This window comes from Pseudomonas sp. Z5-35 (genome assembly GCF_051131945.1).
In the GTDB taxonomy this organism is placed as follows: Bacteria; Pseudomonadota; Gammaproteobacteria; order Pseudomonadales; family Pseudomonadaceae; genus Aquipseudomonas; species Aquipseudomonas marvdashtae.
The window spans coordinates 4,424,102-4,481,479 of the sequence record NZ_CP071640.1 but is presented as its reverse complement, the minus strand read 5'-3'; the positions used below and the strand labels follow the sequence as shown (position 1 = coordinate 4,481,479).

At 60.4% G+C, this 57,378-nt stretch carries 51 protein-coding genes (2 of these 51 only partly in view); 30 read left to right on the top strand and 21 right to left on the bottom strand.

The features are described 5' to 3' along the window. From J3P95_RS20575 to J3P95_RS20565, 3 genes are all read right to left on the bottom strand, one after another. On the bottom strand, positions 1-1,879 hold the 5' portion of the coding sequence (locus tag J3P95_RS20575; protein ID WP_434579880.1) for an autotransporter outer membrane beta-barrel domain-containing protein. The gene continues 431 nt to the left of window position 1, outside the view; the window shows 1,879 of its 2,310 coding nt (coding positions 1-1,879); its start codon is at positions 1,877-1,879; its stop codon lies beyond the left edge, outside the window. Between the two features lie 319 nt (positions 1,880-2,198). After that, positions 2,199-2,987, bottom strand: a complete 789-nt coding sequence (locus J3P95_RS20570; RefSeq protein ID WP_434563923.1) for an alpha/beta hydrolase — start codon at positions 2,985-2,987, stop codon at positions 2,199-2,201. A gap of 84 nt (positions 2,988-3,071) precedes the next feature. Further along, positions 3,072-3,434, bottom strand: coding sequence for a winged helix-turn-helix transcriptional regulator (locus J3P95_RS20565; RefSeq protein WP_434558522.1), 363 nt, complete (start codon positions 3,432-3,434; stop codon positions 3,072-3,074). A 112-nt stretch (positions 3,435-3,546) separates the two neighbouring features. On the opposite strand from J3P95_RS20565, the gene J3P95_RS20560 reads away from it, so the two are divergent. The 3 genes from J3P95_RS20560 (at position 3,547) to J3P95_RS20550 (ending at position 5,545) form a co-directional block, all read left to right on the top strand. Further along, positions 3,547-4,281: an SDR family NAD(P)-dependent oxidoreductase gene (locus J3P95_RS20560; protein ID WP_434558521.1), complete on the top strand. Its 735-nt coding sequence runs from the start codon at positions 3,547-3,549 to the stop codon at positions 4,279-4,281. Positions 4,282-4,740: 459 nt separating this feature from the next. Then, complete coding sequence (locus J3P95_RS20555; RefSeq protein ID WP_434558520.1) at positions 4,741-5,016, top strand: hypothetical protein; 276 nt, start codon at positions 4,741-4,743, stop codon at positions 5,014-5,016. Positions 5,017-5,020: 4 nt separating this feature from the next. Further along, positions 5,021-5,545 (top strand): helix-turn-helix transcriptional regulator, encoded by a 525-nt coding sequence (locus J3P95_RS20550; RefSeq protein WP_434558519.1) that lies wholly within the window; start codon positions 5,021-5,023, stop codon positions 5,543-5,545. 351 nt (positions 5,546-5,896) lie between these two features. On the opposite strand, the gene treR is transcribed toward J3P95_RS20550, so the two are convergent. After that, positions 5,897-6,601: a trehalose operon repressor gene (gene treR, locus J3P95_RS20545; RefSeq protein WP_434558518.1), complete on the bottom strand. Its 705-nt coding sequence runs from the start codon at positions 6,599-6,601 to the stop codon at positions 5,897-5,899. Positions 6,602-6,842: 241 nt separating this feature from the next. On the opposite strand from treR, the gene treP reads away from it, so the two are divergent. The 5 genes from treP (at position 6,843) to J3P95_RS20520 (ending at position 14,261) form a co-directional block, all read left to right on the top strand. Next, the gene (gene treP / locus J3P95_RS20540; protein ID WP_434579882.1) at positions 6,843-8,285 is read left to right on the top strand and encodes a PTS system trehalose-specific EIIBC component; all 1,443 of its coding nucleotides are present in this window, start codon (positions 6,843-6,845) and stop codon (positions 8,283-8,285) included. A gap of 72 nt (positions 8,286-8,357) precedes the next feature. Then, positions 8,358-10,004, top strand: coding sequence for an alpha,alpha-phosphotrehalase (gene treC / locus J3P95_RS20535; RefSeq protein WP_434579884.1), 1,647 nt, complete (start codon positions 8,358-8,360; stop codon positions 10,002-10,004). Between the two features lie 139 nt (positions 10,005-10,143). Beyond that, entirely contained in the window at positions 10,144-11,367 is a 1,224-nt protein-coding gene (locus J3P95_RS20530; RefSeq protein ID WP_434579886.1) for a maltoporin, read from the top strand. A gap of 72 nt (positions 11,368-11,439) precedes the next feature. Further along, positions 11,440-13,971 (top strand): phosphoenolpyruvate--protein phosphotransferase, encoded by a 2,532-nt coding sequence (gene ptsP / locus J3P95_RS20525; RefSeq protein WP_434558514.1) that lies wholly within the window; start codon positions 11,440-11,442, stop codon positions 13,969-13,971. Positions 13,972-13,973: 2 nt separating this feature from the next. Next, complete coding sequence (locus tag J3P95_RS20520) at positions 13,974-14,261, top strand: PTS transporter subunit EIIB (RefSeq protein WP_434558513.1); 288 nt, start codon at positions 13,974-13,976, stop codon at positions 14,259-14,261. A 136-nt stretch (positions 14,262-14,397) separates the two neighbouring features. Here J3P95_RS20520 and J3P95_RS20515 read toward each other — a convergent pair whose 3' ends face one another. After that, complete coding sequence (locus J3P95_RS20515) at positions 14,398-16,077, bottom strand: S8 family peptidase (protein ID WP_434558512.1); 1,680 nt, start codon at positions 16,075-16,077, stop codon at positions 14,398-14,400. A 393-nt stretch (positions 16,078-16,470) separates the two neighbouring features. Here J3P95_RS20515 and J3P95_RS20510 point away from each other — a divergent pair, with 393 nt between their 5' ends. Further along, entirely contained in the window at positions 16,471-17,847 is a 1,377-nt protein-coding gene (locus tag J3P95_RS20510) for a multicopper oxidase family protein (protein WP_434579889.1), read from the top strand. Beyond that, positions 17,847-18,344 (top strand): tRNA adenosine(34) deaminase TadA, encoded by a 498-nt coding sequence (gene tadA / locus J3P95_RS20505; RefSeq protein WP_434558510.1) that lies wholly within the window; start codon positions 17,847-17,849, stop codon positions 18,342-18,344. The genes J3P95_RS20510 and tadA overlap by 1 nt, the downstream gene beginning before the upstream one ends. Before the next feature lie 39 nt (positions 18,345-18,383). Here tadA and cmoB read toward each other — a convergent pair whose 3' ends face one another. From cmoB to J3P95_RS20470, 7 genes are all read right to left on the bottom strand, one after another. Then, positions 18,384-19,340: a tRNA 5-methoxyuridine(34)/uridine 5-oxyacetic acid(34) synthase CmoB gene (gene cmoB / locus J3P95_RS20500; protein ID WP_434558509.1), complete on the bottom strand. Its 957-nt coding sequence runs from the start codon at positions 19,338-19,340 to the stop codon at positions 18,384-18,386. After that, on the bottom strand, positions 19,337-20,080 hold the full coding sequence (cmoA, locus tag J3P95_RS20495) for a carboxy-S-adenosyl-L-methionine synthase CmoA (protein WP_434558508.1): 744 nt from the start codon (positions 20,078-20,080) through the stop codon (positions 19,337-19,339). Before cmoA ends, cmoB begins: the two co-directional genes overlap by 4 nt. A 91-nt stretch (positions 20,081-20,171) precedes the next feature. Then, the gene (locus tag J3P95_RS20490) at positions 20,172-20,564 is read right to left on the bottom strand and encodes a protease inhibitor I42 family protein (RefSeq protein WP_434558507.1); all 393 of its coding nucleotides are present in this window, start codon (positions 20,562-20,564) and stop codon (positions 20,172-20,174) included. Between the two features lie 134 nt (positions 20,565-20,698). Continuing rightward, positions 20,699-23,113: an endopeptidase La gene (lon, locus tag J3P95_RS20485; protein ID WP_434579891.1), complete on the bottom strand. Its 2,415-nt coding sequence runs from the start codon at positions 23,111-23,113 to the stop codon at positions 20,699-20,701. A 150-nt stretch (positions 23,114-23,263) separates the two neighbouring features. Continuing rightward, positions 23,264-24,577: an MFS transporter gene (locus J3P95_RS20480; protein ID WP_434558505.1), complete on the bottom strand. Its 1,314-nt coding sequence runs from the start codon at positions 24,575-24,577 to the stop codon at positions 23,264-23,266. A 305-nt stretch (positions 24,578-24,882) separates the two neighbouring features. Next, complete coding sequence (locus J3P95_RS20475) at positions 24,883-26,124, bottom strand: CNNM domain-containing protein (RefSeq protein ID WP_434579893.1); 1,242 nt, start codon at positions 26,122-26,124, stop codon at positions 24,883-24,885. 12 nt (positions 26,125-26,136) lie between these two features. Then, positions 26,137-26,949 carry a cytochrome C assembly family protein gene (locus J3P95_RS20470; protein WP_434558503.1) on the bottom strand — a complete coding sequence of 271 codons (813 nt, stop codon included), beginning with the start codon at positions 26,947-26,949 and terminating at the stop codon, positions 26,137-26,139. Between the two features lie 205 nt (positions 26,950-27,154). Here J3P95_RS20470 and ffh point away from each other — a divergent pair, with 205 nt between their 5' ends. The 11 genes from ffh (at position 27,155) to J3P95_RS20415 (ending at position 37,719) form a co-directional block, all read left to right on the top strand. Further along, the gene (ffh, locus tag J3P95_RS20465; RefSeq protein ID WP_310357711.1) at positions 27,155-28,531 is read left to right on the top strand and encodes a signal recognition particle protein; all 1,377 of its coding nucleotides are present in this window, start codon (positions 27,155-27,157) and stop codon (positions 28,529-28,531) included. A gap of 250 nt (positions 28,532-28,781) precedes the next feature. After that, the gene (gene rpsP, locus J3P95_RS20460; RefSeq protein WP_025212042.1) at positions 28,782-29,033 is read left to right on the top strand and encodes a 30S ribosomal protein S16; all 252 of its coding nucleotides are present in this window, start codon (positions 28,782-28,784) and stop codon (positions 29,031-29,033) included. Positions 29,034-29,038: 5 nt separating this feature from the next. After that, on the top strand, positions 29,039-29,575 hold the full coding sequence (rimM, locus tag J3P95_RS20455) for a ribosome maturation factor RimM (RefSeq protein ID WP_025212043.1): 537 nt from the start codon (positions 29,039-29,041) through the stop codon (positions 29,573-29,575). After that, the gene (trmD, locus tag J3P95_RS20450; RefSeq protein ID WP_434579897.1) at positions 29,557-30,330 is read left to right on the top strand and encodes a tRNA (guanosine(37)-N1)-methyltransferase TrmD; all 774 of its coding nucleotides are present in this window, start codon (positions 29,557-29,559) and stop codon (positions 30,328-30,330) included. Before rimM ends, trmD begins: the two co-directional genes overlap by 19 nt. 45 nt (positions 30,331-30,375) lie before the next feature. Beyond that, a complete protein-coding gene (rplS, locus tag J3P95_RS20445) occupies positions 30,376-30,726 on the top strand; it encodes a 50S ribosomal protein L19 (RefSeq protein ID WP_003175895.1) in 351 nt (116 codons plus the stop codon). A gap of 133 nt (positions 30,727-30,859) precedes the next feature. Then, entirely contained in the window at positions 30,860-31,756 is an 897-nt protein-coding gene (gene xerD, locus J3P95_RS20440; protein WP_186611126.1) for a site-specific tyrosine recombinase XerD, read from the top strand. A 304-nt stretch (positions 31,757-32,060) separates the two neighbouring features. Next, positions 32,061-32,792 (top strand): bifunctional protein-disulfide isomerase/oxidoreductase DsbC, encoded by a 732-nt coding sequence (dsbC, locus tag J3P95_RS20435; protein WP_186611127.1) that lies wholly within the window; start codon positions 32,061-32,063, stop codon positions 32,790-32,792. Positions 32,793-32,924: 132 nt separating this feature from the next. Then, on the top strand, positions 32,925-34,229 hold the full coding sequence (locus J3P95_RS20430) for a homoserine dehydrogenase (RefSeq protein WP_030139555.1): 1,305 nt from the start codon (positions 32,925-32,927) through the stop codon (positions 34,227-34,229). Between the two features lie 147 nt (positions 34,230-34,376). After that, entirely contained in the window at positions 34,377-35,786 is a 1,410-nt protein-coding gene (gene thrC / locus J3P95_RS20425) for a threonine synthase (RefSeq protein WP_434558501.1), read from the top strand. A gap of 117 nt (positions 35,787-35,903) precedes the next feature. Then, on the top strand, positions 35,904-37,271 hold the full coding sequence (locus J3P95_RS20420) for a transporter substrate-binding domain-containing protein (protein ID WP_434558500.1): 1,368 nt from the start codon (positions 35,904-35,906) through the stop codon (positions 37,269-37,271). 163 nt (positions 37,272-37,434) lie between these two features. After that, entirely contained in the window at positions 37,435-37,719 is a 285-nt protein-coding gene (locus J3P95_RS20415) for a DUF3509 domain-containing protein (RefSeq protein WP_434579901.1), read from the top strand. A 188-nt stretch (positions 37,720-37,907) separates the two neighbouring features. On the opposite strand, the gene J3P95_RS20410 is transcribed toward J3P95_RS20415, so the two are convergent. Beyond that, positions 37,908-39,107 (bottom strand): CaiB/BaiF CoA transferase family protein, encoded by a 1,200-nt coding sequence (locus J3P95_RS20410; protein ID WP_434579902.1) that lies wholly within the window; start codon positions 39,105-39,107, stop codon positions 37,908-37,910. Positions 39,108-39,254: 147 nt separating this feature from the next. Here J3P95_RS20410 and J3P95_RS20405 point away from each other — a divergent pair, with 147 nt between their 5' ends. The 3 genes from J3P95_RS20405 (at position 39,255) to J3P95_RS20395 (ending at position 42,935) form a co-directional block, all read left to right on the top strand. Beyond that, complete coding sequence (locus J3P95_RS20405; RefSeq protein ID WP_434579903.1) at positions 39,255-39,797, top strand: YaeQ family protein; 543 nt, start codon at positions 39,255-39,257, stop codon at positions 39,795-39,797. 117 nt (positions 39,798-39,914) lie between these two features. After that, positions 39,915-41,624: a single-stranded-DNA-specific exonuclease RecJ gene (gene recJ / locus J3P95_RS20400; RefSeq protein ID WP_434579905.1), complete on the top strand. Its 1,710-nt coding sequence runs from the start codon at positions 39,915-39,917 to the stop codon at positions 41,622-41,624. A gap of 204 nt (positions 41,625-41,828) precedes the next feature. Continuing rightward, positions 41,829-42,935: an NADH:flavin oxidoreductase/NADH oxidase gene (locus J3P95_RS20395; RefSeq protein WP_186634855.1), complete on the top strand. Its 1,107-nt coding sequence runs from the start codon at positions 41,829-41,831 to the stop codon at positions 42,933-42,935. Between the two features lie 69 nt (positions 42,936-43,004). Here J3P95_RS20395 and J3P95_RS20390 read toward each other — a convergent pair whose 3' ends face one another. After that, positions 43,005-44,630 (bottom strand): glucan biosynthesis protein D, encoded by a 1,626-nt coding sequence (locus tag J3P95_RS20390; RefSeq protein WP_434558495.1) that lies wholly within the window; start codon positions 44,628-44,630, stop codon positions 43,005-43,007. A 365-nt stretch (positions 44,631-44,995) separates the two neighbouring features. Between J3P95_RS20390 and J3P95_RS20385 the strand changes: the two genes are divergently transcribed. Both J3P95_RS20385 and J3P95_RS20380 read left to right on the top strand, forming a co-directional pair. Next, complete coding sequence (locus J3P95_RS20385) at positions 44,996-45,181, top strand: hypothetical protein (RefSeq protein WP_434558494.1); 186 nt, start codon at positions 44,996-44,998, stop codon at positions 45,179-45,181. A 76-nt stretch (positions 45,182-45,257) separates the two neighbouring features. Next, positions 45,258-45,503: an AbrB/MazE/SpoVT family DNA-binding domain-containing protein gene (locus J3P95_RS20380; protein ID WP_434558493.1), complete on the top strand. Its 246-nt coding sequence runs from the start codon at positions 45,258-45,260 to the stop codon at positions 45,501-45,503. Between the two features lie 153 nt (positions 45,504-45,656). Here J3P95_RS20380 and J3P95_RS20375 read toward each other — a convergent pair whose 3' ends face one another. From J3P95_RS20375 to J3P95_RS20345, 7 genes are all read right to left on the bottom strand, one after another. Next, positions 45,657-47,081, bottom strand: coding sequence for a gamma-aminobutyraldehyde dehydrogenase (locus J3P95_RS20375; protein WP_434558492.1), 1,425 nt, complete (start codon positions 47,079-47,081; stop codon positions 45,657-45,659). 58 nt (positions 47,082-47,139) lie between these two features. Further along, positions 47,140-47,952, bottom strand: coding sequence for an ABC transporter permease (locus J3P95_RS20370; RefSeq protein WP_434558491.1), 813 nt, complete (start codon positions 47,950-47,952; stop codon positions 47,140-47,142). Next, a complete protein-coding gene (locus tag J3P95_RS20365; RefSeq protein WP_434579908.1) occupies positions 47,942-48,889 on the bottom strand; it encodes an ABC transporter permease in 948 nt (315 codons plus the stop codon). The genes J3P95_RS20370 and J3P95_RS20365 overlap by 11 nt, the downstream gene beginning before the upstream one ends. 1 nt (position 48,890) lies before the next feature. Continuing rightward, on the bottom strand, positions 48,891-49,928 hold the full coding sequence (locus J3P95_RS20360) for an ABC transporter ATP-binding protein (RefSeq protein WP_434579910.1): 1,038 nt from the start codon (positions 49,926-49,928) through the stop codon (positions 48,891-48,893). Between the two features lie 232 nt (positions 49,929-50,160). Then, positions 50,161-51,312 carry a putative ABC transporter substrate-binding protein YdcS gene (ydcS, locus tag J3P95_RS20355; RefSeq protein ID WP_434579911.1) on the bottom strand — a complete coding sequence of 384 codons (1,152 nt, stop codon included), beginning with the start codon at positions 51,310-51,312 and terminating at the stop codon, positions 50,161-50,163. 136 nt (positions 51,313-51,448) lie between these two features. Further along, positions 51,449-52,906: a gamma-aminobutyraldehyde dehydrogenase gene (locus tag J3P95_RS20350; RefSeq protein WP_434579913.1), complete on the bottom strand. Its 1,458-nt coding sequence runs from the start codon at positions 52,904-52,906 to the stop codon at positions 51,449-51,451. Positions 52,907-53,003: 97 nt separating this feature from the next. Then, on the bottom strand, positions 53,004-53,918 hold the full coding sequence (locus tag J3P95_RS20345; protein WP_434579915.1) for a LysR family transcriptional regulator: 915 nt from the start codon (positions 53,916-53,918) through the stop codon (positions 53,004-53,006). A gap of 183 nt (positions 53,919-54,101) precedes the next feature. On the opposite strand from J3P95_RS20345, the gene J3P95_RS20340 reads away from it, so the two are divergent. The 4 genes from J3P95_RS20340 to J3P95_RS20325 all read left to right on the top strand — a co-directional run. Continuing rightward, the gene (locus J3P95_RS20340) at positions 54,102-54,815 is read left to right on the top strand and encodes a tellurite resistance TerB family protein (RefSeq protein ID WP_434579916.1); all 714 of its coding nucleotides are present in this window, start codon (positions 54,102-54,104) and stop codon (positions 54,813-54,815) included. A gap of 165 nt (positions 54,816-54,980) precedes the next feature. Continuing rightward, positions 54,981-56,603 (top strand): methyl-accepting chemotaxis protein, encoded by a 1,623-nt coding sequence (locus J3P95_RS20335; RefSeq protein ID WP_434579918.1) that lies wholly within the window; start codon positions 54,981-54,983, stop codon positions 56,601-56,603. Next, positions 56,603-57,139 (top strand): chemotaxis protein CheW, encoded by a 537-nt coding sequence (locus tag J3P95_RS20330; protein WP_434579919.1) that lies wholly within the window; start codon positions 56,603-56,605, stop codon positions 57,137-57,139. The genes J3P95_RS20335 and J3P95_RS20330 overlap by 1 nt, the downstream gene beginning before the upstream one ends. Further along, on the top strand, positions 57,136-57,378 hold the 5' portion of the coding sequence (locus J3P95_RS20325; protein WP_434579921.1) for a CheR family methyltransferase. The gene runs 1,020 nt beyond the window's last position; 243 of the gene's 1,263 nt are visible here — the first part of the coding sequence; it begins with the start codon at positions 57,136-57,138; its stop codon lies off the right edge, out of view. Before J3P95_RS20330 ends, J3P95_RS20325 begins: the two co-directional genes overlap by 4 nt.

Sequence of the window (57,378 nt, the reverse complement as noted above, 5' to 3'; positions counted from 1 at the left end):
GCTGGAACGTGTAGCCTGCCAGTGCGTTGACGCCGAAGATCTCACTGTCGTAGTCGGCCTTGGCGCGGGTATCGGCGATGTAGCGTTTGGACTCGTTGTCGTTCCAGCCATACATCAGCGAGGTGTCGACAAAGAAGTTGTCACGGGTCCAGTTGCCGTACAGGGTCAGTGCATGGCCGCTGACGTCGGTTTTGTTGCCCAGGTCGGATTTGACGTCGCTGGTCAGGTAGCTGTAGGCCAGGCCCAAGGTGGTATCGGCGTTGAGCTTGCCGTCGGCACCCACGGCGATGCCGTTGGTGTTGGCGTCGTAGCCATCAACACCGTGGCGGCGGTCCTGGTTGGCATCGCTGGACAGCGCTTGCAGCCATACGCCTTGTTCTGCCAGGACGTCACCGGAGGACAGACCGCTACGCCCTTTGCTGGCGCGACGGTTGATAGCACTCGCGACCAGGTTCTGGCTGCTGGTGGCAGCGTTGATCGCCCCACGGCTGACGTCTGGAGCCAGTGTTTCGGCAAGTTTGGCCAGGTCTTCACTGGTGGCTGCGTTGGCGAAACGCTGGAACACCGGGTCGCTTTCGTCCATCTGGCCCATGACCGTGTTCTTGAATGGATTGATGGCGTTCACCGCGTTGCGCGAACCACGGGCACCCAGCAGGTCTTGCGTAATCACCTCATCACTGCGGGTGGCAACCAGTGCTTTCACGTCCTGGCCTTCAATGCCGAAGTTCCTCACCTCGAGCAGCGCCGAGGAGGAAACCACGGACAGGTTCTGCGGGTCCTCCCACGTGCCAGAGTTGAGAAGGGTGTAGCGGGTGCCCTGGGCCGACGTGCGGAAGTCGTCGGAGCGAGCCTGCAGTTCGATCTGGCTGCCGGGAGAGAAGTAGGTATTGCCGGTGACTTTCAAAATCGGCGTATTGGCCAGTGTGTTGTTGTCCAGCAGCAGGCGCAGGCGCGCAGTGTCGCTGTCCATGTCGAGATCGCCCACAATCGTAGTCTGCGGGCGAAGCAGCGTCAGGCGGCCACCGTCGATATCGACGAAACCGGCGCGGATGGTCGAGCCATCGAACATCGCGTCCCCTTGCACCAGCACACCACTCAGGCCCAGCAGGTCACCGTTGACCTGACCACCTTGCCAGTAGAAATACGAAGGGGAGGCATCGTCGTCCGCCAAAATTGCTGCGGTGCCGCCTTCGATCAGGCCGCCTGTCTGCCTGATGGTGAGGGTGTCGAAACCGCCGGAGGTATCGAGGCTGAGAAAATGGATACCGACTCCGTCGGCGGAGATAGTCCCGCTGTTGTTGATATCACTCTTGAAGGGAGCGCCTGTCATCTGGCCGGTAAATCGAGCGTTCTCGATCTCGATACCCGCCGAGTCGATGCCGCGAGCGGTGATAGTGCCCGAGTTGTTGATGTGCGCCTGGGTCGAGGTGATCATCATGCCATTGGCATTTTCGCCAGTTACAGTGATGTTGCCGTTGTTGTTCACTTCACCAGCGATGTTCGCCAGATACAGGTCCAGCCCCATGGCGCCGTTGCCGCTCACCGCCATGTCACCATCATTTATTAGATCGCCAGCGACGGTGGAGTTGAGTGTCATGGAGATACCGGCAGGGATGTCGCTGGGGTTTGCAGCCGTCAGGTTGATTTTGCCTTGGTTGACCAGCTTGCCCGCCAGGGTCACGTTGGTCAGCTCTACCCCTGCATTTTGCGACGTCCCGGTGAAGGTGGCGTTATTGAAAACATCACCGGAGCTGCTGTATGCCCCTGTGCTCAGGTCGTGGTTGAGGTCGGGTGCGGGTGCGGGTGCGGCATGGGCAGTGGCAGTGGTAGCCGCGACGGACAGCGCCAACAACGAGCGGCGCAGGTGGGAAATGTTCAAAGCAGTATCCTTACAGGGCAGAAACTGGCAAGGAACAACCTGCGCGTCAGCGTCTGTTTTGGGCATCCTTGCCAGCTTGTCAGTGAATGGCTGATTCAAGCGCGTGCAAATTTACACGATGCTTGCAGGACAATTCACCATAAAAAGAATAAATGAAGAAGACGCCGTTAAAAAATGCGACGCGACAGTGGTTTTTTGAGGCTTTACCGCATTATCCAGCAATTAAGTTGAACTTTAGATTGTCGTTGCGGCTGGCCCGGGTCAGGCACTAAGGAGGATGTGATTCGGATGTTTTCAAACGGACCTGCCCACTTCTCATCTAAGGAGTCTCATGTGCCAACGGAGTTTTAACCCATCGGCTCCATGTCGCTTCCCACCCCTTATCATGGCTTGCTCCTGGCACACGGACGCATTCGGAGAGGGGCGAGCCAAGCGCCTGTTGGTACCTATCCGCTAAGTCACCTGGAATAATCCGGTCTGCGTCTCCAATGAGATGACGCTGGGGCAACAAGGCGAGTCGCTTTCGATAGTCCAGCGGATCGAGTGAACCGTCGAGTGGCGACAGGCCTTTCATCGTCGCCCACAGACGGGGACTGAGATTGCCAGCAAGGGTTTGCACCTGGGTAACATCATTGCGCTGCGCCGCTAACAATAATGCAAGAGCGGCTCCACCTGAGTAACCCACCAGTTCGAACTCCCTATTGCCATATCGCTGTTTTAATTGGTCCAGCGCCTGGCTGAGGTGGGTGACCACTTCCTGGGAAAATCGTCGATGGGTCCAGAGTGCTGATTGACAGGCTGCGGCCATGACGAACTGGCAAGGACGTGCCAGGTAAACATTCGGTGTCGGATCATCGACCGCCAGCCGTGGCACCAACAGATTGTGCGGACTCGGATCCAGGCTGGGTCGAGTGGCCGTCGCCCAGGAATGGCCATCGCCTTCCAAATAGACCCGCAGGCGAGTCATCTTTTCTGTAGTTTGCGGCGCGATTATGAAGAGGGGGAAGGCGTGTCCCGGCAGGACCTCCGATTGTCGGCCGTGCTCCTGAGCCAATTGTTGCAGTGACTCGCGCGGCGATTGGCAGGCGATGAGAAGCGCGCTGATCATCACCATGCAGCTTTTATAGAAGCTGGGGAACACCCTGAAGCCCGCTTGATTGCGGGCTTTTGGCTTTTTGGGGTTTGGCAATTTCTAAGGCAACGCGTCGCGTTTGGCGAAGATGCTCGCCATTTGCGCCGCGTTTTCGGTCCCCCATGTACACAGCGGGACGATTGCCTCGGCCAAGCTGCGACCGAGCGGGGTCAGCGCGTAGTCCACCCGCGGCGGCACTTCCTTGTAGTCGGTCCGCGCCAGCACGTGATCGGCTTCCAGGTCTTTCAATTGCTGGATCAGCACCTTGTCACTGACGCCTGGGATCAAACGCTTGAGTTCGCCGTAGCGTTTCGGGCCGTCGCGCAGAAAAAACAGGACCAGTGGTTTCCACTTGCCCGAGATGATGCGCAGCGTGGCGTTGAGCCCGCAGCCGGTGTCGCAGGTTTCAGTAGATTGGGTCATTTTTTGATACTTACCAAAAGGTGCATACTTGTCCTTAGGTTATCAGGGCTGCATCCTCGTTCTCAAGCAAACAGTTCCCTGCTTGCATATCACTCCAAGAAGGATGCACGACATGACCAAACTGAACGCAAAGACTGCGGTGATCACCGGTGGCGCTACCGGCATCGGCCTCGCCGCAGCAAAGCGCTTCATCGAGGAGGGCGCGTTCGTCTTTATCTTCGGCCGCCGACAGGAAGCGCTAGACGCTGCTGTGGCTGAGCTCGGGCCCAATGCCCGCGCGGTGAAGGGCTCGGTCTCCGACCAGGCCGACCTCGACCGACTCTACGCGGCGGTGAAAGCCGAGCGCGGAACCCTCGACATCGTCTTCGCCAATGCCGGGGCGGGAAGCCCGCTTGCCCTCGGCGAGATCACCGCCGAGCACATTGACGAAATCTTCGAAACCAACGTGAAGGGCTCGATCTTCACCGTGCAGAAGGCGCTGCCGCTGATGGGCGAGGGCGGTTCGATCATCCTGACCGGATCCAGTGCCGGCACCACGGGTGCCCCGGCATTCAGCGTCTACAGCGCGAGCAAGGCGGCAGTGCGCAATCTGGCGCGGACTTGGGCAGAGGACCTGAAGGGCAGCGGCATCCGGGTCAACGTGCTGTCACCCGGGCCGACGGCGACCGAACTGGCGAAGGCTGCGCTGGGCGAGGAGGGCATGAAGATCTTCGCCTCGATGAATCCGCTCCAGCGCATGGCAGAACCGGCGGAGATCGGAGCGGTGGCGGCCTTTCTCGCATCGCCGGACAGCAGCTTCATGACCGCCAGCGAGGTCGCCGCCGACGGTGGCCTGGCGCAGATCTGAATTGCTACGCCCCATTCGATAGGTCGGAGCCTGTAAGACGTGGTAACCCATTTGGTGTGTGCAAAATGATGGGGCTTGAAAGGCCCGGTCATTGCCAGCCAAACACAAAACCGTGGCGAGGGAGCTTGCTCCCGCTGGGGTGCGAAGCGCCCCAATCAAAGCCGACCAGGATCGGCCTGAGACACCGCAATGACGGCTTTGGGCTGCAACGCATCCCAGCATAGTCACCTTTCGCTACGATTCCCCGCCTCAACGGCACTGAGAAATGCTTACCATCTGTCGCGGAACCCAACGTGTATTTCGCCGGCATGGTGCGGAGCGCTGTCGCAACGTCTGCGAACCACTTTGTACCAAAGCTGCTGCCGAGCGGATGTGGGCGCTAAACGCTGGCGTTTGAAAGCGATCCGCTGGGTTGTCATTTGACAACCTGGCGGATGATGCGAATACTGGAGATCACGGATGATTCGTCCAACGCACCCGAAAAAAGAAATCGAAGACGCGCTCAGGCATGCCGAAGGGCAGGGGTGGCGCGTAGACGTTGGCGGCAGTCACGCCTGGGGACGGGCTTATTGCCCATACAAAGAGGCGGAGTGCCGTTGTGGCGAGTTCTGCATCACATCGATATGGAGCACGCCGAAAAACCCTGGCAACCATGCGCGAGCATTGCGACGCGTCGTGGACAATTGCACTGCGCATCGCAACCAGCGCGATGCTGATGACGATGCTGAGGAATAGAACAATGGAATATATTTTTACCTTGAAATATCAGCTCCCTGACGATGGCTGTGCCATGGATGAACTGGTCGAGCGGCTGGGAGAAGCGGGCTGCGACGATGCCTTGGTGGGTATCGGGCAACCGGGACGGCTGGCGCTTGAGTTCACGCGCGAGGCTCCTGATGCGGCCAAGGCAGTGCTTAGCGCTCTGTCCGACGTTCATCGCGCGGTGCCGTCGGCCAAATTGATCGAGGTGGCGCCTGATTTGGTCGGGCTGACCGATGTAGCGGAGATCGTAGGGGTGTCTCGGCAGAATATGCGCAAGCTGATGTTGGCTCATCCGGGCAGCTTCCCGACGCCGGTGCACGAGGGGAGTGCATCTCTCTGGCATTTGGCGGATGTTCTGCGTTGGCTGCAGGTCAGGGGCAACTATTCGCTTACCAAAAATGTGTTGGATTTGGCCCTGGTGGCGTTGCAGGTCAACGTTGCGAAAGAAAGCCGACGGGTGCCTGGTATGGCTTCCGAAGAGTTGAAAGCTTTGGTTGGGTGACAGTCATGCTCAGCCTCCCCTCAGTTTGACGAGCCGATTGGCAGGAGTAATCGTTTTTGTGCGCGACTCTTGTTATCTAATCGTTTTTTTACAACCTTAACCGTTAGCTAAAGGATCAGGAGCACGACATCATTTCTGGAATGCCCGCGCTGCAACAGGTAGGGGTATGGGCCGAAATCGCTGTAGCCGTCTCGCGGGGGTTTGAGGAAGACGGCGGAGCGGGTGATGTTGTGATCGATCGACATCGTCCGGGAAAGCCCGTCGACCGCTGAAGCCCTTCAGACTTGGGTATTAAAGAAGCTGTGGTCGAGTCAAATCCGTGTGAACCCGTATCCACACGGCTTTCTGTGTTCACCGCCGCGCCACATCCGAAAAATAAAACTTATCCAGCGTATGCCGCGATTCGGTGTACTCGAACTGTCGGCCGTCCTGGAGAAAGGTCTGGTTACTCACCACGATCACATGGCTCTGGCCTTCGAGGTCCAGGTGTTGCTGGTCGTCCTTGCCGCAGCGGACCGCTTCGATGGTGCGCTGGGCGTAGGCGATCTGCAGTTGCAGGGTCTGTTCGATGAAGGCGTAGATCGACTGCACGGCGATGTCGCGGGTCAGGCCGGGGATCACGTCGCTGACGAAGTGGTTGATGTCCAGGATCACCCGTTTGCCATCGATGCGCCGGACCCGCTTGATGCGGGTTATCTGGCTGCCGATGGGCGCCTTGATGTGCTCGAGCAAGGCCCCTTCCAGCGGCAACTGGCTGAACTCGACCACTTCGGTGCTGACATCGTTGCCCAGGCGCGGGTAGGTCTCCTGGAAGCTGACGATGCCGCCGAGTTGGAATTCGATGGGTTGGGTGGACAGTACGAAAGTGCCCTTGCCATGGATCTTCTGGGCGAAGCCGCGCTCCTGGAGTTGCTCGATGGCCTTGCGCACGGTGCCACGACTGGCCTGATAGCTGTCCATCAGTTCGGTTTCGGAGGGCAGGCGGGCGCCTCGCTCCAAGCGTTCGGTGGTAATGCTGTTCAGCAGATCGTTGTAGATCTGGTTGTATTTACTCATGGAAAGGGCTCTGTACCGCGCTGTTCACCGGGGCGGAACCTTACGGGCCAAGTGGGAGATTGTCCATTCGACTGTCATCGTTTGACGACGGGAGCGTAGGACGTTTCCGGGGTCTTTGGGCCTTATCATAAACAAAAACATAACTCGTCTGTACGAGTTGTTGATTTAACTCGTACAGACGAGTACTTTCTCTTCCGTGCTGTCGACTCTCAATAACAAGAATGACGCGGAAGAAAAAAGCATGAGCCACGATTACCCCAAAATCGCCAGTGAGCTGCTGCAAAGCTTGGGTGGCGTCGACAATATCGAGCAGGCCGCCCACTGCGTGACGCGCCTGCGCCTGTCCCTCAAGGACGCCGCCCGGGTGGACAGTGCCACGCTGAACCAGATCGACCTGGTCAAGGGCTCGTTTTTTACCGGTGGCCTGTTTCAGGTGGTCATTGGCCCGGGCGAGGTGGAGAAGGTCTATGCCGCCCTGCGCGAACTCACCGGCCTGGCCGCCGCGACCATTGCCGACGTCAAGCGCCAGGGTGCGCAGAAGGGCAACGGCATGCAGCGCCTGGTGCGGGTGCTGTCCGATGTGTTCATGCCCATCCTGCCCGCACTGGTGATCGCCGGCCTGCTGATGGGTGTCAACAACCTGCTGGGCGCCAAGGGCATGTTCATTGCCGATCAGACGTTGCTCGATGCCTATCCGAACCTGGACGGCATCTGGAGCCTGATCAACCTGATGGCCAATACTTCCTTCGTCTTTCTCCCGGCCCTGGTGGGCTGGTCGGCGGCCAAGCGTTTCGGCGGCAGTGAGATTCTCGGCATCGTGCTGGGCCTGATGCTCGTCCACCCAGACCTGCTAAACGCCTGGAACTACGGCAAGGCCGTGGCGGGACTGGAAGGCCAGAGCCTGCCGTATTTCGATATCTTTGGCTGGTTCCAGATCGAGAAGGTCGGCTACCAAGGGCAAATCCTGCCGATCCTGCTGGCGGCCTATGTCATGAGCGTGATCGAGCGATGGTTGCGGGCCAGGGTGCCTAACGCGATCCAACTGCTGGTGATCCCCATCACCACCATCGTGATCACCGGGGTATTGGCCCTCGCCATCATCGGTCCGGTCACCCGGCACCTGGGCATCCTTATCACCGAAGGCATGGTGGCGCTGTTCGACCTGGCGCCAGTGATTGGCGGAGCGATTTTCGGCCTGCTCTACGCGCCGCTGGTGGTAACTGGCATGCACCACATGTTCCTGGCGGTGGACCTGCAGTTGATCTCGACCCAGGGCGGCACCTTCATCTGGCCGATGATCGTCATGTCCAACCTGGCCCAGGGCAGCGCGGCGCTGGCAGTGTTCTACATGACCCGCAATGCGCGGGACAAGAGCATGGCGTCCACCTCGGCGATTTCCGCCTATTTCGGGATCACGGAGCCAGCGATGTTCGGGGTCAACCTGCGCTACAAATTCCCCTTCTATTGCGCCCTGGCCGGCTCGGCCCTGGGTTGCATTTTCCTGTCACTGAACAAGATCAAGGCCTCGGCGATTGGCGTGGGCGGCCTGCCGGGTTTCATTTCCATCGTGCCGGACTACATACCGATGTTCGTGGTCGGCATGGTCATCGCCATGAGCGTGCCCTTTGCCCTGACTTGCGCATTGAGCATGAAGATCGTCCGGCCGGGGTATCGGGTGGCCTGACTCTGTGGGAGCGGGCTTGCCCGCGATGAGGCCCGCAAGGCCAGTACCAAACAGACTGAAGGAATCGCACACATGCAAGACTGGCAACGCTCGGTGATCTACCAGATCTATCCCAAGAGTTTCTACAGCCATGGCGGCCAGGCCACCGGTGATTTGCTGGGGGTGGTGGACAAGCTCGATTACTTGCACTGGCTGGGTGTGGATTACCTGTGGTTGACGCCTTTCCTGCGCTCGCCGCAACGGGACAATGGCTACGACATTAGCGACTACTACGCCATCGACCCCAGCTACGGCACCATGGCCGACTGCGAATTATTGATCACTGAGGCGCGCAAGCGCGGTATCAAGCTGATGCTCGATATCGTAGTCAATCACACCTCCATTGAGCATCCCTGGTTCCAGGCCGCCCGCAGCAGCCTCGACAACCCGTACCGTGATTTCTATATCTGGCGGGACCAGCCGAACACCTGGGAGTCCAAGTTCGGCGGCTCGGCCTGGGAGTACGAAGCGCAGACCGGCCAGTATTACCTGCACCTGTTCGACCATACCCAGGCCGACCTGAACTGGGACAACCCCCAGGTCCGCGCCGAAGTGTTCAAGATGATGCGTTTCTGGCGGGACATGGGGGTGGGGGGCTTTCGTCTCGATGTGATCAACCTGATCTCCAAGCCGGCCGACTTCCCTGACGACCACACCGACGGCCGGCGTTTCTATACCGACGGCCCCAACGTGCACCGCTACCTGCAGGAAATGCACCGGGAAGTCTTCGAGGGTTTCGACCTGATCAACGTCGGCGAGATGTCGTCCACCAGCCTTGAACACTGTGTTCGTTATTCGTGCCCGGCGTCCCGTGAACTGTCGATGACCTTCAATTTCCATCACTTGAAGGTCGACTACCCGAACCTGCAAAAGTGGGTGCGGGCCGACTTCGATTTTCTCGAGCTCAAACGCATCCTGTCCGACTGGCAGGTCGGCATGCAGGCCGGTGACGGCTGGAATGCGTTGTTCTGGTGTAACCATGACCAGCCACGGGTGGTGTCGCGGTTCGGTGATGACGGTGAGTACCGCGTGCCTTCGGCGAAGATGCTCGCCACGGCGCTGCACTTTCTCCAGGGCACGCCGTTCGTGTACCAGGGCGAGGAATTGGGCATGACCAATCCGGGCTTCGAGCACATCGAGCAATACCGTGATGTGGAAACCCTGAACATCTATCGCCTCAAGCGCAACGCCGGCGTGCCCGAAGCCGAGGCCATGGCGCCGATCATGCAGAAGTCCCGTGACAACGGGCGCACGCCAATGCAATGGAATGCTGGGCCGAATGCAGGTTTCAGCCGGGCTGATCCCTGGATTGGCGTGCCTGCCAATGCCGCGTTCATCAATGTCGAGCAGCAACAAAAAGACTCGACCTCGGTGCTGCATTACTACCGCGAGCTGATCGCCCTGCGCCGCCGCGAAGCCTTGATCCAGGACGGTGTCTATCGCCTGCTGCTGCCTGAGCACCCGCATGTGTGGGCGTACCTGCGCGAAGGGCAGGGGGAGCGCCTGTTGGTGGTCAGCCATTTTTATGGGGGTGACTGTGAGGTGGAACTGCCCGAAGGGATCCTCACCCATGACACGAAACAACGCTGGGTGATCGGCAACTACGAGGCCGGCGAACACCGACACCGACGTCTGCATCTGCGGCCCTACGAGTCGTTCGTGTTGCACCTGAGCGACTGAGAAAAAAACTTCCCCTGACCCAGGCAATGCCTGACAGCGAACACGTGCGCCACGCACCGTGGGCTCTTTGTCGTCAGCCAAACGGCAACCAAGGGGGGAGTCATGGAGCAAACAACAATAAGAAATAATGGAGAAGCGTATGAAAACAATAATAAACCGTGGCCTGGTCGCGTCCTGTATCTGCCTGGCGCTGCCGTTCCCGGTTCAGGCGCTGGAGTTTTCCGGTTATCTGCGTAGCGGCGTAGGCAGCGCGACCAATGGCCGTTCCCAATCCTGTTTCCAGTTGCCTGGGGCGCAGACTAAATATCGCTTGGGCAATGAATGCGAGCAGTACGGGGAACTGGAGCTGCGCCAAGACCTGTTCACCCTCGACGATGGTTCGGTGCTGAGCGTGGACGGCATGGCATCGTTGTACAACCGCTACGACCGCACCCCGACTTTTCAGGGTGAAAACGGGACGGCGCGCATGCCGCAGATGTATGCCCAATGGTCGAACATGCCAAGCTTGAACGGCGGGTCGTTGTGGGCCGGCCGGCGTTATTACAAACGCAACGATATCCATATTTCGGATTTCTACTACTGGAACCAGAGTGCCACCGGTGGCGGGATCGAGGACGTGTTGATCGGCGGGCTGAAATACAGCTACGCCTTCTCGCGAAAGGACAACCTGTACCAGAAAGACCCGGTCAACCGGCACGACTTCAACGTCGCAGGTTTCAGGACCAACCCCGGCGGCGAGCTGGAATTTGGCCTGAGCTTCATCGACCGGGCGAACCGTCGTGACGCCCATCGCGGTTGGGCCCTGACCGCCCAGCATGTGCAGCAGGACTTCCTGGGCGGCAAGAATAAACTGGCCTTGCAATACGGCGAGGGCCCCGGCACGGGGCTGGGTTATACCGGCGACACCGGCCTGGACGACAGCAACAAGAGCTATCGTCTGGTGGAGTTTTTCGATTGGCAGGTCACGCCGCGTTTCGGCGGGCAGGTGCAGGCGGTGTACCAGAAGGACATCCGCCCCGACGGCACCGACCAGGACTGGCTGTCGTTGGGGGTTCGCCCGGCGTACGCCATCACCGATCAGTTCAAGCTGGTGGCCGAACTGGGCCACGACCAGGTGCAGGCCAACGATGGAACACGCAAGCTGAGCAAATTCACCTTCGCGCCCACCTGGTCGCCTAAGGGCCCCGAGTTCTGGGCTCGCCCGGAAATACGGCTCTATTACACCTACGCCAGTTGGAACGCGGCGGCCCAGCGTGCAGCCAATGAACTGGCAGCCGGCTCGGCGCTGTCGGACACCGGTGCGTTTGGCGGTGCGCGACATGGTTCCAACGTGGGTCTGCAGGTCGAATACTGGTGGAAATGATCCGTGTAGCGCGGGTCGCTGATCGTTGCGTGCCCGCGATGCGAACAAGAACAGACAGCAGCAGGTGAAATCATGAACACAACGCAACCTTTGCAATTGCTCGCACCGCTGTCCGGGGTCCTGATACCTTTGGACAGTGTGCCGGACCCGGTCTTCTCCAGCCGCGTGGTGGGGGATGGCATCTGCATCGATCCGACCTCGCAAACCCTTTGCGCACCGCTGTCCGGTGTCATCGGCACGCTCCAAGACAGTGCCCATGCGGTGAGTATCACCGCTGACAACGGTGTCCAGGTGCTGATGCACATTGGCCTGGACACGGTCAGCCTGGCGGGCAAGGGGTTCACCTCGCGGGTGGCGATGGGGCAACGGGTCGAGGCCGGCCAGCCGCTGATCGATTTCGATGCCGACTACATCGCCTTGCATGCGCGCAGTCTGTTGACGCTGATGCTGGTGGTCAGCGGCGAGCCTTTCAGCCTGCTCATGGATGAGGCCACTTGCATCGAAAGCGGGATGCCGTTGTTGCAGGTGCGCCCAGGCGAGCATGGGACGGTCGATGAGGCGCAGCCGGGCTCGGTGCTGTTTTCCCGGCCGCTGATCGTGCCCAATGAAAGTGGCTTGCATGCCCGTCCTGCCGCGGTGCTTGCCCAGGCGGCCAAGGGGTTCGAGGCCACTGTCCAACTGCATAAGCATCAAGCCAGCGCCAACGCCAAATCCCTGGTGGCGATCATGGCGTTGCAGACGGCCAAGGGCGACAGCGTGCAGATCAGTGCCGCCGGCCCCCAGGCCGGGCAGGCCATCGAGGCGTTGGAACACCTGCTGCTGTCGGGATGCGGCGAAACGGTGCAAGCGCCGCTGGCGCCGGAGTCAGTCATGATCGTCGAGCCGCCCCCTGGCCGGCTGCGGGGCGTCTGTGCATCGCCCGGCTCGGCGTTTGGCGAAGTGGTCCAGGTCGCCTCCCAGGTGTTGCACATCGAGGAGGCGGGTGTCGGCGTCGAGGCAGAGCAAGCGGCCCTGGATCAAGGGTTGGAGCAAGCGACACAGGCTTTGAAGGCATTGCAGGACGAGGCGGCGGGGAGTGTCCAGGCGCAGATTTTTCGCGCCCATCAAGAGTTGCTGGACGACCCTACCTTGCTGGAGCAGGCTCAAGCCTTGATCGCCGAGGGCAAGAGCGCGGCATTCGCCTGGAAAACCGCCACCGAGGCGAGCGCTGCGCTGTTCCAGCAATTGGGCAGCGCTTTGCTGGCCGAGCGCGCAACGGACCTGGCCGATGTCGAGCAACGGGTGCTCAAGTTGATCCTGGGGGTACAGGACAACGCCTGGAAGCTGCCCGAACAGGCGATCCTGGTGGCCGAGCAACTGACGCCGTCCCAGACCGCCAGTCTCGACACCTCACGCATCGCCGGTTTCGTCACCGTGGGCGGCGGCGCCACCAGCCATGTCGCGATCCTGGCCCGTGCGCTGGGCCTGCCCTCATTATGTGGCGTGGCGCAATCCGTGCTGGCCCTGGAGAACGGCACCCGGGTGTTGCTGGACGCTGATGGCGGTGAACTGCACGTGAATCCGGATCCGGTCTTGATCGAGCAGCTCCAGAGCGCAGGCGAGCGGCAGCGCCAGCGACACCAGCGTGACGTAGAACAGTCGGCCCAGGCGGCTCGTACCCTTGACGGTCATCGAGTCGAGGTCAGTGCCAATGTCGGGTCGCTGCGGGACGTGGAACAGGCCATGACCCTCGGAGGCGAAGGTGTGGGGTTGTTGCGCTCCGAACTGCTCTACCTGGATCGCGCGCGCCCACCTGGTCACGACGAGCAAGCCGCGCTGTACAGCGCCGTCGCCCGAGTCCTGGGGCCTGAGCGCAACCTGGTGGTTCGCACCCTGGACGTGGGCGGGGACAAGCCGCTGGCTTATGTGCCGATGGCTTATGAGGCCAATCCATTCCTGGGCGTGCGCGGTATTCGCCTGTGCTTGGAACGACCGCAATTGCTGCGCGAACAGTTCCGGGCAATTCTCGCCTGTTCGGGGTTGGCGCGGCTGCACATCATGCTGCCGATGGTCACGCAACTGGCGGAGCTGCGCCTGGCGCGGCAGATGCTGGACGAAGAGGTCCGTCAGTTGGGACTCAAGCAGGCGCCGAAGCTGGGCATCATGATTGAAGTGCCAGCGGCGGCGCTGATGGCCGACCTGTTTGCCCCCGAGGTGGATTTCTTCTCCATCGGTACCAATGACCTGACCCAATACACCCTGGCTATGGACCGTGACCATCCGCGCTTGGCCAGCCAGGCCGACAGCCTGCACCCCTCGGTGTTGCGCCTGGTCGCCCATACCGCCGAGGCTGCTCGCGCTCATGGCAAATGGGTAGGGGTGTGTGGCGCGCTGGCCTCGGAACCCCTGGCGGTGCCGGTGTTGCTGGGGTTGGGCGTGGACGAGTTATCGGTCAGTGTGCCGTTGATTCCGGCCATCAAGGCCTGCGTGCGTGAATGGAGCCTGAGCGAATGCCGCACGCTGGCTGAACAGGCCTTGGGTCAGGACAGCGCGGAGCAGGTGCGTGAACTCCTGCGTATTCACTCATCCACGGCCAATCCGGCCCCTATGGCCATGGAGCATTGAACATGTTCGATAAACTACAACGGGCGTTCTGGAAGGCCCTGACTCCGGACCTGATACCGGAAGAGCCCAAGCGGCCGGCAGCGGTGGGAGAGCTGGCACCGGCCATCATCGCCGCGTTGGGCGGCGCGGAAAACCTCAAGTCCCAACAGCCAGTAGCCTTGACGCGGCTGCGGGTGGAACTGCGGGACGTGGCGCGGATCGATCGGGCCGGGTTGAGCGTCGCCGGTGTGACGGGTGTGATGACCCTGGACAACGGCGTGGTGCATCTGATTACCGGCTTGCAGGGCTGAACCGTCGCGCTATCTGGCCGTCGATGTTCCTGTAAACGCCCGATGCGGTGCACGGGCGTTTGAAAATGCGAACAGGGACAAGCCAGCGTCAGCATCAGCATTAGAGAGGTTTGAACCGTGGTGCTCGGCCGAAATATTAATGCGAGCTGACTGATTCGGTGTTGGACGCCTTTTCACGCATTTTTTCTTGTGCAAGCATCAACGCTTTTTCGGCATTCAATCGACCATACCCATAAAACTGGCTGTGCCCCTTTCGATCATATTTTCCACGTCTGCCATCGTCCGGGTGAGTGATTTTATCAGCGGTTTTGGCAAGGACGTCGCGTACCTCGCGCCAATTTAATTTCGGGTTGACTGATAGTACCAGGGCGGCGACACCGGCCGCGCCAGGGCACGCGCTGGATGTTCCGCCAAATTCATTTGTATAGTTCCCCAACGGATCCCCGGCGCTGATAGAGGCTTCGTTGTATCCAACATTACCGAGTAAATCAGTCGTCCAGATACCACGGGTAAGAGGCGGGCTGCCTCTGGGTTTGAAGTTGGGGTCGGGATGCCAGATATCATTACTCGGAAATGTACACCAGATCGCCTTACCGAAGTCACTGTAGGCGCTGCGCCGGTTATGATCGTTGCACGCCGCGACGGCAATCACATTGCGGTAGCTTGCATAACCGTCGTTATCGACGCTCTCATTCCCGTTGCCCGCAGCGAAAAATACAAGGCAGCCCTTGCCGTTCCTGCCCATCTTGACCGCGTAGTCGATTGCTAGCCGCGTGCTGGCGGGTAAAGGAAAAACGTTGTCATGCCGGGGGTCGGATGGAATTGCCCATTCGCCGTCGCCTGGGCCCCAACTACAGGAAATGATATCCGCGCCGTTACTGGCGGCCCAAATAAAGGCGTGAGCTTCGTCGATGGACCCTAATGGAACATCCAGGCGAATCGGCATCAGTCTCGCCTTGGGCGCTACGCCGCTGGCCCCGTAGTTTCCATTCGCACAGGCAACTCCAGCTGCAGCGGTACCGTGGGATTCGCTGGGGTCTTTTGGTCGAGGGTCGTCACTCAATTCGTAATCGCTGATGTTTTTCGGCGCGACAATCTTTCCGATGCCACTGAACTCTGGATGGTCGATGTCGAATCCGTCATCAATAACAGCGATGGTGATTCCCTCGCCCTCGCTTAATCGATGGGCCGCTTCAACGTTAGCGCTGGCATCCACTTCGATTTCATAAGTTACATTGGTTTTTTTCAGATGCCATTGATTGGGGTGGATCGCGCGATTGCGACGCTGGCGCAGTATTTCCGGATGGCAGTACTGAACCTCTTCACGACTCAATAAATTCATCGCCATTTGAAAAACATGCGTGCCGCTGCCCTCTTTTGCTTTTACAAAGTAAGCGTTGGTTGCGTAGTCCAATGCCTCTTTGACGACCAGATGGCTAGTTGCAATGATTTCCAGGCATTTTGTTGCCTCGAGTGATTCAACGAATTGGATAAAAATGTTTTCACTGTAGATGACGGGTTCGTCGGTCTTTGGATCGACCAGCACACTGCCCGCGAAGCGCACATCCGGCAATGTGCGTAGCGTTCGCTTACGTGAGGACAAAGAGCCGTTGCCTGCCGGGATCCTGTACACCTCAAGCCCGGCGTCTGGAAACGCCATCACACAGTCACAGTCATTCATGCAGTCGATCGAATGTCCAGACTGCATGGTCGTGCCTATCGGTTTTTTTGAGTGGGTCCGTATTGCAATCATGTCCTCACTTTTTTTCAAGTAAAAAGAGGGCTCATCTTTCCTGTTGAATTTAACTTCTTCCATGAGTGTTTTCCTGTTGTTCGACGTGCTGGGAGCTTGATCATCCTTCGGTTTTTCATCAGTTAAAAATCAGAAAATGTGGCGCGGTGTTTCTTTGCAACGTTTGTTAATAATAAAGTGAACGGACATGAGATGGATTGCATGTAACTGGCAAATAAGTTGGGTATCTATTCCAACGTGCGCGTCTCGACGAAGAAGCGAGTCGACGCTTTGGTTACGTCTTGATAAATAACGCTGTTAGAACCGTTCGTCGCACTGCCGCGTTTGCGGGTTTCGACACACGGTCAGACTGCGACCCATCGACACGTCGCCCTTACTGTTTCTCATCTGCGGGTGTATCGTATTCGCCTTTTGCGGGCCCACCGGTCCGTCGCAGATTCAGAGGTCGTTGCGTTCATGTCCTTTACCCGTCGCCAAATACTCGGTGGCCTGGCCGGTCTTGTTGTCGTTGGCGTAGGAGCGGGAGGCGCGTCGCGGTATTGGCTGGGCAAAATGGCCGATGCCGAGGCCGGTCACGATTATGAGTTGATCGCGGCACCGTTGGACGTCGAGCTGGTAGCCGGGCACAAGACCCAGGCCTGGGCGTTTGGCCCGTCGGCGCCGGGCACGGAATTGCGGGTGCGCCAGGGCGAATGGCTGCGGGTGCGCTTCATCAATCATTTGCCGGTTGCGACCACGATTCATTGGCATGGCATCCGTTTGCCGCTGGAGATGGACGGCGTGCCGTATGTCTCGCAACTGCCGGTGCTGCCGGGCGAGTATTTCGACTATAAATTCCGCGTGCCGGACGCCGGCAGCTATTGGTATCACCCTCACGTCAACAGCAGCGAGGAGCTCGGTCGCGGACTAGTGGGGCCGCTGATCATCGAAGAGCGTGAGCCTACCGGCTTCAAATACGAGCAGACCTTGAGCCTCAAGAGCTGGCATGTGGACGAGCAGGGCGAGTTCGTCGCTTTCAGCATCCCCCGTGAAGCGGCCCGTGGCGGCACGGCGGGGCGGTTGTCGACGATCAATGGTGTGCCGCAGGCGGTGATTGACCTGCCGGCCGGGCAGATCACCCGGGTGCGCTTGCTCAACCTCGACAACACCCTGACTTATCGCATCAACATCCCGGGCGTTGAAGCGCAGATTTACGCGCTGGACGGCAACCCCATCAAGCCGCGACCGCTGGGCAAGGAATACTGGCTGGGCCCGGGCATGCGCATCTGCCTGGCGATCAAGGCGCCCGCGGCCGGAGAAGAGTTGTCGTTGCGCAACGGCCCGGTACGCCTGGGCACCCTGCGTTCGGTGGCCAACAGTGACGTGCCGAGTCAATGGCCGCCGGCGCTGCCGCCTAACCCCGTGGCCGAGCCGGACCTGGCCAACGCCGAGAAACTCAACTTCAATTTCGAATGGGTGGGTTCGGTGTCGGTGAATGTCGACAACGGCAAGCCGCCGAGCCTGTGGCAGATCAACGGCAAGGCCTGGGACATTACTGACAAGACCTGCGCCGACCGGCCGATCGCCACGTTGAAGAAAGGCCAGAGCTACATTTTCGAATTGAAGAACATGACCCAGTACCAGCACCCGATCCATTTGCACGGCATGAGCTTCAAGGTGATTGCGTCCAACCGGCATAAAGTGATTCCGTATTTCACCGACACCTACCTGCTCGGCAAGAACGAGCGGGCGCAGGTGGCGCTGGTGGCGGATAACCCTGGCGTATGGATGTTCCACTGCCATGTGATTGATCACATGGAAACCGGCCTGATGGCCGCCATCGAGGTGGCGTGATGCGCCAGATTCGTCCCGCACCGATCATCGATCGCAGCCGCGACCGGGACTTCATGCGCGAAGCCCTGGCCCTCGCCGAGCAAGGCGCGGCCTTGGGCGAAGTGCCGGTCGGCGCGGTGTTGGTCCAGGACGGTGAAATCATCGGGCGTGGTTTCAATTGCCCGATCAGCGGCCACGACCCCAGCGCCCACGCCGAAATGGTCGCCATTCGCGCCGCCGCCCAGGCCGTGAGCAACTATCGCCTGCCCGGCAGCACGCTATATGTAACGTTGGAGCCGTGCAGCATGTGTGCCGGCCTTATCGTCCATTCGCGTATCGCTCGAGTCGTCTACGGCGCCCTGGAACCCAAGGCCGGGATTGTGCAGAGCCAGGGGCAGTTCTTTACCCAGGGTTTTTTGAATCATCGGGTGATGTTCGAGGGAGGGGTGCTGGCCGACGAATGCAGCGCCATGCTGAGCGAGTTCTTCAAGGCCCGAAGAACCAGATCAGAACGTTGAATACATAACCCCGAGGGCTTTTGGATTTGTGATGCCTGGTTATTTGCGCGCCACAATCACCGCTCGCATCGGCGCTGGCAACCCTTCGATGGTTTTGCTGTAGTCGGCGGGGTCGAGGAAGTCGCTCAGCGATTGATACTTCATCCACTCGGTGCTGCGCTGTTCTTCGACGGTGGTCAGGCTTACGTCCACACAGCGCACATCACTGAACCCGGCACGGCGCAGCCAACGCTCCAAGGCGGCGACCGACGGCAGGAACCACACGTTGCGCATCTGCGCGTAGCGGTCCTCGGGCACTAGCACCTGGTGCTCATCGCCTTCGATCACGAGGGTTTCCAGCACCAGTTCGCCGCCCTTGACCAGGCAATCCTTCAAGGCCAGCAAGTGTTCGATCGGCGAGCGGCGGTGATAGAACACGCCCATGGAAAACACCGTGTCGAAGCCTTCCAGTTCCGGCGGCAGGGCCTCGAACGGGAACGGCAGGTGCCAGGCGTTGGGCTGCGACAGGTAACGCTGCACGGCCTGGAACTGACAGAAGAATAGCCAGTTGGGATCGACACCGATCACCGTATCGGCCCCGGCGCCCAGCATGCGCCACATGTAATAACCGTTGCCGCAGCCGACATCGAGGATGCGCTTGCCTGCAAGGTTCAGGTGCGGGGCCACGCGCGACCACTTCCAGTCCGAGCGCCATTCAGTGTCGACGTGCACGCCAAACAGATCGAAAGGCCCTTTGCGCCATGGCGACAGGCCCATCAGCGCGGTGCGCATCTGCACACGGGTTTCATCGGCGCAATCGACATCCAGCGTCAGACCGTTCAGCAAGTCCACCGTGGTTGGCTGCAAGTCCGGCAAAGCATCGAGGGCGCTTTGCCAGCGTTCCAGATCGCCATGGCCCTTTTCCATTTTGCTGTCGAGTTGCCCCTGCAGCGTTGCGGCCCATTCGGCCAGGGGCGTGCCAGCCAGATGACGGGCGAGGGGAGACAGATCAATCATGGCAGGGCAATCAACGAGGCGAAGTTAAGACACTGGAACCACGGCACGACTTTCGAGAAGCCGGCGGCCAGCAGGCGCTCGCGGTGTTCGTCGAGACTGTCGGGCTTCATGACGTTTTCGATGGCGCTGCGTTTCTGGGCGATTTCCAGCTCGCTGTAGCCGTTGGCGCGTTTGAACGCGACGTGCAGGTCGTTGAGCAGCGCGTGTTCCTCGGCATCGTTGAAGCGCAGCTTCTCCGACAGGATCAAGGCGCCGCCGGGCAGCAACGACTGGTGGATGCGACCCAGGAGTGCGGTTCGCTGCTCCGGCGCGATAAATTGCAGGGTGAAGTTCAACGCCACCACCGAAGCCGGCTGAAACTCAAGGGCAAGGATGTCGCCTTCGATCACCTCCGCCGGCAGCAACTCCTGGAACATCGAGTCCTGGCCGTTGAGGTATTCGCGGCAGCGCTCGACCATGGCCGTCGAGTTATCCACGGCAATCACGCGGCAACCGTCGGTGCGCACATGGCGTCGCAGCGCCTGGGTCACCGCGCCCAGGGACGAACCCAAGTCATAGAGCACGCTGCCCGGCTGGGCAAATTGCGCCGCGAGCACGCCGAGGTTCTCGACGATGGTCGGGTAACCCGGTACCGAACGCTTGATCATGTCCGGAAACACTCGCACCACGTCTTCATTGAAAGCGAAGTCAGGCACCTGGGCCAAGGGTTGGGCGAATAGGCGATCGGGTTCTTTGCTCACGGCGGTTCCGGTGGCAGGGATGGAAAAGGCCGGCATTTTAACCAAAAAAACCATGGGTGGGAGCTTTGTTCAAGTGCGGCTTCGGGGAACGTTATTTCACCGAAATGGCGCAATCAAAGGTTTCGACCGGTGGCACTTCTGGCGCCCAGGGCTGTTGATACGTCAGGCGTAATTTCCCGGTTCCGCCGGCAAACGCCTGGAAGCGCCAGGTGGACACGCCTGCGGCGCCGACAATGCCCGCGTCTTCGGGGTTGCGGTAAACCTCAGGCCCCAAGGCTTTCAGCACACCACCCGCCGAATCCTGGATAGTCCAGCGATAACCGGTGCTGGGGTTGCTCGGCAAACTCAGGATCAGGTTCTGCCCGTTATTGAGTTGCACGGGGCATTGGCTCTGTTTCTCCACCGTCACGTTTTGTTTTGGCTGCGTGGCGCAGGCGCTCAACAGGGCGAGGCTGACAGGGACGAGCAAGCGGGTGAGGGACATAAAGGCTCCGGCATTCAGACGAACGGCGAGCATAACCGAAGATGCAGCGGGGTGTGTCGGGCGGGATGCGCTGCCTGTTGAGGCCCCGTCGCGCGCAAAGCGCGCGATGGGGCCGTATAGCCGTTACATGGGCATCAGAACAACACCTTCGCCACATCCGCGAACCGCTTGGCAAAGTGCACCGTGACGCCTTCCTTGAGATAGTCCGGCAGCTCTTCGAAGTTGCCCCGGTTGGCTTCCGGCAGGATCAGTTCATTGATTTTCTGCCGGCGCGCCGCGATGACTTTCTCGCGCACGCCGCCAATCGGCAAGACATGCCCGGTAAGCGTCAGTTCGCCGGTCATGGCCACGCCTTTTTTCGGTGCCTGGTTGCGCGCCAGGGACAGCAGGGCACTGGCCATGGTCACGCCGGCACTCGGGCCGTCCTTGGGCGTGGCGCCCTCCGGTACGTGCAGGTGGACGAAAGCCTCGTCGAAGAACTTCGGATCCCCACCGAACTGCTTCAGGTGAGAACTGACGTAGCTGTGGGCGATTTCCGCCGATTCCTTCATCACCTCGCCCAGTTGCCCGGTGAGCTTGAAACCCCGATTAAGAGTGTGGATGCGCGTCGCTTCGATCGGCAGGGTTGCACCGCCCATGCTGGTCCAGGCCAGTCCGGTAATCACGCCGACGCCGGACAGCACCTGTTCATTGCGGAACACTGGTTTGCCCAACGAGGCTTCGAGATCCTTCGGCCCGAGCTTGATCACCGCTTTAGGATCGTCGATCAGCTTCATGACTGCCTTGCGCACCAGCTTGCCCAGTTGTTTTTCCAGCTGGCGTACCCCGGCCTCGCGAGCATAACCGTCGATCAGGGCCTTGAGGGCGCTGTCATTGATGCTGAGGCTGCCCTTGGACACACCCGCCTTGGCCAGTTGCTTGGGCCACAAGTGGCGCTTGGCGATGGCGACTTTCTCTTCGGTGATGTAACCCGACAGGCGGATCACTTCCATGCGGTCCAGCAGCGGGCCGGGAATCGAATCCAGCGTGTTAGCGGTGCAGATGAACAGGACTTTTGACAAGTCCAGGCGCATGTCCAGGTAATGATCCAGAAACTCGACGTTCTGCTCGGGGTCAAGGGTTTCCAGCAACGCGGAAGCCGGATCGCCTTGGTAGCTCTGGCCCATCTTGTCGATTTCATCGAGCATGATCACCGGGTTCATCACTTCGACGTCCTTGAGCGCCTGCACCAGCTTACCCGGCTGGGCGCCGATGTAGGTGCGCCGATGCCCCTTGATCTCGGCTTCGTCGCGCATGCCGCCGACGCTGAAGCGGTAGAACGGTCGCCCGAGGGATTCGGCAATCGACTTGCCTACGCTGGTCTTGCCCACGCCCGGCGGGCCCACCAGCAAGACGATGGAACCGCTGATCTCGCCTTTGTAGGCGCCCACCGCGAGAAATTCCAGGATACGGTCCTTGATGTCGTCCAGACCGGCGTGGTGCTGGTCGAGGATCTTGCGGGCATGCTTGAGATCCAGTTTGTCCTGGCCAAACACGCCCCACGGCACCGAGGTTGCCCAGTCGAGATAATTGCGGGTGACGGCATACTCCGGTGAGCCGGTTTCGAGAATCGAGAGCTTGTTCATTTCCTCTTCGATGCGCTTCTGGGCCTGGGCCGGCAACACCTTGCCCTCCAGGCGCTGCTCGAACTGTTCAAGGTCGGCGCTGCGGTCGTCCTTGGTCAGCCCCAGTTCCTGCTGGATGACCTTGAGCTGTTCCTTGAGGAAGAACTGGCGCTGATGTTCGCCGATCTTGCTGTTGACCTCGGCGGAAATTTCTTTTTGCAGTCGCGCCACTTCCACTTCCTTGCGCAGCATCGGCAGCACTTTTTCCATGCGCTTGAGCATCGGCACGCAGTCGAGCACTTCCTGCAATTCGCTGCCGGTGGCGGAGGTGAGTGCGGCGGCGAAGTCGGTCAAGGGCGAAGGATCGTTGGGGCTGAAGCGATTGAGGTAGTTCTTCAGCTCTTCGCTGTATAGCGGATTGAGCGGCAGCAGTTCCTTGATCGCATTGATCAGCGCCATGCCGTAGGCCTTGACCTCGTCGGTCGGCTCGCTTGGCTGGTGCGGGTATTCGACTTCCACCAGATAAGGCGGGCGATGATGCTTGAGCCAGGTGCGGATGCGCACGCGGGTAAGGCCCTGGGCGACGAACTGCAATTTGCCCGCTTCGCGACTGGCGTGGTGCACCTTCACCAGCGTGCCGTACAGCGGCAGCTTCGAGGTGTCGAAATGACGCGGGTCCTCCTGAGGCGAGTCCATGAAGAACAGCGCCAGGGAGTGATGATCGGACTTGGCCACCAGTTCCAGGGTTTCAGCCCACGGTTCTTCATTGACGATGACCGGCAGCACTTGGGCCGGGAAGAACGGACGGTTGTGGATGGGAATGATGTAGACCTTGTCCGGCAGGCTCTGGCCAGGCAGGGCCAGGCCGGTGCCGGAAACGGTGTGCTCGATGTGCTCGGCGTCTGCGTATTCGTTTGTGGCTTCAGTAGAGTGCTGGTCGCTCATGGGGCACCTGCGCAATGGAGTATGGACCTTAGATGGGGCAGGTGAGGGGTTGTTTCAATGCTGGACAGTTGTGAACGGTTATTTCATTGGCCTGTGTTCAGGCTGGCGACAGGTTGGTGTGGCGAGGGAGCAGCCCCTCGCCACAGGGGCTCAGTCAATGCGATTCAGATCGTTGTGACGGGTTTCCTTCAGGCACAGCACCGCGATCACGCTGAGCGCCGCGGCGACGGAAACGTAGCCGCCGACGTAGCTTAGGCCGCCCATCGCCACCAGTTTCTGGGCGAAGAACGGTGCCGCTGAGGCGCCGACGATGCCGCCTAGGTTGTAGGCAGCCGACGCGCCGGTGTAGCGCACATGCGTGGGAAACAGCTCCGGCAGCAACGCACCCATGGGCGCGAACGTTACCCCCATCAGGAACAGCTCGATGCACAGGAACAGCGCCACGCCCCACGTCGAGCCGTGGGTCAGCAGGGGTTCCATGAGGAATCCCGAGGCAATCGCCAGGACGCCACCGATGATCAGCACCGGCTTGCGCCCGTAGCGGTCGCTGGCCCAAGCCGACAGCGGCGTGGCGGCGGCCATGAACAACACGGCGAAGCACAGCAGGCCGAGGAAGGTCTCGCGGCTGTAGCCAAGGGTGGCGACGCCGTAGCTCAAGGAAAACACCGTCGAAATGTAAAACAGCGCGTAACACACGACCATGGCGGCAGCGCCCAGCAATGTCGGTGCCCAGTACTGGCTGAACAGCTCGACCAGCGGGATCTTCACCCGTTCCTGGCGAGCCATGGCATTGGCGAATACCGGTGTTTCATGAAGTTTGAGCCGCACATAGAGGCCGACGATCACCAATACGGCACTGAGCAGGAACGGAATCCGCCAGCCCCAGGACCGAAACTGCTCGTCATCCAGGCTCATGGCCAGGGTCAGGAACAACCCGTTGGCAGCCAGGAAGCCGATGGAGGGGCCCAGCTGGGGAAACATGCCGAACCAGGCCCGCTTGCCCTTGGGCGCGTTCTCGGTGGCGAGCAATGCTGCGCCGCCCCACTCACCGCCAAGCCCGAGACCCTGGCCGAAACGCAGCAGGCACAACAGGATCGGCGCCCAGGCGCCGATGCTGGCGTAGCCGGGCAGCACGCCGATAAGCGTGGTGCACACGCCCATCAACAGCAGCGAGGCCACCAGCGTGGACTTGCGTCCGATCCTGTCGCCGAAATGGCCGAACAGCGCCGAACCCAGCGGGCGAGCGAGAAACGCGATACCGAACGTCAGGAAGGACGACAGCATTTGTGCCGTGCCCGAGGTCTGCGGGAAAAATACCGGCCCGATCACCAGTGCTGCGGCGGTGGCGTAGACGTAGAAGTCGTAGAACTCGATGGCGGTGCCGATGAAGCTCGCGGTCGCCACACGGGTGGCCGAGTTGGTCGGTTGCGATGCCACGGCGTCGTTGCAAGTGGTGGTTGTCATGCGGTTATCCCTGACAGTCATGTGCTCCGTTGGAGCGAATTATTATGGTCGAACACCCAGGGATGTGGGTTAGGGCGCTGTCGCTGTTTCGGGTAGGAACAGTCGCAGGGTTGAAGCGGATATTGCCGGTGGACTGCACGAACTGTCCGAATGCAGGGTAGGCACGGGGCTCGGGCGGGGCTGGGTAAGCGAATCGAGTATAGGAAGGGGGCTAACGGATCGACAAGAGCGCTGGCACACAATATTGAAGCGTGCGCTGAGTTTTTTGTGGCGAGGGAGCAAGCTCCCTCGCCACGGGTATGGTGTTAGACCACCACCGGCACCGAACTGTTATGCCACACCAGCACCTGGCTGACGCGATTGTCGACGGTTTCGATGATTTCCAGCCGGTAGCGGCCGATCTTCAGGCAAACCGGACTCTCGGGGATGGTTTCCAGCGCCTCGGTCACCAGCCCGTTGAGGGTCTTCGGGCCGTCGCAAGGCAGATGCCAGCCCAAGGTCCTGTTCAGCTCGCGGATCGACGCTGCGCCATCGATCATCAAGCGCCCATCGGGCTGTGGGTGGACGTGGGGGTTGTCGAGGCTGTGCTCGCTTTCAAACTCACCGACGATCTCTTCGAGGATGTCTTCCAGGGTCACGATGCCCAGCACTTCGCCGTATTCGTCCACCACCATGCCCAGGCGCCGCTGTTGCTTGTGGAAGTTCAGCAATTGCAGCTGCAACGGGGTGCTTTCGGGGACGAAGTACGGTTCGTGGCAGGCCGTCAGCAGCGCTTCCTGGGTCAGGCTCGCATCCGCCAGCAGGTGACGGATCTGGCGGGTGTTGAGCACGGCTTCGACCTGGTTGATGTCGCTGTGGAACACCGGCAGGCGGGTACGACGGTTCAGGCGCAACTGCTCGATGATATCGCCGATGGGGTCGTCGAGGTTGATCCCGTCCACCTCGCTGCGGGGCACGAGGATGTCGTTGACGGTGATGTTGTCCAGCGCGTGGATACCGGAAACCGGATGCACCCGACCGTGGCCGTGCTCCTGCTCATGGTCGGTGTGCGGCGGTGCGGGCATTTCATCGTCGCTTTGCTGGACCGCGCCGCTCTTGCGGGCCAAGGGGCGCAGCAGCAACTGGCTGAGGCCATTGAGCAGCCAGGCTGCGGGATAAAGAATTTTCAATGGCACGCCGAGTAAGCTGTTGCCCACGCTGAGCACCGCATCGGGGTGACGGGTGGCCAGGGTGCGTGGCAGGTAGTCGGCAAAAACCAGCAAGGCCGCGCTACTGCCGAGCCAGGCCAGCCAGGGGCCATTTTCCAACCAGGTGAAAATAGCCAGCCAAGTGCCGATGACCACGGCGAGGGCGCGACAGAGGGTATTGCACAGGACCAGGCTGACCAGTGGGAAACTCAGCTTGGCCAGCGGCTTGTCGCTGGCGCGCGAGGCCCTGCGCTGGGCCAGCAAGTGCTGTTGCGCGGCTTCGATGGCCGTGAACAGGGCCGACCAGAGGATCAGCACGACCATTACCGCAAACAATGGCCCCAAGGGCAGCCTATCCATCAGCGTCATCCATCAAATATGCAGGATGTATTCACGGACCAGCTTGCTGCCGAAATAGGCCAGCATCAGCAGGCAGAATCCGGCCAGCGTCCAGCGAATGGCCTTGTGGCCGCGCCAGCCGAGACGGTTACGGCCCCACAGCAGCACGCTGAACACCACCCATGCCAGGCAAGCCAACAACGTCTTGTGCACCAAATGCTGCGCAAACAGGTTTTCTACGAACAGCCAGCCGGAGATCAGCGACAGCGACAGCAACGTCCAGCCGGCCCAGAGAAAACCAAACAACAGGCTCTCCATGGTTTGCAGCGGTGGGAAGTTGCGGATCAGCCCGGACGGATGCTTGTGCTTGAGCTGGTGGTCCTGGATGAGCAGTAACAACGCCTGGAACACGGCGATGGTGAACAGGCCGTAGGCCAGGATCGACAGCAGGATATGCGCTAGGATGCCGGGCTCTTCGTCGATGATCTGCACCGTGCCCGACGGCGCGAACTGCGCCAGCAGCACCGTTGCCAATCCCAGCGGAAAGAGCAGCACCAGCAGGTTTTCCACGGGGATGCGCGAGCAGGCCAGCAGCGTCAGGGCAATCACGGCGACGGCGATCAGGCTGGCGGCGTTGAAAAAATCCAGGCCCAGGCCGATCGGCGTCATCAGGTGGGTATAAAGGCTGGCCGCATGGCTGAGCACCGCCACCACGCCAAGCGTGACCAGCAGGCGTTTGTTCGCCTTGGCGCCAGTGGCCAGGCGGGTACCCTGATAAAAGGTCGCAGCGGCATAAAGACAAGCGGCGGCGAGGGAGGCAAGCAAGCTGGGTGACAAGGGGAGCATAAATCCTGTTAGGCAGGCCCGAAAGGCGCGAGTTTGGCATAGAACCCCCATCGCACGAAAGACCACTGCAACCGACAGCGAGGTGTACGTCGCACGCTTCTTCGCTATAATCCGCGACCTGCCCACGCCGCAGGCTCGCCGAGCACATATTTCACGGTCTGGGCCGCCATTATCCCGGTCTCATCTGGGCCTGAAAGGATCGCGCATGTTTGAAAACCTAACCGACCGTCTCTCGCAGACGCTGCGCCATGTCACCGGCAAGGCGAAACTGACCGAGGACAACATCAAAGACACCCTGCGCGAAGTGCGCATGGCGTTGCTCGAAGCCGACGTCGCCCTGCCGGTGGTCAAGGACTTCGTCAATTCGGTCAAGGAACGCGCCGTCGGCACCGAAGTGTCGCGCAGCCTGACGCCGGGCCAGGCGTTCGTGAAGATCGTCCAGGCCGAACTCGAAAGCCTGATGGGCGCCGCCAACGAAGACTTGAACCTGAGCGCCGTGCCGCCAGCCGTGGTGCTCATGGCCGGCCTGCAGGGCGCGGGCAAGACAACCACCGTCGGCAAGCTGGCGCGCTTCCTTAAAGAGCGCAAGAAGAAGTCGGTCATGGTCGTGTCTGCGGACATCTACCGTCCGGCGGCGATCAAGCAGCTGGAAACCCTGGCCAACGACATCGGCGTGACGTTCTTCCCGTCCGACCTGAGCCAGAAGCCGGTGGACATCGCCCAGGCCGCTATTAAAGAAGCGAAGCTCAAGTTCATCGACGTGGTGATCGTCGACACCGCCGGCCGCCTGCACATCGATGAAGAGATGATGGGCGAGATCAAGGCACTGCATGCCGCGATCAACCCGGTGGAAACCCTGTTCGTGGTCGATGCCATGACCGGCCAGGACGCGGCCAACACCGCCAAGGCCTTCGGTGACGCACTGCCACTGACCGGGGTGATCCTGACCAAGGTCGACGGTGACGCCCGCGGCGGTGCCGCGCTGTCGGTGCGGGCCATCACTGGCAAGCCGATCAAGTTCATTGGTATGGGCGAGAAGAGCGAAGCGCTCGAACCGTTCCACCCCGAGCGTATCGCTTCGCGTATCCTCGGCATGGGCGACGTGCTCAGCCTGATCGAGCAGGCCGAACAGACCCTCGACAAGGACAAGGCCGACAAACTGGCCAAGAAGCTGAAGAAGGGCAAGGGCTTCGACCTCGAAGACTTCCGCGACCAGCTGCAACAAATGAAGAACATGGGCGGCCTTGGCGGCCTCATGGACAAACTGCCGAACATCGGTGGCGTGAACCTGGCGCAGATGGGCAATGCCCAAGGCGCGGCTGAAAAGCAATTCAAGCAGATGGAAGCCATCATCAACTCCATGACTCCGGCCGAGCGCCGCGACCCTGATCTGATCAGCGGCTCGCGCAAGCGTCGGATCGCCATGGGTTCCGGCACCCAGGTGCAGGATATCGGTCGCTTGATCAAGCAGCACAAGCAGATGCAGAAGATGATGAAGAAGTTCTCCGCCAAGGGCGGAATGGCCAAGATGATGCGCGGCATGGGCGGTATGTTGCCCGGCGGCGGCATGCCGAAAATGTAAAGAATCCAGGTGCCGGCAGTCATGCCGGCGCTGCCCACGGGGACGTGGGATCTCCAGCCCGCTCGCTTCGGCGGGGGCTGACCAGCCGTTTTCAACGACGGCTTCATGGCAGATCTGAACGGCACGCTGATAGGCGCCGGAAAAAGTCATTTGCAAAAGTCCGGATATTCCTTAGAATATGCGGCCTTTCGGGCACCTATGCCCGCTGTGCATTTAGATTTGCAGCACCGACTACAGGAACGATGTTCACATGCTAACAATCCGTCTTGCCCTTGGCGGCTCCAAAAAGCGCCCGTTTTACCACCTGACCGTAACCGACAGCCGCAATCCGCGTGACGGTTCCCACAAGGAGCAGGTTGGTTTCTTCAACCCTGTTGCCCGTGGTCAGGAAGTTCGTCTGTCCGTGAACCAAGAGCGCGTAGCCTACTGGCTGAGCGTTGGTGCACAACCTTCTGAGCGCGTTGCTCAGTTGTTGAAGGAAACGGCTAAGGCTGCGGCCTGAGCAATATGAACGCGACGCCAAAAGATGCTGATGATTTGATCGTTGTCGGCAAGATCTATTCTGTTCATGGCGTTCGCGGCGAAGTGAAGGTGTATTCCTTTACTGATCCGATCAAGAACCTGTTGGAGTACAAAACCTGGACGCTCAAGCGCGAAGGTAGCGTGAAACAGGTGGAGCTGGTCAGCGGACGTGGGAACGACAAGTTCCTGGTCGCAAAGCTCAAGGATCTCGATGATCGTGAAGAAGCGCGTCTTCTGGCCGGTTATGAGATCTGCGTGCCGCGCAACCTGTTCCCTGAACTGACCGACGGCGAGTACTACTGGTACCAGCTGGTGGGTCTGAAGGTCATCGACCACCTCGGGCAATTGCTCGGGAAAATCGATCACCTGCTCGAGACCGGTTCGAACGATGTCATGGTGGTCAAGCCTTGCGTCGGCAGCCTGGATGATCGCGAACGCCTGTTGCCCTATACCGAGCAATGCGTGTTGGCCGTCGACCTTGCCGCAGGCGAGATGAAGGTGGAATGGGATGCGGATTTCTAGACGTGGCTAATTTGCGCGTTGAAGTCATCACATTGTTTCCCGAGATGTTTTCCGCCATCAGCGAGTACGGCATAACCAGCCGCGCGGTGAAGCAGGAGCTGTTACAGCTCACCTGTTGGAATCCGCGGGACTACACCACGGATCGACATCACACTGTGGACGATCGCCCGTTTGGCGGTGGTCCGGGCATGGTGATGAAGATCAAGCCCCTGGAAGATGCGCTGGTTCAGGCCAGGACAGCAGCCGGGGAGGGTGCGAAGGTGATCTACCTGTCGCCCCAAGGCCGCCAGCTGACTCAGTCGGCGGTACGCGAGCTGGCGAATTCGGATGCATTGATCCTGATTGCCGGCCGTTATGAAGGCATTGACGAGCGTTTCATTGAAGCTTATGTCGATGAAGAGTGGTCGATTGGCGACTATGTACTGTCTGGCGGCGAGCTGCCGGCAATGGTGCTGATCGATGCGGTTACACGACTGCTGCCCGGAGCTTTAGGGCATGCGGATTCCGCTGAGGAAGATTCCTTTACGGATGGTCTGCTGGATTGCCCGCACTACACCCGCCCGGAGGTGTATGCGGATCAGCGTGTTCCCGACGTGTTGCTAAGTGGCAACCACGCGCACATCCGGCGTTGGCGTTTACAGCAGTCCCTTGGTCGGACCTATGAACGACGCGCCGATCTTCTGGAAAGCCGCTCGCTTTCTGGAGAAGAGAAGAAGCTGCTCGAGGAATACATCCGCGAGCGGGACGATAGTTAACAACGTATCGATGGTAAGTCCGATGACTTGCCTTAGGAGCACAGCATGACTAACAAAATCATCCTTGCACTCGAAGCAGAGCAGATGACCAAAGAGATCCCTACCTTTGCCCCGGGCGACACCATTGTCGTTCAGGTGAAAGTGAAGGAAGGCGACCGTTCGCGTCTGCAAGCGTTCGAAGGCGTTGTTATCGCCAAGCGTAACCGCGGCGTAAACAGTGCATTCACCGTTCGTAAAATCTCCAACGGTGTTGGCGTAGAGCGTACTTTCCAGACCTACAGCCCGCAAATCGACAGCATGGCCGTGAAACGTCGTGGTGACGTGCGTAAAGCCAAGCTGTACTACCTGCGTGACCTGTCCGGTAAAGCAGCTCGCATCAAGGAAAAACTGGCTTAAGTCCAGCTTCCGATGCAAAAAAAAGCAGCCTGCGGGCTGCTTTTTTGTTGCCTGCGATTTGCTCTTTGAGCACGCTGCCTGTCTTCGCTCTCCGTTTCGATGCCGTTTACACCTGCATCCAGTATGAGTTTTTATGCCTGCCATCGATCATCCATTGATAGACCAGTTTCTCGATGCCCTCTGGCTGGAGAAGGGCCTGTCCGACAACACCCGGCAGGCCTATCGCAGCGACCTGGCACTGTTCAACGGTTGGTTGCAGGAAAAGAACCTGGAATTGGCCAATGCCGGGCGGGAGTTGATCCTCGATCATCTGGCCTGGCGCCTGGAGCAGAACTACAAGCCCCGCTCGACCGCGCGGTTTCTCTCCGGTCTGCGTGGCTTTTATCGCTATCTGCTGCGGGAAAAACTGATTGCGGTAGACCCGACCTTGCGCGTGGAAATGCCGCAACTGGGGCGTCCGCTGCCCAAGTCGCTGTCGGAAGCCGATGTGGAAGCGCTGCTCGCGGCACCCGACCTCAGCGAAGCCATCGGTCAGCGCGACCGGGCGATGTTGGAAGTCTTGTATGCCTGCGGCCTGCGCGTCACCGAATTGATCAGCCTGACCTTGGAGCAAGTGAATCTGCGCCAGGGCGTGTTGCGGGTAATGGGCAAGGGCAGCAAAGAGCGGCTGGTGCCGATGGGCGAGGAAGCGATTGTCTGGGTCGAGCGCTACATGCGTGATGCCCGTCATGAACTGCTGGGCGGGCGTCCCAGCGATGTGCTGTTTCCCAGCCTGCGCGGCGAGCAAATGACTCGCCAGACGTTCTGGCATCGTATCAAGCACCAGGCCAAGGTGGCCGGGATCAACAAATCCCTCTCGCCTCACACCTTGCGCCACGCCTTCGCCACCCACCTGCTCAATCACGGCGCCGACCTGCGGGTCGTGCAGATGCTGCTCGGTCATAGCGATCTGTCCACCACTCAGATTTACACCCACGTCGCCCGGGCGCGGTTGCAGGACCTGCATGCCAAGCATCATCCGCGCGGCTGATTGAACACCTGCTTTTGTGGCGAGGGAGCTTGCTCCCGCTGGGCGCGAAGCGCCCCCAATGCAGCAGCCGCGATCTTTCCTGAGAGCGGAGTGATTCCATTTGCGACTGCTGCGCAGCCGAGCGGGAGCAAGCTCCCTCGCCACAGGGGCCTGGTGCACCGACATTGCGTGTTGTCTTGCGACAGGCGAATTCGGCCCCGCGGGCCTTATGTGGTAGGCTTTGCCGGTTTGCACAGTGGGCGGCTGGAACCCGAATCTGCGGGTCGGCGTTTCCCCGTCCCATTTGTCCGCCTCAGGAGTCCCCATGCGTTTGATCCAGTTGTTTACAGCCGCCGCCATTGCGTTGGCCAGCACCTTTGCTTTCGCCGACGACGCGGCTGACCAGGCTATCCGCAAGAGCCTGGCCAACCTTGAGCTCGAAGTGCCGATCGAAGCCATCACCGCCAGCCCCATGTCCGGCCTGTATGAAGTCAAGCTCCAGGGCAGCCGCGTGCTGTATGCCAGCGCCGATGGCCAGTACATCGTCCAGGGCAACCTGTTCGCACTCAAGGGCGGCAAGCCGGTCAATCTCACCGAGATCACCGAACGCCAGGGCGTTTCAAAGCTGATCAACGGCATTCCGGTTGCCGAAACCGTGGTCTATCCGGCGGTCGGCGAAACCAAGTCCCACATTACCGTGTTCACCGATACCACCTGCCCGTATTGCCACAAGTTGCACGCCGAAGTGCCGGAGCTGAACAAACGCGGCATTGAAGTGCGTTATGTGGCGTTCCCCCGCCAGGGCCTGGGGTCGCCAGGTGATGAGCAATTGCAGGCGGTCTGGTGCTCGAAGGACAAAAAAGCCGCCATGGATAAAATGGTCGATGGCAAGGAAATCAAGGCCGCCAAGTGCGAGAACCCGGTTTCCAAGCAATTCGCCCTGGGCCAGTCCATCGGCGTGAACGGTACGCCGGCCATCGTTTTGGCGGACGGTCAGGTGATTCCGGGCTACCAGCCGGCGCCGCAAGTCGCCAAACTGGCCCTTGAGGCGAAATGATCATGGGCCGTGTGCTTCTGAAGATCATGGCTCGGCGAAAACTTTCGCTGGGCCGTTAAACACTAAGTCGCGTAGCTGCGCGGCTGTATTTCACGGCCGACCTTGCGTCGGCCGTTTCATGGGGAGTCAAGAGTGAATCCGGTCAAAGTAGGCATCTGTGGGTTAGGTACCGTCGGTGGCGGCACCTTCAACGTACTTCAGCGCAACGCCGAGGAAATTGCTCGTCGTGCCGGGCGTGGAATCGAAGTGGCACAAATTGCCATGCGCACGCCAAAGCCTCAGTTCCAGACGACCGGTATTGCGATTACCAACGATGTCTTCGAAGTGGCCACGAACCCTGAGATCGACATCGTGATAGAGCTGATGGGCGGCTATACCGTTGCCCGAGAGCTGGTACTCAAGGCCATTGAGAATGGCAAGCATGTGGTCACCGCGAACAAGGCGCTTATCGCCGTTCACGGTAATGAAATTTTCGCCAAGGCGCGCGAAAAAGGCGTGATCGTGGCGTTCGAAGCCGCCGTGGCCGGTGGCATCCCGGTGATCAAGGCGATTCGCGAGGGCCTGTCGGCCAACCGCATCAACTGGGTCGCGGGGATCATCAACGGCACCGGCAACTTCATCCTCACCGAGATGCGCGAGAAAGGGCGCACCTTCGAGGACGTGCTTACCGAGGCCCAAGCCTTGGGTTATGCCGAGGCCGATCCGACCTTCGATGTGGAAGGTATCGACGCGGCGCACAAGCTGACGATCCTGGCGTCTATTGCCTTTGGTATCCCGCTGCAGTTCGACAAGGCCTACACCGAAGGCATCACCAAGCTGACCACTGCCGACGTGAACTATGCCGAAGCCCTGGGCTACCGCATCAAACACCTGGGCGTGGCGCGCAGCACCGCCAGCGGCATCGAATTGCGCGTGCACCCGACGCTGATTCCGGCTGACCGCCTGATCGCCAACGTCAACGGCGTGATGAACGCGGTGATGGTCAATGGCGATGCCTCCGGCTCGACGCTGTTCTATGGCGCCGGTGCTGGCATGGAGCCGACCGCGTCTTCGGTGATCGCCGACCTGGTGGATGTGGTTCGTGCCATGACCTCCGATCCGGAAAACCGCGTGCCGCACCTGGCCTTCCAGCCGGACTCTCTGTCGGCACATCCGATTCTTCCGATCGACGCTTGCGAAAGTGCCTACTACTTGCGCATCCAGGCCAAGGACCATCCGGGCGTATTGGCCCAGGTGGCGAGCATTCTCTCGGAGCGTGGCATCAATATCGAGTCGATCATGCAAAAGGAGGTCGAAGAACACGACGGCCTGGTGCCAATGATCCTGCTGACCCACCGCGTGGTCGAGCAGCGCATCAACGATGCGATTGCCGCACTGGAAGCCCTGCAGGGCGTGGTTGGCCCGGTGGTCCGTATCCGCGTCGAGCATTTGAATTGAAGCAGCTGCAAGCTCCAAGCTAAAAGCTGCAAGTTAAATCAATACAGCTGCAAGCCATGAGCTGCAAGCTGCAAGTAGAAGCCGAGCCGCTTTTCACTTGCCGCTTGTAGCTTGCGGCTTGAAGCTCAAACCGAAGGTTTGCCAAAAATGCGCTATATCAGCACCCGCGGCCAGGCACCGGCCCTGAATTTCGAAGATGTCCTGCTGGCCGGCCTGGCTACGGACGGCGGCCTCTACGTGCCGGAAAACCTGCCGCGTTTCACTCAGGAAGAAATCGCTTCCTGGGCCGGCCTGCCGTACCACGAACTGGCCTTCCGCGTAATGCGCCCCTTCGTCACTGGCAGCATTCCAGACGCCGATTTCAAGAAGATCCTCGAAGAGACCTATGGGGTTTTTTCCCATAACGCTATCGCCCCGCTTCGTCAGCTCAACGGTAACGAATGGGTGATGGAGCTGTTCCACGGCCCGACCTTGGCCTTCAAGGATTTTGCCCTGCAATTGCTCGGTCGTTTGCTCGATTACGTGCTGCAAAAGCGTGGCGAGCGCGTGGTCATTGTCGGTGCGACCTCCGGTGACACCGGTTCGGCCGCCATCGAAGGCTGCAAGCATTGCGAGAACGTCGATATCTTCATCCTGCACCCGCACAACCGCGTCTCGGAAGTGCAGCGTCGGCAGATGACGACAATCTTCGGCGAGAACATCCACAACATCGCTATCGAAGGCAACTTCGATGACTGCCAGGAAATGGTCAAGGCCAGCTTCGCCGACCAGAGCTTCCTCAAGGGCACCCGGCTGGTGGCGGTGAACTCGATCAACTGGGCGCGGATCATGGCCCAGATCGTCTACTACTTCCACGCGGCCCTGCAGCTGGGCGGCCCGGCCCGTTCTGTGTCGTTCTCGGTGCCCACTGGCAACTTCGGCGATATCTTCGCCGGGTACCTGGCGCGCAACATGGGCCTGCCGATCAACCAGTTGATCGTCGCCACCAACCGCAACGACATCCTGCACCGCTTCATGAGCGGCAACCAGTACGTCAAGGAAACCCTGCACGCCACGTTGTCGCCTTCGATGGACATCATGGTGTCGTCGAACTTCGAGCGCCTGCTGTTCGATCTGCACGGTCGCAACGGTGCGGCGATTGCCGGCTTGATGGACAGCTTCCGCCAGGGCGGTGGTTTCAGCGTCGAGGCCGAACGCTGGACCGAAGCCCGCAAGTTGTTCGACTCCCTGGCGGTGGACGATGCGCAGACCTGCGAAACCATCGCCGAAGTGTTCGAACAGAGCGGCGAATTGCTCGATCCGCACACGGCGATTGGCGTAAGGGCCGCCCGTGAGTGCCGTCGTAGCCTGGATATCCCCATGGTTATCCTTGGCACCGCTCACCCGGTCAAGTTTCCCGAAGCTGTGGAGAAAGCTGGCGTAGGAAAAGCGCTTGAGCTGCCCGCACATCTTTCTGATTTGTTTGAGCGAAATGAGCGTTGCACCGTGTTGCCCAATGACTTGAAAGCCGTGCAGGCCTTTGTCAGCCAGCATGGTAACCGCGGCAAGCCTCTCTGACGTCCGCAAGCTGTCACATTTTGAAGCCCGTCTCCTGACGGGCTTTCTTGTTTCTGCATGCCAAACTGGCCGGGTTTTCGCCTTAGGGAGGGGCGAGTTATCTCGAAGGAAGTGCAGATGTTGTTCTTTATCCGATGCAAACCAGCGCTGAGCTGGTTGATGGGCCTCACGCTGTTGTATTGGGCGCAGTGTGCAAGCGCCCAAATGACGGCTTGCGGGCAAACACAGTTTGAATCAGCAGGGCGGCTGGGGCTCGACGCCGACGAACTGAAATGGATCAGGGATAATCCACGTGTCGTCGTTGCCTCGATGCAGTACCCGCTGTATCTGTTCAAGAATGAATACGGACAGTGGAATGGACTCAACGACGACATTCTCCGGCGCATCCAAGACATGACCGGGCTGGAGTTCGTCCATCGGGAATCGTTCTCTCCCGATCAATTGATGACGATGTTGCAAAATGGCGAGGCGGACTTGACGACGACCTTGGTGATGAACGACGAGCGCAGGGAGTTTCTGAGTTTCAGTCATGCATTTGGAGGGGGCGGCTGGGTATTTATCAGTCGTTATGGAGAGCCATTACTCCATTCGCTGAGCCAGCTCAACGGCAGAATCCTGGTATTACCGGCACGGCATGCATTAGAAGCGGAAATCAGGCGCGATCATCCGTCTATCGAGTTGCGTACAGTCAAGACGTATGGCGAGGCACGAGCCTTGGTCGAAAGCCGGGAAGCCTATGCCACTATCGAAAATGAAACCGGTGCGCACCTTTATCCCGCAGGGCACTTGCAAGTAGGCGGCAATCTCGAAAGCCGGTGGGAACCAGATTATCTGGCTGTTCGTCAGGAGCTGCGGCCGTTGCTGGGCATTCTGAACAAGGCCCTGGAAGCTTTTCCGGCAGAAGACATGCGTGCGCTGCGCGCCAAGTGGCTGACGGGGGCGGTTTCCCCGCAAGCGCGTTCATCCTCGCTGCGCATCGCCCAGTGGGACTATTGGTGCGTGGTCGTGGTCGGGGTGTTCGGCCTGTTCTCGTTGCTATGGAACCGCCGCTTGCAAGCCCAGATCGACCAGCGCCTGAAGGCCGAGGCTGTCCTCAAGGACCAGTTGACGTTCCAGCGAACGTTGATGAACGCCATTCCCGATCCGATCTTCATCCGTGATCTTGAGGGGCGCCTGATCATGTGCAATAAAAGTTATGAAGACCAGTTCGCGACTCGCTTCGAAACACTGCGCGGCACACGCCTGACGGAGTCCGCGGCGTTTCCGCTGGCGACTGCCGAGCTGTTGCACGGGGAATTGATGGAGCAACTGCTAACCCGTCAGCCGAGATTCGTAGATCGTCAATTGATGTTCAGCAATGGACTGAGGGATATCTACCACTGGTCGGTGCCGTTTTATGGCAGTGATGGCCAGTTACGCGGTCTGCTGGGAGGGTGGATCGATGTGCGGCGTCGAAGAAGCCGTTCCAACCGGTTCCTGGCTTGATTGACCGAACAGCCACGGTTGTTGTTTGTCTGTCACATTGGACGCGCATCCTCGGTTGAACAGGGCGCAGGCGTGTCGGTTCGTTGCGCTGGCGAACTTTCTGCCGCAGCCCACGGTCACTTACTGTGCAGTTGTTTTTTTCGGATTATTGAAGGGTGATCGAATGGAAAGTATCAGCCTCTTGCTGAATGAAGCTTTGAGTCCGTATCAGGTCACGCTCACTCCCTCCGGCCCCCGTGAATGCCTGGTGACGTTGAGAAACCCGGCGGGCGCTATCATGGTCGAGCGCGCGTTCAATCAGGCCCAGCTGGCCGACAGGCGCCAATTGACCGACGTGGTCGACGGCCTGCATCGCGATGTGCTGATTGCCGAGGGGCGCCTGGAGCCTTGTGTGATTGCGGCGTTGCGTAATGTGGCCCAGGACAAGGTCATGGCTGTTGCGAATTGATGTCTGAGGGAACCTTCCTACGTCCCGGTGAGTCAGACCTTTTACCAACAAGAGCAAGCATTGTGCTCCGGTGCTTGTCGCTTGTTGCACGGACCTTTAAGGGTCACGTTTAACCCCGAGTTGTCTCCCCACTTCTCGGGGTTTCTTTTTGCCTGGCGTTTATGGGCGGAGCGCCTGCACGCGCAAGCTCAGATGGCTCCCTCGGTACGCAATCGGGCGATGTGTTGTGCATCGTAGCCAAGCTCGCTGAGCACCTGGGCGGTGTGTTCCCCGAGCGCCGGGCCGACCCACTCGGATGTGCCGGGTGTGTCGGAAAGTTTCGGTACGATGCCAGGCATCTTGAATGCCTTGCCGTCGGGCAGCTTGGCCTGCAAGAACATTTCACGGGCGAGGAATTGCGGGTCGCTGAACATGTCCTCGGCGCTGAAGATCCGGCTGGCCGGTACACCTGCCTGGTTCAGCTGCTCGATGACGGCGTCCAGTGGCAGCGAGTTGACCCAGCGATCAATGACCCCATAGAGCTCGTCGCGGCGACTGTCACGTCCGTCGTTGCTGGCCAACCGCGGGTCGTTGGCGAGGTCGTCGCGGCCAATGATTTGCATGAAGCGCTTGAAGATCGCGTCACCGTTGGCGCCGATTTGCACATGCTTGCCGTCGGCGCTGGTGTGGATGGACGAGGGTGTGATGCCGGGCATGATATTGCCGGTGCGTTCGCGGATGAACCCGAACACGTCGAATTCCGGCACCATGCTTTCCATCATGGCGAATATCGCTTCGTATAGCGCTACGTCCACCACTTGTCCGGTTCCGCCATTGACCTCCCGATGACGCAAGGCCATCAGCGCGCCAATCACTCCCCACAGCGCGGCAATCGAGTCGCCGATGGAAATCCCGGTGCGCACCGGCGGGCGGTCCTCGAAACCGGTGATGTAGCGCAGGCCCCCCATCGACTCGCCGACGGCGCCAAAACCGGGTTGGTCCTTCATCGGGCCGGTCTGGCCGAAGCCGGAGAGCCGTACCATGACCAGTTTCGGGTTCAGCGCATGGAGCACGTCCCAGCCCAGGCCTAGCTTTTCCAGCACGCCGGGACGAAAATTCTCGATCAGTATGTCCGCTTCGCCGATCAGTTTTTTCAGGACAGTCAAACCCTCCGGATGCTTGAGGTTCAGGGTCAACGACTTTTTGTTGCGGGCCTGGACGAACCACCACAGGGACGTGCCTTCATATAACTTGCGCCACTTGCGCAGCGGATCGCCGCCATCGGGCGATTCGACCTTGATCACCTCGGCACCGAATTCACCGCAGATTCGCGAGGCGAAGGGGCCGGCGATCAAGGTGCCGAGTTCGATGACCTTGACGCCGGCGAGAGGTTTGGCAGTAAGCGACATGACGAATCCTGTAGGACAAAGGCAGAACGAATAGAGGCTTTTATCATAGGTCAAGGTCAGTCGCCGCAGGTTGATGGTCGGCAATTCGTGGATTGCCCTTCTCATCGGTTAGACTTGCCGCCTTTCCTCGTATCAAGAAGCCCGTTCATGGCCCAGCCGTCCACGACCTATAAGTTTGAACTGAACCTCACCGACCTCGACCGCAGTGTGTACGAAAGTGTGAAGCAGACCATCGCCCGCCACCCTTCGGAAACCGAAGAACGTATGACCGTGCGCCTGTTGGCCTATGCGTTCTGGTACAACGAGCAGCTGTCGTTTGGTCGTGGGCTGTCGGACGTCGATGAACCTGCGCTGTGGGAAAAAAGCCTGGATGACCGTGTCTTGCACTGGATCGAAGTCGGCCAGCCGGATGCCGATCGCCTGACCTGGTGTTCGCGTCGTACCGAGCGCACCAGCCTGCTGGCCTACGGCAGCCTGCGGGTCTGGGAAGGCAAGGTGATCCCGGCGGTGAAAAACCTGAAGAATGTGAACATCGCTGCCGTCCCCCAAGAGGTTCTTGAAACCCTGGCCAAGGACATGCCCCGGGTCATCAAGTGGGACGTGATGATCAGCGAAGGGACGATTTTCGTGACCGACGACCGTGGCCAGCATGAAGTCCAGCTGCAGTGGCTGTCGGGCGAACGCGGTTGAGCCATTGACGCGGTAGCGAGTGAATTTCATTGTGGCGAGGGAGCTTGCTCCCGCTTGGGTGCGCAGCGCCCTCGCCGCAGTCCAGGATCCCGAAAATAGAGAAATGTCCGTCACCCCATGCGCATAGAATCCCGCAAACTGCCCGACACCCTGCCATTTCTTGGCGACCTGCCGCCCTTGTTGACCCGTCTGTACGCCGCCCGTGGCGTGCAGTCCGAGGCTGAGCTGGACAAGAGCCTGGCGCGCCTGATTCCTTATCAGCAGCTCAAGGGGATCGATGCCGCGGTGGATCTGCTGGTGGTAGCGCTCGAGCAACGCCAGCGCATCCTGATCGTCGGGGACTTCGACGCCGATGGCGCGACGGCCAGCACGGTGGGCATGCTCGGGTTGCGCCTGCTCGGTGCGGCCCACGTCGATTATCTGGTGCCCAATCGCTTCGAGTATGGCTATGGATTGACGCCGGAAATCGTCGAAGTCGCCCTGACACGCGAGCCGCAATTGTTGATCACCGTGGACAACGGCATTTCCAGCGTGGAAGGCGTGGTGGCGGCTAAAGCGGCGGGCCTCAAGGTGCTGGTGACCGACCACCACTTGCCGGGTCTCGAATTGCCAGCGGCCGACGCCATCGTCAACCCGAACCAACCCGGTTGCCAATTCCCGAGCAAGGCATTGGCGGGCGTCGGGGTGATTTTTTATGTATTGATGGCTCTGCGGGCTCGCCTGCGCAGCCTGGGCTGGTACGCCAGCACACCTCAGCCGAACATTGGCGAGCTGTTGGATCTGGTGGCGTTGGGTAGCGTCGCCGACGTGGTGCCGCTGGACGCGAACAATCGGATCCTGGTGCATCAGGGCCTTGAGCGTATTCGCGCCGGGCGCGCCCGCCCAGGGATCAAGGCCATCCTGGAAGTGGCCAAGCGCGACGCTTCGCGAATGACTTCTACGGACCTGGGTTTCATTCTCGGCCCGCGGTTGAACGCGGCGGGGCGACTCGATGACATGAGCCTGGGGATCGAATGCCTGCTCACCGACGACCCGGCGCTGGCGCGGGACATGGCGGCGCAACTGGATGGCATGAACCAGGACCGCAAGTCCATCGAACAGGGCATGCAGCGCGAAGCGTTGGCCCAGCTCAAGGACCTGCCGGTGGAATCGATGCCCTTCGGCTTGTGCCTGTTCGACCCGCAATGGCACCAAGGCGTCATCGGTATCCTCGCGTCGCGCATGAAAGAGCGTTATTTCCGTCCGACCATTGCCTTCGCGGATGCCGGGGATGGCCTGCTCAAGGGCTCGGGCCGCTCGGTGCCGGGCTTTCATATTCGCGATGCGCTGAGCGTCGTCGCGGCGCAACATCCGACGTTGATCAGCAAGTACGGCGGTCATGCCATGGCGGCGGGACTGACGCTGCCCGAGGCGAACTTTCCCTTGTTCGCCGAGGCTTTTGACGCTGAAGTACGTAGGCAACTGCGCGAAGGAGACTTGACCGGAAGGCTCCTGTCGGACGGCACCCTCGCGGTGGAAGAATTCCACCTGGAACTGGCCCGGGCACTGCGCCACGCCGGCCCCTGGGGCCAGCATTTTCCGGAGCCGATGTTTCATGGCGTGTTCCAGTTGGTCGAGCAGCGAGTGGTGGGCGAACGGCACCTGAAGGTCGTGCTCAAGAGCGAGTGCGGTTCGGTGAAGCTCGATGGCATCGCGTTCGGCATCGACCGCGAGATCTGGCCAAACCCCACCGTGCGCTGGGTGGAACTGGCCTACAAGCTTGACCTCAACGAATTCCGCGGCCAGGAAACGGTGCAGTTGATGATTGCCCATATCGAGCCGCGGTAGTACGCAGGCAGGCCTTGAGACCGGGTTTTTGCCCCGGAACCCTTCCTCATCCCCGGTTGTCGACTAGTCTCTAAGCACTGCTTGATAGCCCTTGTGACGTCTTGTCGAATTTTTTGCCCGCGGGGGCGGGTGTTGCATCCTTTGTCACTCGTCGACTTTTCAAACAGAACCCTGGAGCCTGCCCACTGATTCGAGAGGTGCCCCATGAGTCTGCTGCTGGAACCCTATACCCTTCGCCAATTGACCCTGCCCAATCGCATCGCGGTATCGCCGATGTGCCAGTATTCGAGCGCCGATGGCTTGGCCAATGACTGGCATCTGGTGCACCTCGGCAGCCGCGCCGTGGGTGGCGCCGGCCTGGTGTTCACCGAAGCTACCGCCGTCACTGCCGACGGCCGTATCACGGCCCAGGACCTGGGGTTGTGGAACGACGAACAGATCGAACCCTTGCAACGCATCACTCGTTTCATCACCGCCCAAGGTGCGGTGCCGGGCATTCAACTGGCCCACGCTGGCCGCAAGGCCAGTACCTGGCGCCCCTGGTTGGGCAAGCATGGCAGCGTCAAGCCCGAGGAGGGCGGCTGGGTTCCGGTTGGCCCATCGCCTATTGCCTTCGATCCGCAGCACACCCCGCCGACCCAGCTGGATGAAGGGCAGATCGCCGATGTCATCCAGGCGTTCGTGGACGCGGCCAAACGCGCCCTGACGGCCGGTTTCAAGGTTGTCGAGGTCCACGCCGCCCATGGTTATTTGCTGCATCAGTTCCTGTCGCCCTTGAGCAACCAGCGCCGAGATCAATACGGCGGATCTTTCGAAAATCGAATTCGGTTGGTGCTACAAGTCACCGAAGCGGTCCGGGCCGTATGGCCTGAAGAACTTCCGGTGTTCGTCCGCGTCTCTGCCACCGACTGGGTGGAAGACGGTTGGAACCCGGATGAAACCGTCGAACTGGCGCGGCGCTTCAGAATATTGGGGGTGGACCTGATCGACGTGTCGTCGGGCGGTACCGCGGCGAACGCGGAAATCCCCACCGGCCCTGGCTATCAGACGCGCTTCGCCGAGCGGGTGCGCAAGGAGTCGGAAATCGCTACCGGTACCGTGGGCATGATTACCGAACCGGCCCAGGCCGAACACATTCTGCGCACCTGCCAGGCCGACATCATCTTCCTGGCCCGCGAATTGTTGCGCGATCCCTATTGGGCTCTGCATGCCGATGATGACCTGGGCGGACGCAAGGCCACCTGGCCTGCGCAGTACCAGCGGGCCACGCATCGGGACCAGCCGATCCATGAGTCGGATTTGCGCGACTGAGTGCTCGATAAGACAAAAGCCCCGGTTGGTCTGGCCGGGGCTTTTGTTTATCTGGGGTGTAGTGCGTGCTTAAGGGTATTTACGTTTATCCGGGGCTGGCGGGAAGTACTGGTACAACCAGGTTTCGCTCAGGGTGCGGTCTTTGGTGCGGATAAACAGGCGCATTTCTACAGGATCCACGCGGTCGTCGGTCGGGTACCAGTCGAAGGTGATGCGGTAGCCCTTGATCGCATCCAGCACCAACACGTTGAAGTCCTTCACTTCGCCATGGGAGCAGGTCACCACCGGTTCGATGCCAGTGCCCGGAGGCAATTGATCGATGCCGCCGCCGGTGAAGTCCACGGCGAAACGTCGTGCCCAGACGGTTGGGTAATGCTCGCCGGGCGCCCAGCCTTCGATGAAGCCGCCCATGCCAGAACGTGTAGCGTCCACTCGCGCCAGGTCCGTGCTCACCGGTGGCAGCGCGCTCCAATAGAGCTTGTAGCCATAATTCAGCGAATCGCCGGCAGCGACAGGTTTCTTCGGCGTCCAGAAGGCAACGATGTTGTCGAGGGTTTCGCCGGTGGTAGGAATTTCCAGCAGATCGATAGAGCCTTCGCCCCAGGCCGTGGTGGGCTCGACCCACAGGCTTGGGCGTTTGCTGTACCAGTCCACGGTGTCCTGGTAGCTGTCGAAGTCATGATCGGTCTGCACCAGGCCAAAGCCTTTCGGGTTCTTGTCGGCGAAGGCGTTGAATTGCAGGGTGGCGGGGTTATTCAGCGGACGGCAGACCCATTCGCCGTTGCCGCGCCACATGGCCAACCGGTCGGAGTCGTGGATTTGCGGGTGAATGGTGTCGCACATGCGTCGCTCGACCGTGCCGCAGCTGAACATGCTGGTCATCGGCGCGATGCCCAGTTGCTCGATGGCGGTACGGGCGTTGACGTGGGCATCGATTTCCATGACGACCCGGGTCGGCTGGCAATCGATATCAAACCGATAGGCACCCGTGGCGCTGGGCGAATCGAGCAGGGCGTAGACCACAAAACGCGTGCTGTTCTTGTCCGGGGTTTCGAACCAGAACTTGGTGAAGTCCGGGAATTCCTCGCGTTTCTTTGCGTAGGTATCGATGGCCAAGCCGCGGGCTGACAACCCGTACTGTCCGCTCTCATCCACGGCGCGGAAATAACTGGCGCCCAGGAATGAAACGATATCGTGCCGATCCAGCTCTGGAGCCTTGAAGGCCCGGAACCCGGCGAAGCCCAGGTCACCGGTCAGTTGCGAGGTGTTGACCGTGGTCTTTTCGTAATTGAACAGCTCCGGGCGGAAATGCACCTCGCGGGCCATGCGGGTCTTCGGATCGACGCTGTACATGCGCACCGGTTGCTTGAAGCCCATGCCGACATGGAAGAACTGCACGTCCAGTTGACCGTCCAGCGCATTCCACAACGAATGGTTGACGTCGTACTGGATGGCATTGAATTGCAGGGGCGACATCTGGGCCAAGGTCGGCGGCAAGACTTGCTTGGTGTCGACGTAGCGGCTCGCGGCCAATTTCCGGGCCTGGTCTTTCAGCCCGTTGAAATCGAAGGGCCGGGCTTCGCCGTCGGCCGCCTGATCGGCTGCCCAGGCTCGTGCAGCCATGAGTCCAGAGGCTGAAAGCCCGGTGTAGGCGGCGAAGGCCATGGAGGCCTTTAGCAGATTCCTGCGGTGCATAAATACAACCTTTTCTCGAAACAATCCCCAGCCGATCCTGGCCGCGGCAATTGATAAGGGAGTTCGGACATGCCTTTGGCCAAACGCGACGAACGTAAGAACAGATGCCTGAGAGCTGGATCGGTTCACCGAGGCGCAAAATCATAGGGGAATTGCTGGTCGGGAGAAAAAGGAAAAGGGTGGTTTGGTCAAACTTTCTTACAGATATTTCTTTTTTTCCGGAGGATTTTGGATTTTTTTGACTAATTACTCTAAAACTCCCTTCTCACGCTTCGAATCCTCCCTATTCTTAACGTGGATAGACCGCGTCAACCCCGGATCACGGGGCGCTATCAGGCCAATTCGAGTACAGAAGGACAACGCTTATGACGAAAATACAGGGCATTACCGAAATGCTGGGAATCTTTCCAGGCCTGATCAATGGGCGCAGGACACGACGACTCAGCCTGGAAGAACTGAGGCTGGTCGAACGTTATCGGGAGCTGTCGGAAAACGACCGGATCGCCATGCGTTACTTGGTGGATGCGATGCGCAGTGTTTCGCGGTTTTGAACAGTGACTTCAACTGCGTACAAACGGCTTTCGGTTTTCCTACTCACGGGTAGGTTTTTCACTTCGAGGAAATACAATGCCGACGACTATGACCAGTAAAGGACAAGTCACCATCCCCAAGCCCATCCGCGACGCACTCCACTTGATTCCTGGTTGTGCAGTTGAGTTCAGCATCAATGCGCGAGGCGAAGTGGTGCTGCATGCAGGTAAGCCTGGGACAGCCGAGGCGTCCGCCAGCGATCGTTTTGACGCTGTCCGTGGCAAGGCGGACATCAAATGGCGTACAGATGATCTAATGGCGTTATTGCGTGGGGACGACTGATGATATTGGTCGATACCAATGTCTTGATTGATGTGCTGGAAGATGATCCGAAGTTATTTTCCTTCGGTCGAGTTGGTAGTGCCATCCTGAGATACGCTTCACCACGACCAATACGACCCCGTTGGTCGTGGTGTACCTTCAATGGGCGTTGACTCAATGCTTGAACATCACATGCCGCACCACCGTGTAATCCTCCAGCCCGTACATGGACATGTCCTTGCCATAACCGGAACGTTTCTGACCGCCATGGGGCATTTCGCTGACCAGCATGAAATGGGTGTTCACCCACGTGCAGCCGTATTGCAAACGTGCCGACAGGCGATGGGCGCGACCGATGTCAGCGGTCCACACCGATGAGGCCAGGCCGTAGTCCGAATCGTTGGCCCAGGCCAGGACCTGTGCTTCGTCGACGAATGGCGTGACGGACACCACCGGGCCGAAAACCTCCCGACGGACGATTTCGTCGTCCTGCTGGGCGTCGGCCAGCACGGTCGGTTCGAAGAAAAAGCCGTTGCCGTCGATGGCCTTGCCGCCGGTGATCAGGCGAATGTGTGGTTGGGCGATGGCCCGTTCGACGAATCCGGCCACGCGGTCGCGATGCTGGGCCGTGATCAGCGGACCCATCTGGGTGTCGGATGCGGTTTGCAGGCCGCACTTGATGCCACCCACCGCGGCGCCGAGCTTTTCGACGAACTGGTCATAGATGCCTTGCTGGGCATAGATGCGGCAGGCGGCGGTGCAGTCCTGGCCGGCGTTGTAGAAGCCGAAGGTGCGGATGCCTTCCACGGCCGCGTCAATGTCGGCGTCGTCGAAAATGATCACCGGGGCCTTGCCGCCCAGTTCCATGTGCATGCGTTTGACGCTGTCGCAGGTGCTGGAAATGATGTTCGAGCCGGTGGCGATAGATCCGGTCAGTGACACCATGCGCACCTTCGGGTGGGTGACCAGCGGGTTGCCGACGGTTTGCCCACGGCCGAAGATCACGTTGAGCACGCCGGCGGGGAAAATTTCCGACGCCAGCTCCGCCAGGCGCAGGGCGGTCAATGGGGTCTGTTCCGACGGTTTGAGCACCACGGTATTGCCGGCGGCCAAGGCTGGGGCGATCTTCCAGGCGACCATCATCAGCGGATAGTTCCACGGTGCGATGGAGGCAATCACGCCCACCGGGTCTCGACGGATCATCGAGGTGTGCCCCGGCAGGTATTCGCCTCCCGCCGAACCGTTCATGCAGCGGCTGGCACCAGCGAAAAAACGGAACACGTCGGCAATCGCTGGAATCTCGTCATTCAGTGCGGCGCTCAAGGGCTTGCCGCAGTTATCCGACTCCAGCTTCGCCAGTTCTTCGCCGTTGGCTTCGATGGCATCGGCCAACTTGAGCAGTAGCAGGGAGCGGTCCTTGGGCGCCACTTGCGACCAGGATTCGAAGGCGCTGTCGGCGGCGCGCACGGCGGCATCGACCTGGGCTTCGCTGGCTTCGTTGATTTCCACCAGCACCCGCCCCAGTGCCGGGTTGAATACCGCCTGGCCGGGGCCTTCGCCGTTGACCAGATGGCCGTTGATCAGCAGTTTGGTTTGCATGTCCATGTCCTCTTGAGTCTGGTTTGTAACCCCGTGGGGGCCGGTTTCACAGTGGCATTCATTTACCGCCGCTCCCCGCCACGCTCTCACCCCCGCGGGTCAGGTAATAGGCGCCGAGTATCGGCAGCATCGTGACCAGCATCACCAGCATGGCCACCACGTTGGTCACCGGCACGTCGCGGGGGCGGCTGAGCTGGTTGAGCAACCAGAGCGGCAGCGTGCGCTCATGGCCGGCGGTGAAGGTGGTGACAATGATTTCATCGAACGACAAGGCAAACGCCAGCATCCCGCCTGCCAGCAACGCCGACCCCAGGTTAGGCAAGATGATGTAGCGAAAGGTCTGCCAGCCGTCGGCGCCCAGGTCCATCGATGCCTCGATCAGGCTGTGGGAAGTGCGGCGCAGTCGGGCGATGACGTTGTTGTAGACGATCACCACGCAGAAGGTCGCATGGCCGACGATGATGGTGAAAAAGCCGGGTTCGATGCCCAAGGTCTTGAACGTAGCCAGCAGGGCGATGCCGGTGATAATCCCCGGCAAGGCAATCGGCAGGATCAGCATCAGCGAAATGCCTTGTTTGCCGAAGAAGTCCCGACGATACAGCGCCGCCGAGGCGAGCGTACCGAGGACCATGGCAATCAGCGTGGCGACGGCCGCGACCTGCAAGGACAATTTGATCGCCTCCAGCACGTCCGGTCGCGAGAAGGCGATGCTGAACCACTTCAGGGTCAAGCCCTTGGGGGGGAAGCTGAACGCCGCGTCTTCGGTATTGAAGGCGTAGAGAAAGATGATCAGGATCGGAAAGTGCAGGAACACCAGCCCGCCCCATGCCGCGATCCGCAAGCCCCACGAGGCCCGAGAGTCAGAGTGCATCGAAAGCCCCCAGTCGCTTGACGATGGATAAGTAGATGGCGATCAGCACGATAGGCACCAGCGTGAACGCCGCCGCCATGGGCATGTTGCCGATGGCCCCTTGCTGGGCGTAGACCATGCTGCCGACGAAGTAGCCCGGCGGGCCCACCAGTTGCGGCACGATGAAATCCCCCAGGGTCAGCGAAAACGTGAAGATCGAGCCCGCGGCGATGCCTGGGATCGACAGCGGCAGGATCACCTGCGTGAACGTCTGGCGTGGCCTGGCGCCCAGGTCCGCCGAGGCTTGCAGCAGCGACGGAGGCAAACGTTCCAGCGACGCTTGGATCGGCAGGATCATGAACGGCAGCCAGATGTAGACGAACACCAGGAAGCGCCCCAGATGCGAAGTGGACAAGGTGCTGCCACCCACGCCGGGAATCCCCAGCACGAACTGCAACACCGGCCCCAGGCCCAGGTGCTGGACAAACCACTGCGCCACGCCGCCCTTGGCCAACAGCAATGTCCAGGCATAGGCCTTGACGATGTAGCTGGCCCACATCGGCAGCATCACCGCGATGTAGAAAAACGCCTTGGTCTTGCCGCTGGTGTAGCGCGCCATGTAATAGGCGATCGGGAAAGCGACGATGGCGCTGGCGATGGACACCGCGATTGCCATGGTCAACGTTCGCGCAATGATGTCGAAATTCGACGGCTGGAACAGCGCCGAAAAGTTCGCCAGGGTCAGGTCCGGCGTGACCGCCATGGTGAAGTCGTCGAAGGTGTAGAAACCCTGCCAAAGCAAAGTCAGCAGCGAACCCAGGTAGATCGCGCCGAACCAGATCAGCGGTGGCACCAGCAACATCGACAGGTAGAGGTTGGGCCGTCGGTACAGCAGGTTGGAAAAACGGCGTAACGGCGAGCCGTGCGCGGGCGTTTGAGTGATGGCCACGGTGTTCATTTCAGGCCTCGCCGCCAACGGTGTCGTGCAGGGCGACCATCGCCTCACGCGCCCAGCGTACCGTGATCGGTTGGCCGGTCTGGTGCTGGGCGCTGTTGTCGTTCCATTGGGTATTGGCCTGGCTGAGGCTGAGCGTCTGGCCGGTCTCCAGCGTCAGCTCGTAGCGCGTCGCACTGCCTTGGTATTGGATGTCATGGAGCAGGCCGCTGACTTCGATTTCATGCCCGGCCAGCGGGCCTTCGGCAAAGCGCACATGTTCCGGGCGGATCGAGAACGGCTGCGGGTGCCCGCTCAGTTGCCGGGCCAGTTCGCCACGAATCACGTTGGAGGTGCCGACGAATTCGGCGACGAAGGTGGTGGCCGGCCGCATGTACAGGTTGCGCGGCGTATCGACCTGTTCGATGCGGCCCTTGTTGAACACCGCGACGCGATCGGACATCGACAACGCTTCGGTCTGGTCATGGGTGACAAAAATGAAGGTGATGCCCAGCTGCCGTTGGAGTTTCTTCAATTCGCTCTGCATCTGTTCGCGCAGCTTCAGGTCGAGGGCGCCCAAGGGCTCATCCAGTAGCAGGACGCGCGGGCGGTTGACCAGCGCGCGGGCCAGGGCGACGCGTTGACGTTGGCCGCCCGAGAGTTGCACCGGCTTGCGCTGGCCGTAGCCGTCCAGGGCAACCATCTCCAATGCTTCGTCGGCGCGCTTGATGCGTTCGGCCTTGGCGACGCCTTTGACCTTCAGGCCATAGGCGACGTTGTCGCGCACGTTCATGTGGGGGAACAGGGCGTAGTCCTGGAAAACCGTGTTGACGTCCCGCTGATAGGGCGCGAGCCCCACGGCTTCCTCGCCGTGGATGCGGATCGAACCGGCGCTGGGCTGCTCGAACCCGGCGATCAGCCGCAGGCAGGTGGTCTTGCCGGAACCGGACGGTCCCAGCATGGAAAAGAACTCGCCGTCCTGAATGTCGATGGAGACCTGGTCAACGGCCTTCACATCGCCGAACTGACGGGAAACGTGGGTGAACTGGACTGCAAGCGTCATGGTGCGGTGCTCCAGAAAGCGGGGCGGGCATGAAATCGCAACGGTTGGAACGCGGTCCCGTGGCGAGGGAGCTTGCTCCCGCTGGGTGGCGCAGCCACCCCAAAACCAGCCGATGCGGTGGGCAGGTCATACCGCGTCGGTCGGTTTTGGGCGTGCTGCGCGCGCCAGCGGGAGCAAGCTCCCTCGCCACAGGGTTAACCATGTCCCCCCGGTCCAAACAGGTGACTGCGACTTAGCGTCCACCCATGATCGCAATGTAATCCTGGGTCCAGCGGCTGTACGGCACGAACTTGCCACCCTCAGCCTGTGGGGTTTTCCAGAAGGCGATCTTGTCGAACTGGTCGAAGCCGTTGGTCTTGCAGCCTTCGGCGCCTAGCAGTTCGCTGCCTTTGCACGCCGCCGGTACGGCCGGCAAGGAGCCGAACCAGGCGGATACGTCGCCCTGGACTTTGGGTTGCAGCGACCAGTCCATCCATTTGTACGCGCAGTTGGGGTGCTTGGCCTCGGCGTGCAGCATCGTGGTATCAGCCCAGCCGGTGGCGCCTTCCTTGGGAACGGTCGAGGCAATCGGCTGTTTCTCGTTGATCAGGCCGTTGACCTGATAGGGCCACGCGCCGGACGCCATCACGCCTTCGTTCTTGAAGTCACTCATCTGCACGGTGGTGTCATGCCAATAGCGGTGGATCAACGGATGCTGGGCCCGCAGCAACTCCAGCACGGCCTTGTACTGGGCTTCGTCGAGCTGGTACGGGTCCTTGATGCCCAATTCAGGCTTGGCGGTCTTGAGGTAGAGCGCCGCATCGGCGATATAGATCGGGCCGTCGTAGGCTTGTACGCGTCCCTTGTTCGGCTTGCCGTCAGGCAGGTTCTGCGCCTCGAACAGCACACTCCAGCTGGTCGGTGCCTGCTTGAACACCTCGGTGTTGTACATCAGCACGTTCGGGCCCCATTGGTACGGGGTGCCGTAGGTCTGCTGGTTGACCACGTACCACGGCGCATCCTTGAGACGCGGGTCGAGGTTTTTCCAATTGGCGATCAGCGCGGTGTTGATCGGCTGCACGCGTTTGCCGGCAATCAGTCGCAAGGAGGCGTCGCCGGAGGCGGTGACCAGGTCGTAGCCGCCCTTGCTCATCAGGCTGACCATTTCATCGGACGTCGCGGCAGTCTTCACGTTGACCTTGCAACCTGTTTCCTTCTCGAAGCCGGTCACCCAATCGTAGGCCTTGTCGCTTTCACCGCGCTCGATGTAGCCCGGCCAGGCGACGATATCCAGTTGGCCTTCGCCAGCGCCAACCGCCTTGAGCGGTTCGGCGGCCTGGAGGCTGACGCTGGTCAGCAGCGCCGTGGTGATTGCACTGAGCAATGCGGTCTTGTGCGCGTACATGGAAATCCCTCTTGCTTTAATTATGGTCGGGGCAGGTTTCGAGAACGTGTCGCTGGTTATTGTTTTAGCTTAGCTGCAAGCTTCGAGCGGCAAGCTGCAAGCAAAGGCAGGTAGCGCAGGGCTTGTAGCTTGTAGCTCAAAGCTCCCGGCTATGCCGGGCCATGATATGGCGCACCACGCTGTAGTCCTGGAGCGAATCGCTCGACAGGTCTTTCCCATAGCCCGAGCGTTTCAGGCCGCCATGGGGCATTTCGCTGACCAGCATGAAATGGCTGTTGATCCAGGTGCAGCCGTATTGCAGTCGCGCGGCCACTTGCATCGCCTTGTCGAGGTTATGGGTCCAGACGGAGGAGGCCAGGCCGTATTCCGAGTCGTTGGCCCAGTCCACCGCCTGGCTGAGCTCGTCGAAGCGAGTCACTGTGACCACCGGGCCGAATACTTCGCGCTGGACGATTTCATCGTTTTGCTTGCAACCGGCCAACAGCGTCGGCTGATAAAAGAAGCCGGCGCCGGAATGCACCGCCGCACCCGTGACGCGTTCGATGTGCGGCTGGCCGAGGGCGCGCTCGACAAAACTGGCGACGCGGTCGCGCTGGCGGATGCTGATCAGCGGGCCGATCTCATTGTCGACATCGCGCTTGCCGGCAAAACGCAGGCTGCCGACCGCCGCGCCGAGCTCGGCCACCAGACGGTCGTGGATCCCCGCCTGGGCGTAGATCCGGCATGCCGCGGTGCAATCCTGCCCGGCGTTGTAGTAACCGTAGGTGCGCACGCCTTCGACCACCGCTTGCAAGTCCGCATCGTCACAGACAATCACCGGAGCCTTGCCGCCCAGTTCCAGGTGCGTGCGCTTGAGGGTCTTGGCGGCGGCCTGGAGGATCTTCTGCCCGGTGACGATATCGCCCGTCAACGAAACCATGCGTACCTTGGGATGGCTGACCAGATGGCTGCCGACACCTTCGCCGCCGCCGCAGATAATGTTGATGACGCCGCGCGGCAGGATCTCGGCCAATAATGGCGCCAGGGCCAGGATCGTCAACGGCGTATGCTCCGACGGCTTGAAGACCAAGGTGTTACCGGCGGCCAGGGCGGGGGCGATTTTCCAGGCCGCCATCATGATCGGGTAATTCCACGGCGCGATGGAGGCGACCACGCCAATCGGATCGCGACGCACCATGCTGGTGTAGCCGGGCAGGTATTCGCCGCTCAGTTGGCCGGTCTGGCAGCGTACCGCGCCGGCAAAGAACCGGAACACATCCACCGTGGCGCTCAGGTCATCCTGGCGTGCCAAGTGCAGCGGCTTGCCGCAGTTCAAGGATTCGAGGCGGGCCAGGTAATCGGCGTTTTTCTCGATCGCGCTGGCAATGTCCAGCAGCAGGTTTGAGCGCAGCTGTGGGGTGGTGCGCGACCAGCCGTCGAAGGCGCAATGGGCGGCATGGATCGCGGCTTCGACCTGTTCGGTGCTGGCCTCGGCAATGTGCGCCAGCGTTTCACCGGTGGCGGGGTTGAGGATTGGTTCGACAAAGCCCTCGCCGGGCACGCTTTCGCCGTCAATCAGCAACGCGGTACACAACGGGGTCTGCGTGCCAGCCATTGTCGATTTCTCTTTTTGTCAGTGGCCTAGAGGATGCAGCAAGACTAGTGCGCAGTCCGGCGGACGACAAATTCTAAATACTCAAGGCTGCATTCGATTAAATAGATGGCTTGCGCCCGCCGGGACGCTGTTCCCTCGCGACCGCCAGGAACGGGTCGACCGACGCCGGCCGCGCGGTGCCTCGGCGCCAGGCCAGGCCGACGTCGAGGGTCTGGTTGAGGTCGGCAATTGGCCGGGCCTCGATAATGTCGCCTTCCAGTGACCAGGGGCGATAGGTCATGTCCGGTTGGATCGACACGCCCAGCCCGGCCGCCACCAGGCTGCGCACTGCTTCGGTAGACGCGGTGCGCAGCGTGATGTTCGGTTGCAGGCCGGCGCCGCGCCACAGGCGTTGCGCGTTGCGATCCATTTCGTCGACATTCAATTGGATCAGCGGCTCGCGGGCCACGTCCGACAGGTGGATGCTGTCGTGCTCGAGCAACGGATGCTGGGCCGGCAGCCACAAGCGGTGGGGAGAGTGGGTCAGCACTTCAGTCTGCAGCGCGTGGCGATCTTCCAGGTTCGACAGGATCAACACGCCGACGTCGATTTCTCCGCTGACCAGCAAATGCTCGATATACGGGCGCTCGTCTTCCATCACGCGAATCGCCACGTTGGGATAGGCGCGCTGGAAACGGGTCAGCAGGTCTGCCAGGTAATACCCGGCAACGAGGCTGGTCACGCCGATGGTGACTTGGCCGGCGACCTGGTCGGTGCTCTGCTGCAGGCTGCGCTTGGCGTTGTCGACGGTAGCAAGGATCAGGTGGGCCTGGCGCAGGAATTGATGCCCCTGGTGGGTCAGGGTCATGCCCTTGGCGTGGCGGCTGAACAGGCTGACGCCGATGTCTTCCTCCAGCTGCTGGATGGCCAGGGTCAGCGTCGACTGGGAAATGAACGCCGTTTGCGCGGCGGCGGAAATTGACCCAGTCTCGGCCACGGCGATGAAGTGACGGATTTGACGCAGGGTCATCATGGTTGAGTACCGGCACGCGAATTTATCGATGTCTTGGAGTATATATCGTGTTTATCGAATGGCTGCGGATCGACTGGAACCTATCAGGCAACATCTCGAAGCAAAGTCGCCGAGGACGCCGGGCACTTTCGATCTAGGCTGGGGGCCTTATGATCCGGTTAACCGAATGCGTGGAGGCGACAAATGAACACCCGTGGATTGCTCGATCAGTTACTCAAGTCCGGCCAGGAAATGTTGCAGAACAAGGCTGGCGGATCCCAGGGCAAGTCGTCCGGCGGGTTGGGCGGATTGCTCGGTGGTGGTTCCGGCAACCTGGGCGGAATGCTCTCCGGCGCGGGTGGCGGGGCGTTGGCAGCCGGGGCCATGGGCTTGCTGCTGGGCAACAAGAAAGCCCGCAACTTCGGCGGCAAGGCACTGGCCTATGGCGGCCTGGCTGCGTTGGGCGTCATTGCATACAAGGCTTATGGCAACTGGCAGGCCCAACAGGGCACAGCACCGAAAACCGAACCGCAGACCCTGGACCGCGTCCCGCCGGCGCAAGTCGAGCAGCACAGCCAGGCGATCCTCAAGGCCCTGGTCGCGGCGGCCAAGGCCGACGGCCATGTAGACGAGCGCGAACGGCAGTTGATTGAGGGCGAATTCACCAAGCTCGACAGCGACCAGGAACTGCAGCACTGGCTGCACGCTGAACTCAACAAGCCGCTGGATCCCAGTGACGTCGCCCGGGCGGCAAGCACACCGGAAATCGCCGCCGAAATGTACATCGCCAGCGTAATGCTGGTGGACGAAGAAAATTTCATGGAGAAATCCTACCTCGACGAACTGGCGCGGCAGTTGAAGCTCGAGCCAGGGTTGAAAGCGGAGTTGGAGAAGCAGGTGCGGCAGGCGACTATATAGATCAGTCCCAACCTGATATCCCTGTGGCGAGGGAGCAAGCTTGCTCGCCACAGGTGCGCCAGCTATCAAGACAAGGGCGGCCAAAAATCTCCCCCAGCCGCCATGCAGACGTACCATTGCCCTCGGCTATACTCCCGGCAATTCAAAGTGCCCCGAGGTTTTACTGTGAAGAACTGGACGTTGCGCCAACGCATCCTGGCGAGTTTTGCAGTGATCATCGCCATCATGTTGCTGATGGTAGTGGTCACGTATTCGCGGTTGTTGAAGATCGAGGCCAGCGAACAGGAAGTGCGTACCGACGCCGTCCCAGGGGTTTATTTCAGTTCCATGATCCGAGGCGGCTGGGTCGACAGTTACGTCAAGACTCAGCAGCTCGTCGGCCTTTCCGGCCAGCGCGAAATAACCGCTGAGGACAAGGCGCTCTATCAGGGGTACGAGCAGCATCTGCGCGAAGAAATCCAGAACTATCAGAAGTTGATCCAGGACCCGGCCGACCAGGCTTCGTTCGACGAATTCGAGGTCAATCACCAGGACTTCAACAAGGCCTTGGCAAAGGTGCTGGACCTGTACCAGCGCAATGACTACGAAGGCGCGCGGCTGGCGTTGGAAAAAGAGCTGACGCCGGCATGGCTCGACGGCCGTGTGCACTTGAACCAGATCATCGAACGCAATCGCGAGCTGGCCGAACAAGCCACCCAGACCATTGGCCGCGCGGTGACGGCGGCGGAGGTCGCCATGGGCCTGTCATTTGTCGTCGCGGTGCTCGTGGCTGTGCTTTGCGGCCTGTTGCTGATGCGCGCAATCATGGCGCCCATGACGCGCATCGTGGAGATTCTCGATGTCATGCGCAGCGGCGACCTGAGCGGGCGCCTGGACCTGGCGCGCAAAGATGAATTCGGCGCCGTGGAGACTGGCTTCAACGACATGATGGCCGAGCTGACGTCGCTGGTGTCCCAGGCCCAGCGTTCCTCGGTGCAGGTCACCACCTCGGTGACCGAGATCGCCGCCACTTCCCGGCAGCAACAAGCCACCGCCACCGAAACCGCCGCGACCACCACTGAGATCGGCGCAACCTCCCGGGAAATTGCCGCCACGTCCCGCGATCTGGTCCGCACCATGACCGAAGTTTCCAGCGCCGCCGACCAGGCCTCGGTCGCTGCCGGCTCAGGCCAGCAGGGCCTGGCGCGCATGGAAGAAACCATGCACTCGGTGATGGGCGCGGCCGATCTTGTAAACGCCAAGCTGGCGATCCTCAATGAGAAGGCCGGCAACATCAATCAGGTGGTGGTGACCATCGTCAAGGTCGCCGACCAAACCAACCTGCTGTCGCTCAACGCTGCCATCGAGGCCGAGAAGGCCGGCGAATACGGACGCGGTTTCGCCGTGGTCGCCACCGAAGTCCGCCGCCTGGCCGACCAGACCGCGGTTGCCACCTACGACATCGAGCAAATGGTCCGCGAGATCCAGTCCGCCGTTTCGGCGGGCGTGATGGGCATGGACAAGTTCTCCGAAGAAGTGCGCCGCGGGATGGCCGAGGTGCAGCAGATCGGCGAGCAACTCTCGCAGATCATTCATCAGGTCCAGGCGTTGGCGCCCCGGGTATTGATGGTCAACGAGGGGATGCAGGCCCAGGCCACCGGCGCCGAGCAGATCAACCACGCCCTGGTGCAACTGGGCGATGCCAGCAGCCAGACCGTGGACTCCCTGCGCCAGGCCAGTTCTGCCATTGATGAGCTCAGCCAGGTGGCCGTGGGGCTGCGCAGCGGCGTCTCGCGCTTCAAAGTCTGATGGGTGAGTTCGAAGCCCGATCTGGCGCCGCTCCGGCGGCCCGGCAAACGCTGTTCCTGGTGTTTTGTATCGGAAACGAGCGCTACGCCTTGCAGGCCACCGACGTGGTGGAAGTATTGCCGCGTTTGTCGCTCAAGCCGATCGCCCGGGCGCCGTCCTGGGTGGCGGGGGTGTTTGCCTGGCGCGGCGTTGTCGTGCCGGTGATCGACCTTTGTGCCCTGACCTTCGGCCAGGACGCCCAGGCGCGCACCAGCACCCGGCTGGTACTGGTGCACTATCGGCACCAGGCGCAGCAAGCCGCGCAGGTACTGGGTTTGATTCTGGAGCAGGCCACCGATACGTTGCGTTGTGATCCGGCCGATTTCAAGCCTTACGGCCTGGACAATCGCCAGGCACCTTACCTCGGCCCGGTGCGTGAAGACGCCCAGGGCATGCTGCAATGGGTCCGGGTTAACGATTTGCTCGACGAGTCCGTTCGCGCGATGCTGTTTCCCACGCCGCCGCTGGAACTCAATGACAACGAGGGAGAGCGATGAACAGCGACCAGCGTTTTTTCGACTTCCTCAAGGAGCGTATCGGCTTGGACGTCACGTCCGTCGGCACTGCCATTATCGAGCGAGCGGTCCGCCAGCGTGTCCTTGCCGTCCCCGGCCGATCCACCGACGAATACTGGCAATCCCTGCAACACTCTGCCCAGGAGCAGCAGGCGCTGATCGAAGCGGTAATCGTCCCGGAGACCTGGTTCTTCCGTTACCCGGAATCCTTCGCCACGTTG

Excerpts from the sequence above, each read along its gene's own strand:
- rplS (WP_003175895.1), top strand. The coding sequence starts at position 30,376 with ATGACTAACAAAATCATCCTTGCACTCGAAGCAGAGCAGATGACCAAA.
- tadA (WP_434558510.1), top strand. The coding sequence starts at position 17,847 with ATGCGCCAGATTCGTCCCGCACCGATCATCGATCGCAGCCGCGACCGG.
- J3P95_RS20530 (WP_434579886.1), top strand. The coding sequence starts at position 10,144 with ATGAAAACAATAATAAACCGTGGCCTGGTCGCGTCCTGTATCTGCCTG.
- J3P95_RS20550 (WP_434558519.1), top strand. The coding sequence starts at position 5,021 with ATGGAATATATTTTTACCTTGAAATATCAGCTCCCTGACGATGGCTGT.
- J3P95_RS20470 (WP_434558503.1), bottom strand. The coding sequence starts at position 26,949 with ATGCTCCCCTTGTCACCCAGCTTGCTTGCCTCCCTCGCCGCCGCTTGT.
- J3P95_RS20395 (WP_186634855.1), top strand. The coding sequence starts at position 41,829 with ATGAGTCTGCTGCTGGAACCCTATACCCTTCGCCAATTGACCCTGCCC.
- cmoB (WP_434558509.1), bottom strand. The coding sequence starts at position 19,340 with ATGATTGATCTGTCTCCCCTCGCCCGTCATCTGGCTGGCACGCCCCTG.
- thrC (WP_434558501.1), top strand. The coding sequence starts at position 34,377 with ATGCGCTATATCAGCACCCGCGGCCAGGCACCGGCCCTGAATTTCGAA.
- J3P95_RS20345 (WP_434579915.1), bottom strand. The coding sequence starts at position 53,918 with ATGATGACCCTGCGTCAAATCCGTCACTTCATCGCCGTGGCCGAGACT.
- J3P95_RS20415 (WP_434579901.1), top strand. The coding sequence starts at position 37,435 with ATGGAAAGTATCAGCCTCTTGCTGAATGAAGCTTTGAGTCCGTATCAG.
- rpsP (WP_025212042.1), top strand. The coding sequence starts at position 28,782 with ATGCTAACAATCCGTCTTGCCCTTGGCGGCTCCAAAAAGCGCCCGTTT.
- treP (WP_434579882.1), top strand. The coding sequence starts at position 6,843 with ATGAGCCACGATTACCCCAAAATCGCCAGTGAGCTGCTGCAAAGCTTG.
- treC (WP_434579884.1), top strand. The coding sequence starts at position 8,358 with ATGCAAGACTGGCAACGCTCGGTGATCTACCAGATCTATCCCAAGAGT.
- trmD (WP_434579897.1), top strand. The coding sequence starts at position 29,557 with ATGGGATGCGGATTTCTAGACGTGGCTAATTTGCGCGTTGAAGTCATC.
- J3P95_RS20385 (WP_434558494.1), top strand. The coding sequence starts at position 44,996 with ATGACGAAAATACAGGGCATTACCGAAATGCTGGGAATCTTTCCAGGC.
- J3P95_RS20515 (WP_434558512.1), bottom strand. The coding sequence starts at position 16,077 with ATGGAAGAAGTTAAATTCAACAGGAAAGATGAGCCCTCTTTTTACTTG.
- J3P95_RS20405 (WP_434579903.1), top strand. The coding sequence starts at position 39,255 with ATGGCCCAGCCGTCCACGACCTATAAGTTTGAACTGAACCTCACCGAC.
- J3P95_RS20475 (WP_434579893.1), bottom strand. The coding sequence starts at position 26,124 with ATGGATAGGCTGCCCTTGGGGCCATTGTTTGCGGTAATGGTCGTGCTG.
- J3P95_RS20330 (WP_434579919.1), top strand. The coding sequence starts at position 56,603 with ATGGGTGAGTTCGAAGCCCGATCTGGCGCCGCTCCGGCGGCCCGGCAA.
- ydcS (WP_434579911.1), bottom strand. The coding sequence starts at position 51,312 with ATGTACGCGCACAAGACCGCATTGCTCAGTGCAATCACCACGGCGCTG.
- J3P95_RS20490 (WP_434558507.1), bottom strand. The coding sequence starts at position 20,564 with ATGTCCCTCACCCGCTTGCTCGTCCCTGTCAGCCTCGCCCTGTTGAGC.
- ffh (WP_310357711.1), top strand. The coding sequence starts at position 27,155 with ATGTTTGAAAACCTAACCGACCGTCTCTCGCAGACGCTGCGCCATGTC.
- J3P95_RS20520 (WP_434558513.1), top strand. The coding sequence starts at position 13,974 with ATGTTCGATAAACTACAACGGGCGTTCTGGAAGGCCCTGACTCCGGAC.
- J3P95_RS20390 (WP_434558495.1), bottom strand. The coding sequence starts at position 44,630 with ATGCACCGCAGGAATCTGCTAAAGGCCTCCATGGCCTTCGCCGCCTAC.
- J3P95_RS20420 (WP_434558500.1), top strand. The coding sequence starts at position 35,904 with ATGTTGTTCTTTATCCGATGCAAACCAGCGCTGAGCTGGTTGATGGGC.
- recJ (WP_434579905.1), top strand. The coding sequence starts at position 39,915 with ATGCGCATAGAATCCCGCAAACTGCCCGACACCCTGCCATTTCTTGGC.
- J3P95_RS20340 (WP_434579916.1), top strand. The coding sequence starts at position 54,102 with ATGAACACCCGTGGATTGCTCGATCAGTTACTCAAGTCCGGCCAGGAA.
- J3P95_RS20410 (WP_434579902.1), bottom strand. The coding sequence starts at position 39,107 with ATGTCGCTTACTGCCAAACCTCTCGCCGGCGTCAAGGTCATCGAACTC.
- J3P95_RS20360 (WP_434579910.1), bottom strand. The coding sequence starts at position 49,928 with ATGACGCTTGCAGTCCAGTTCACCCACGTTTCCCGTCAGTTCGGCGAT.
- J3P95_RS20510 (WP_434579889.1), top strand. The coding sequence starts at position 16,471 with ATGTCCTTTACCCGTCGCCAAATACTCGGTGGCCTGGCCGGTCTTGTT.
- dsbC (WP_186611127.1), top strand. The coding sequence starts at position 32,061 with ATGCGTTTGATCCAGTTGTTTACAGCCGCCGCCATTGCGTTGGCCAGC.
- rimM (WP_025212043.1), top strand. The coding sequence starts at position 29,039 with ATGAACGCGACGCCAAAAGATGCTGATGATTTGATCGTTGTCGGCAAG.
- J3P95_RS20380 (WP_434558493.1), top strand. The coding sequence starts at position 45,258 with ATGCCGACGACTATGACCAGTAAAGGACAAGTCACCATCCCCAAGCCC.
- J3P95_RS20370 (WP_434558491.1), bottom strand. The coding sequence starts at position 47,952 with ATGCACTCTGACTCTCGGGCCTCGTGGGGCTTGCGGATCGCGGCATGG.
- J3P95_RS20375 (WP_434558492.1), bottom strand. The coding sequence starts at position 47,081 with ATGCAAACCAAACTGCTGATCAACGGCCATCTGGTCAACGGCGAAGGC.
- J3P95_RS20555 (WP_434558520.1), top strand. The coding sequence starts at position 4,741 with ATGATTCGTCCAACGCACCCGAAAAAAGAAATCGAAGACGCGCTCAGG.
- J3P95_RS20480 (WP_434558505.1), bottom strand. The coding sequence starts at position 24,577 with ATGACAACCACCACTTGCAACGACGCCGTGGCATCGCAACCGACCAAC.
- J3P95_RS20365 (WP_434579908.1), bottom strand. The coding sequence starts at position 48,889 with ATGAACACCGTGGCCATCACTCAAACGCCCGCGCACGGCTCGCCGTTA.
- lon (WP_434579891.1), bottom strand. The coding sequence starts at position 23,113 with ATGAGCGACCAGCACTCTACTGAAGCCACAAACGAATACGCAGACGCC.
- J3P95_RS20570 (WP_434563923.1), bottom strand. The coding sequence starts at position 2,987 with ATGATCAGCGCGCTTCTCATCGCCTGCCAATCGCCGCGCGAGTCACTG.
- J3P95_RS20350 (WP_434579913.1), bottom strand. The coding sequence starts at position 52,906 with ATGGCTGGCACGCAGACCCCGTTGTGTACCGCGTTGCTGATTGACGGC.
- treR (WP_434558518.1), bottom strand. The coding sequence starts at position 6,601 with ATGAGTAAATACAACCAGATCTACAACGATCTGCTGAACAGCATTACC.
- J3P95_RS20565 (WP_434558522.1), bottom strand. The coding sequence starts at position 3,434 with ATGACCCAATCTACTGAAACCTGCGACACCGGCTGCGGGCTCAACGCC.
- J3P95_RS20560 (WP_434558521.1), top strand. The coding sequence starts at position 3,547 with ATGACCAAACTGAACGCAAAGACTGCGGTGATCACCGGTGGCGCTACC.
- xerD (WP_186611126.1), top strand. The coding sequence starts at position 30,860 with ATGCCTGCCATCGATCATCCATTGATAGACCAGTTTCTCGATGCCCTC.
- ptsP (WP_434558514.1), top strand. The coding sequence starts at position 11,440 with ATGAACACAACGCAACCTTTGCAATTGCTCGCACCGCTGTCCGGGGTC.